Source organism: Nesterenkonia sp. AY15 (assembly GCF_022565855.1).
Taxonomy (GTDB): Bacteria; Actinomycetota; Actinomycetes; order Actinomycetales; family Micrococcaceae; genus Nesterenkonia.
In genome coordinates this window covers 56,502-113,540 of the sequence record NZ_JAJOYV010000002.1, presented here as the reverse complement: position 1 = coordinate 113,540, position 57,039 = coordinate 56,502, and the positions used below count along the sequence as shown (strand labels likewise).

The window sequence follows — 57,039 nt, the reverse complement described above, 5'->3', positions numbered from 1 at the left end:
CATATACATCTGCGTTCTCGATCGAGTCGATGTCGAAGTTGCTGTTGACCATGGTCATTCACTCGCCTTCCCATGCCCCCGAGCTTCGGGGGTCAAGATTATTGAAACGAACATTTATATGCCAATTGATTCGAGTTAAATAATTGCTGGAATCAACTGCACCGTCTATGTCATCGCGGCAACCGTGCCTGCAGGTGCTAGAGGGTGCTCCCGGCTCCGACCGAAGCGTTCGTAGCAGGCAAGCACCCGTCGTCGCGTCATCGCTGCGGCTTCGGGGTTTCAGCCTGCTCTGGAGATTACACTGTAAACACAGCCCTGAGCAATAGTCATCCAGTCGGAATCTGAGGATCACGTGGCAGCACGCCGCGCTGCGCCGGGCAAGGCGGCCCGACCTGCCAGGGCCCATCGGCGATCGCTTCTGGTCTGGGCATCCGAGTCGATGTCCAAGACCTTCGATCCTGGGCATGCGGTTCCAGCGGTGAACTCGACTGAATCTGCGAAGAAACTCCGCCGGAGTACCATGGATGAGCGCACGCAGAAGCGTTCACCAGCTGGGCGTCTTTTGGGGAAGTCACCTATCAGGTATCGGGGTAAACGCAAATGGATCGGACAACCGACGCTGCAGGTTCAGACAAGGCGCGACCCGGGCTCAGCCGTGAATTGGTTGTGAGGTCGGCCCTGTCGTACATCGACACGCATGGTGCACAGAAGCTGACGATGCGCGCCCTCGGTGCCAGCCTAGATGTGGAGGCGATGGCGCTGTACAGGCACGTCTCAGGGCGCGAAGACCTGCTCGAGAGCGTCGTCGCTGAACTTTTACAAGGGTTGGAAGACGATCTCGACAAGCAGCTCAGTGAGACGTGGCAGGGGTATCTTCAGACATTTGCCCATCAGGTTCGCCAGATCGCGGTCGAGCACCCTCTGGTCTTCCCGCTCGTCGCGACCCGCCACCCTTCGGCACCGTGGCTTCGCCCCCCACTGCGCAGCCTCTCCCTGGTAGAAGGCTTCCTGCGCGCGCTCATCGACCATGGTTTCAGCGACTCTGCCGCAGTTCACACCTATCGAATAATCAGCAGCTTCCTTCTGGGGCACCTGCTGCTGGAATCAGTCGTCCGCGGAGCTGAGGTCTCATCCGTAGAGGTTCCCCTGGACGAGGGAAATGCGATTGTTCCTGAAGGGGATTCCGGACTCGACCTCAGTGCAGTCCCAGTGGTAATGCGTTTGAAAACAGCCCTAAGCGAGGATCACTCAAAAAATGAATTTGAGATCGGCTTGGAAGCATTAATTGATCGCATTGAGTTCTATATCAGCCAATAGGTTTAAGTTCGTTTTATTAGCAATTCTATTGCTGGTTATTGGATGTATATTCTCTGGTCGCGAACGCGGTGGGCATGCCTTTTTGGAGCCGATACTTATATCTCGCGGCGGGTCCGGCGGAAGCTTTGTCGGATTCACGGGGTGCGCTGGGAGACGAGTCTTTCACGACCGTCATCCCAAGCGATTTCATACCACGAAGGGCTCGAAACCAGGGGGCGTACCTGCGCTCCGCGTAGACGCGCGACTCCGCAGCGCGAACACGTGGCATCGGCGCCACGCCTGAATCGGGCGACAGAGTCGCCAAGAGTGACGTACGAGCGTAGGCCCGACCAGATCAGTACGACTCGAAGAGATGGATCATCCCTGGAACGATTCGGATCGGTCTCTGGAAGCCGCCCCTGCAGTCTCAGCTGATGAGACTGCCTCGGCTCGGGTGCCGGGCTCCCACGGCCTCGTCCTATCATTTTGGGTCTGCGCCGCACTCGGCGCCTCACCATCAATCCTTCTGTGGAGATGCCCAGCAATGTCTACCTCTCTTGACCCCTCTGTGCCCAGCGCCTCGAAACGAAGAGTCGATGACGTGGCCGATGAGAACCTCACCGTCCCGCGCCGCCGGATCATCATGGCCTCGCTGATCGGGACCACGATCGAGTTCTATGACTTCTACATCTACGCCACCGCGGCCGTCTCGATCTTCCCGCTGCTCTTCTTCTACGGCGACGAGGGCTCCGCGCTGCTGGCCTCCATGGCCACATTCGGTGCGGCCTTCGTGGCGCGGCCGCTGGGCGCGATCATCTTCGGCCACTACGGGGACAAGGTCGGACGCAAGGCCACCCTGGTCGGCGCGCTGCTGACCATGGGCATCGCCACGTTCCTGATCGGTCTGCTGCCCACCTACCACCAGGTCGGGCTCTGGGCGCCCGCGATGCTGACCATCCTGCGCTTCTGCCAGGGACTGGGACTGGGCGGGGAATGGTCCGGTGCCGCGCTGCTGGCCTCGGAGACCGCCCGGCCGGGCAAGCGTGCGCAGGCGGCCATGTGGCCGCAGCTCGGTGCTCCCTTCGGCTTCATGCTCGCCAACGGCCTCTTCCTGCTGCTGGCCACCCTCTTCGCCTATGACTCCACCGCGCGTGACCTCGATGATCCGTTCCTGGTGTGGGGCTGGCGCCTGCCGTTCCTGCTCTCGGTGCTCATGGTCGCCGTCGGGCTCTACGTCCGGCTGCGGATCGAGGAGACCCCGGTGTTCGCCAAGGCCATGGCCGGCAACGAGCGGGTCAAGACCCCCATCGGGGAGGTCTTCCGGCGCAACTGGTGGGAGATCATCCTGGGCACCTTCATCATGCTGGCCACCTACGGGCTGTTCTATCTGATGACCACCTGGGTGCTCTCCTACGCCATCGGCAGCGCCGAGGTCGGAGGCCTGAGCTACGGCTACCAGGACTTCCTGGTGCTGCAGATCGTCGCCATCACCTTCTTCGCGATCTTCGTGCCGGTGGCAGGCCGACTGGCCGACCGCTTCGGCCGACGCCCGATGCTGATCGTGGTCACCCTGGCGATCATGGCCTTCGGACTGAGCTTCCGATACTGGCTCTCCGCCGACTCCATGGGCACCGGCGAGGACCTCAACGTCTGGCAGATGCTGGCCTTCCTCGCCGTCGGCATGACGCTGATGGGTCTCACCTTCGGTCCCATGTCCGCGGTGCTGCCGGAGCTGTTCCCCACGAACACCCGCTACACCGGATCGGGTGTGGCCTACAACGCCGCATCCATCCTCGGTGCGGCGCTGACCCCCTTCGTGGCGGCCTGGCTGGTGCAGGCCTACGGCGTCGGCGCGGTCGGGCTGTACCTGGCCGGACTGGGCGTGCTGACCCTGATCGCGCTGATCCTCGCCCCGGAGACCTCGAAGAAGTCCCTGTACACCGAGGCTGCCGAGTAGCCAGCCGCCTACAGCTGCCCCGTCCAAGGCCACGGCCCTGGGCGGGGCAGTGCTGTGTCCCGGGTCATCCAGGACCCGGCGAGAGCCGGCTCAGCCGTCGATGACCGCGACCAGCTCATCGAGGAACCCGCCGAAGTCGGTGCCCCGACGCAGGATCCGCTGCAGCGACTCCCGTTCGCTGAGCACCTCCACGAGCTGCTCGAAGACGGTCTGGAACGCATCGCGCTCGGACTCGGAGAACGCCGCCAGGGCCACGACCTGGATGCGCCCTTCGCCCCAGCGGATCGAACCCTCGGCGATCCCGATCGAGAGCGCGGTGCGCCGCGCCGTCATGGTCAGCGCGTGCGGGACCGCGAGGGACTCGGTGAAGGCCGTGGAGGAGAGCCGCTCGCGCTCGATCGTGCCGCGCACATAGTCCTCATCGATGATGCCCTGGGCGAGGAGCGGTGCGCTGAGCTGGCGGATCGCATCTTCTTCGTCCTTCGCCCGGAGCGGGCGGAGGAAGGCATCGGGGCTGAAGTAGCGCTCCAGCTCTCCGCGCAGCCGGGTGAGCCGCCGGGTGCGACGACGCCTCGACGCCACCGCGGCGATGCGCTGCATGTCGGCGTCGGTGATGAACGGGGCAAGCTGGACCGTGCGCTCATCGGGCACCGGGGGTTCGATCGTGGTCAGCACCAGATCGGTGTTCATTCCAGCCCAGTCGGGATCCGTCCGGGTCTCCACCGCGGTGACCTCGATGCCAGGCCCGAGTGATTCATCCAGCCGCGAGCGCAGCAGGTCATGGAGCTCGTAGTAACCGGGGCAGACGATGGTCGCGGTCAGCGCGGCCTCGGCGCGGCGGCTGCGTTCCAGTCGGCCGCCCACATGCATTGCGATGTAGGCGATCTCATCCTCGCGGATCAGCACGTCCAGCTGCTCGGTGATGTCGCTGGCGATGGAGACCGCGACCTGGAAGATCATCGGATAGCTGGACTTCAGCGACTTGGTCAGCGGATTGCGTGAGAAGGCCTGCTCCCGCGCCCGATGGACCAGATTCTGCACGTGCAGGCTCAGTCGCCGGATGAAGTCGGCGTGGGCGATGTCCACCAGATACTCCTCCGCGGCGTGGCCCACGGCGCGGATCACCGCCCGCTCCACCTCGGGGTCCAGCGGCACCTCGGTGCCCGCGCTGCCGTCCGAGGCGACCACCCGGGTCAGCACCAGCGAGGCCAGATGCTGCAGGTCGCCCTGGCCCAGACTCACTCCGAAGTGCTGGGAGGCCAGAGCCCCGACGACGCCGGCCAGCCGTTCCTGCTGGGCGCTGGGCTGCAGATGGGTCCCCTCCAGCGGGTGGCCGTGGCTGACCCGGTCGGCGGCGATGGCCACGTGCAGGACCACATCGGCGGAGGCGAACTCGTTGACGTAGTAGCCCTGCTCGGCCAGCTGGGCCGCCAGTTCTCGCTTGAACGGACCGAAGGCCTCCGCCTCCAGAGACCCCAGTCCCGCCGCACGGCGCAGGCCCTCGCCGTCGAAGGAGCCGTGCTCCATCTCTTCATGGGCGAGCTTCGAGACCAGCCGCCGCTGGGCGAGCTCATCGCCGACCAGCAGCGCACGCGCGCCTGAACGTTGGATGGTGTTGCCGGTGCCGGCCAGCAGCTCGCGGACCCGGACCAGATCGGCCTCCACCGTGGCCATGGAGACATAGAGGCGTTCGGCGGTGCGGCGCAGATCGATCCCGTTCTGCGCCTCGAGCAGCTCGTGCACCAGGCCGTGGAGCCGGTCCCGGGTCGAGGCGCGGCCGGAGTCGCTGCGCAGCGCTGCCAGTGCGGCCCGGTCCGCCCGGTATCCGGCGGGCCCGGATTCGATCAGCGCCGTCGGCAGGGCGGATGCCGAGTGCGCGACGGTCGAACGAGGTGCCGCGGAGTTTGAGGTGCTGGAGTCGGAAGAGGCCGGGTGAGGAGCAGCGGCCTGCGGTCCAGCGGCGGCGCGTGCATTGAGCTGAGCGATATAGGACCTGACGCTTCGCGGGGTGACGCCGAGCAGGTCAGCCAGCGAGCCTGCGGTGATCCACCCGGGCTCACGCAGGAGCAGGTTGATCAGCTGCTCCTGGCGTCTGCTCATCCGGTCCACGCTCAAACCTTACCGGCCGGCCACATCGGCCGGGCGATTCTTCCTCCCCGGCGGAAAGAACTCTCGGCCCCACGCCGGTGCAGTGTGCCCTGAATCACTGCACAATCGAGGAGGAAGGAGTGTGAGATCAATGGAGATCCTGGTGGTCTGTGGTGCTGGCGCGTCCAGCACCTTCGTGGCACAGCGTGTGAAGAAGGCGATGCGCCTGGCCGGCGTGCCCTACGCAGTGCGCGCAGGAAACCAGGCCTCCCTGCTGCATGATCTCGACTCCGCAGATCTGATCCTCCTGGGCCCGCATCTGGCGGACTCGCTGGAGGACATCCAAGGACTCACCGCGCCGGCAGGCACCGTGGTGAGACTGCTTCCGGCAGACATCTATACCGACCTCGAAGGCACCAGCGCCTTGGCGCTGATCCTCGAGGCCCTCCCCATGCCCGACGCGGCCGCCGCCGCATCAACCCGAAAGGGACTCTCATGAGCTCCACTCGCACTGTCACCGTCGCCTCCTCCCAGGGGCTGCACGCACGTCCGGCCAAGCTGTTCGTGGAGGCCGCCCAGGCCTCCGGCGCGCAGGTGACGATCGCCAAGGGTGAGAAGTCCGTCAACGCGGCCAGCATCCTCGGGGTGCTCTCCCTCGGCGTGGAGAAGAACGATCAGGTGGTGCTCACCGCCGAAGGCGGGAACGAGGAGCAGACCCTGGAGAGCCTGGAGCAGTTCCTGACCACCGACCACGACGAGGCCTCCTGATGCCGGAGCTCTCCGGAATCGGCGTCGGAAGGGGCATCGCCGCGGGACCCGTGGCCCGAATGTCCGCTCCGCCGCCGGCGCCCGCGGATGAAGCCTCCGCGCTCAGCGCCGACGCTGAGACGCAGCGGGTGCAGGTGGCAGTCGCCGAAGTGGCCGCCGAGCTCGAAGCCCGCGGCCGCACCGCCGGCGGCATGGCCCGCGACGTGCTCGAGGCTCAGGCCATGATGGCCCAGGACCCGACCCTGCACGACGCCGTGGCGACCCGGCTGAAGGCGGGCAAGACCGGCGAATACGCCGTGCACGAGGCCTTCGCCGAGTTCCGCGCCACGCTGGAGGCGCTCGGCGGCTATCTCGGCGAGCGCGCCTCGGACCTCTCCGACGTGTCCCAGCGCGTGATCGCCAGCCTGCGTGGGCTGCCCGCCCCGGGCATCCCGGACCCCGGACACCCGTTCATCCTGGTGGCCGAGGATCTGGCGCCGGCGGACACCGCGCTGCTGAACCTGGACCAGGTCCTCGCCCTGGTGACCATCCAGGGCGGACCGACCTCGCACACCGCGATCCTGGCGCGCGAGAAGTCCATCACCGCCATCGTCGGCGTCGCCGAGGCCGAGAGCCTTCTGGAGGGCCAGCAGGTGATCGTCGACGCCGGAGCCGGCGCGGTGATCGCTGATCCGACCCAGGAACAGCTCGACGAGGCCGAGGCCCGCCGCGCCGCGCATGCGGCGGAGGCCGTGGCACCGGTGACTCCGGGCGCCCTGGCAGACGGCACCGCGGTGCCGCTGCTGGCGAACCTCGGCTCGGCCAAGAGCGCGGCCAAGGCGGTGGCGCTGGGCGCCGAAGGTGTGGGGCTCTTCCGCACCGAGTTTCTCTTCCTCAGCGCCGACGAGGCGCCCTCGGTGGAAGAGCAGCGCGAGGCCTACCAGTCGGTGCTCGAGGCCTTCCCCGGCCAGAAGGTGGTGGTCCGAGCCCTCGACGCCGGCGCTGACAAGCCGCTGAGCTTCCTCAACGACGCGCCCGAGGAGAACCCGGCACTGGGTCTGCGCGGACTGCGCGCGCTGATGGCCAATGAGCAGATCCTCACGGACCAGCTCACCGCCCTGGCCCAGGCGCAGGAGAACACCGATGCCGACGTCTGGGTGATGGCTCCGATGGTCTCCACCGTGGAGGAGGCCGAAGCGTTCACGGCGCTGGCCAAGGAGCACGGTCTGCAGACGGCCGGGGTCATGGTGGAGGTCCCCTCGATCGCGCTGATGGCCGATGAGCTGCTCACACGCACCGACTTCGCCTCCATCGGCACCAACGACCTGACCCAGTACACGATGGCGGCCGACCGCCTGCTCGGTTCCGTGGCGTCCCTGCAGGATCCCTGGCACCCCGCGGTGCTGCGGCTGATCCGTGAAGTCGGCGCCGCCGGGATCGCTTCGAAGAAGCCCGTCGGAGTCTGTGGCGAGGCCGCCGCGGACCCGCTGCTCGCCGTCGTCCTGGTCGGACTCGGCGTGAACACGCTCTCGATGTCTCCGGCCGCGCTCGCAGATGTGCGGGCCGAGCTGAAGCTGCACACCTTGGAGGAGGCACGCTCCATCGCCGCCGCCGCGCTTGCTGCCGCCACCGCGGCGCAGGCGCGGGAAGCCGCACAGACCGCGGCGCAGAAGTCCTGAACCACGACTGAACAACTGAATCATCGCCTAAGTCGCTGAGACCGGCCCTCGTTCCAGGGCCGACACCTTTGACGCACCCGCAGGGGGCGTCTCACCATCACAAGAAAGAGGCCCCGTCATGACAACGGTGTCAGCTGAGACGAAGGATCGGGGCGGCACACGTGTGGCCGTCCAGCGATTCGGCTCATTCCTGTCGGGCATGATCATGCCCAACATCCCCGCCCTTATCGCCTGGGGCATCATCACCGCGCTGTTCATCGAGGTCGGTCCGTTCCCGAACGAGGCGCTCGCCTCGATCGTCGGTCCGATGATCCACTACCTGCTGCCGATCCTGATCGCCATGCAGGGTGGCCGGATGATCTACGACACGCGCGGTGCCGTCGTCGGCGCGATCGCCACCATGGGCGTCATCGCTGGCTCCGACTGGCTCGTCGCCCAGTTCAACGCGACCCTCCCAGAGGGTGCCGGCGAACTGGGGCAGGTCCACATGTTCATCGGTGCGATGATCATGGGTCCCCTGGGCGCCTACGCGATCAAGCAGCTCGACAAGCTGTGGGAGGGCAAGATCAAGTCCGGCTTCGAGATGCTGGTCAACATGTTCTCCGCAGGCATCGGCGGCTTCCTGCTGGCCCTCGCCGGCTTCTACTGGGTCGCTCCTGCGATCAACGCGCTGATGGATGTCATGGGCAACGCGGTGCGCTGGCTCATCGAGACCAATCTGCTGCCGCTGACCTCGGTCATCATCGAACCAGCGAAGGTCTTCTTCCTCAACAACGCCATCAACCACGGTGTGCTGACGCCCTTGGGCATCGCGGATGCGGCTGAGAACGGCCAGTCGATCCTGTTCCTGCTCGAGGCCAACCCGGGGCCCGGCTTCGGCGTCCTGCTGGCCTTCTCGATCTTCGGCACCGGCATTGCACGGGCCACCGCCCCCGGTGCTCTGCTCATCCAGTTCGTCGGCGGCATCCACGAGGTCTACTTCCCCTACGTGCTGATGAAGCCAGCGCTGCTGATCGCCATGATCGCCGGTGGCGCCACGGGCGTCGGCACCAACATGGTCTTCGAGTCGGGTCTGCGAGCGCCCGCCGCACCGGGTTCGATCATCGCGGTGGTGGCGCAGACCGCGCAGGGCTCCTACGTCGGGGTCATCCTCTCGGTGATCCTCTCGGCAACGGTGACCTTCTCGGTCGCTTCGGTCATCCTGCTCTCCAGCCGGAAGCGTGATCTTGCGGCGAATGAGGACAGCTTCGCGGCGGCCGTGGCGAAGACCGAGGCGAACAAGGGCAGGTCCTCCTCGCATCTGGCGAACCTCTCCGCCGCGACCCAGGTCCCGGCGCAGAAGATCACGAACATCATCTTCGCCTGCGACGCCGGCATGGGCTCCTCCGCGATGGGCGCCTCGGTGCTGCGCAAGAAGATCTCCGGGGCAGGCATCGAAGGCGTCACGGTCACCAACAAGGCCGTCGCCTCGCTGCCGGGGGACGCCGATCTGGTCATCACCCAGCAGCAGCTCACCGATCGGGCACGCGCCAAGGAGCCGCAGGCGGTGCACGTCTCGGTGGACAGCTTCATGAACGCCCCGGAGTACGACGACGTCGTCACGCTGATCCGGCAGAGCGAGGCCAGGTCCTCCGGACGGGATGCTGATGACGGCGTCGACTCGCACGAGTCCTCCGCCGGGGGAGTCGCCATGGACACCCGTGTGCGCAGCGACTCACAGATCCTGACCCGCTCGCAGGTCCGCATCCACACCGGCTCCGCCACCCAGGACGAGGCGCTCACCGAAGCGGCCGAGATCCTCGGCGCAGCCGGCGCGGTGACCGAGGAGTACCTCAGGGCCATGAAGGAGCGCGAGGCCACGGTCTCCACCTACATGGGCAACGAGCTGGCCATCCCACACGGCACCAACGACGCGAAGTCAGCTGTTCTGGCCTCGGCGCTCTCGGTGACCCGCTACGACGGCGGCGTGGACTGGGCCGGAGAGAAGGTCACCTTCGTGATCGGCATCGCCGGGGTCGGTGACGAGCACCTGGAGATCCTCTCCAAGATCGCTGAGCTCTTCTCCGACGACGCGGAGGTCGCCAAGCTCAAGCAGGCCTCCTCCGAGGAGGAGCTGTTGACGCTGCTCTCGGCGGTCAACGCCGGCTGAGCCTGGGCTGACACCGGTGCCCGCGGGCACCCGCTGAGCCGAAGGGGGGTGCGTCACACGGATCACCGGTGGCGCACCCCCTTCGCCGCTGCACACACCACATACATCTGAGCACTCAACCTTCGGGAGTCAACATGCTGGCAGTCCATTTCGGCGCGGGAAACATCGGCCGCGGCTTCGTAGGAACCCTGCTGCACGAGGGAGGCTATGAGGTGGTCTTCTCCGACGTCGCAGCACCCCTGGTGGACGCGCTCTCGGATGCGCGCAGCTACACCGTGCACGAGGTCGGAGCCGGTGGCGTCGACCGGGAGGTCACGAACTTCCGGGCACTGAACAGCACCGAGGACCCGCAGGCGGTGGCCGCAGAGGTCGCCTCCGCCGATGTGGTCACCACCGCCGTGGGACCTGCCATCTTGAAGTTCATCGCCCCGCATGTGCTCTCCGGCCTGCTGCAGCGCCCGGCCGAGGCCCAGCCGCTGCAGATCATGGCGTGCGAGAACGCCCTGGGCGCCACCGACACGCTGCGCGACCATGTGCAGGAGCTCGCCGGGGAGCAGTGGGAGATGCTCTCGGCCCGGGCAGTGTTCGCCAACACCGCGGTGGACCGGATCGTCCCGGGACAGCCCGTCGACGGAGGAGTCGACGTCACCGTGGAGCCGTTCTACGAATGGGCCATCGAAGCAGGACCCTTCGGTGAGGACCGGCCGAACATCCCGGGCGCCCACTTCGTGGACGACCTCGGCCCCTATATCGAGCGCAAGCTCTTCACCGTGAACACCGGCCACGCCGCCACCGCCTACCTGGGGTTCCGCGCGGGCCGCAGCACGATCGCCGAGGCGCTGACCGATGAGACGGTCTTCGCCGGAGTCCGTGCCGCCCTCGAGGAGACCTCGGCGCTGCTGGTGGACAAGCACGGCTTCGCCCCCGAGGAGATGGCCGCCTACCGAGCGACCATCCTGGAGCGCTTCCGCAACCCGGAGCTTCCAGACACCGTGGATCGGGTGGGGCGGCAGCCGCTGCGCAAGCTCTCCCGGCACGAACGCCTGATCGGGCCCGCCGTGGAGGCGGCGGAGCGCGGCCTGAGCGTGGAGGGGCTGCTCGCCGTCGTCGAGGCGGCGCTGCACTTCGAGTCGGCCGCCGATGAGCAGACCCAGCAGCTGCAGAAGCTGCTCACCGAGCTCGACGCCGACGCGCTGACCGCCCAGATCACCGGGCTGCAACCGGCAGATCCGCTCTACAGCAGAGTCCGCGAGCTGGTCACCGCCCGGCAGGGCTGACCACCCGCACCACCCCGGGGACTTCCCTCCACACGCTGACCACACCCGTTTGTCGCGATGCGGAGGATCTGCTGGGGGAGGATCAGTCGATGATGCTGGCCACGACCTGGCCGGCGGTCACGGTGGACCCGGCCTTGGCCTTGAGCCCCTTCAACCGGCCGGCCTTGTGCGCGGTGATGGGCTGCTCCATCTTCATCGCCTCCAGGACCAGCACCAGATCTCCTTCGGCGACCTTCGCGCCGTCCTTCGCGGCCACCTTCACGATCGTGCCCTGCATCGGTGAGGTCAGATCATCCCCAGAGACCGCCGCGGCGGAGGTGCTGCGCGCCTTGCGCCGCTTCTTGCCCCCGGCGGGCTTGCCGCCGAGCTTGCCGCCGGCCAGGGCCGCGGGCAGGTTCACCGTGATGCGCTTGCCGTTGACCTCCATCACCACCGACTCGCGCGGCTCCTCATGGTCGTGGGCCGGGTGGGCCATGAGCGCGTTGTACGGCGGGATCTGGTTGTTGAACTCGGTCTCGATCCACCGCGTGTGCACGCTGAAACTCTCCGCGGCGGGCGCCCGGCGTCGTGCCAGCCGCTCGGCGGCCTGGGAGACCGCGTTGCCGTGGCCTCCAGCTGCTCCTGTGCCTGAGGAGGTCTGGGTCGCGGCGGCAGGGACCAGCTCGGGGGCGAAGGCGATGTCTTCGAGCACCGCACGGTGGAAGGGCAGAACCGTGGGCATGCCTTCGACCTTCATCTCCTTCAGCGCGCGTCGGGCACGGCGCAGCGCCTGCTCGCGGGTGGCGCCGGTGATGATGACCTTGGCGATCATCGAATCGAAGGCTCCGGAGATCGTCTCCCCGGCGTGGACGCCGGAGTCCACCCGGACGCCGGGCCCGTGCGGAAGATCGAAGGTCTCCAGGGTGCCCGGTGCGGGCATGAAGTTGCGCCCCGGGTCCTCCCCGTTGATGCGGAACTCGATGCTGTGCCCGCGGATCTCCGGATCCTCGTAGCCCAGGCGCTCGCCCCGGGCGATCCGGAACTGCTCACGGACCAGGTCGATGCCGGTGACCTCCTCGGAGACCGGGTGCTCGACCTGCAGCCGGGTGTTGACCTCCAGGAAGCTGATGGTGCCGTCCTGACCGATGAGGAACTCACAGGTGCCGGCGCCCACATAGCCGGCCTCACGCATGATGGCCTTGGAGGACCGGTAGAGCTGCCGGTTCTGCGCCCGGGTCAGGAACGGCGCCGGGGCCTCCTCGACGAGCTTCTGGTTCCGCCGCTGCAGCGAGCAGTCCCGGGTGGAGACGACGACGACGTTGCCGTGTTCGTCCGCCAGGCACTGGGTCTCGACATGGCGCGGGGAGTCCAGGAAGCGTTCGATGAAACACTCGCCGCGACCGAAGGCGGAGACCGCCTCGCGCACCGCGGATTCGAAGAGCTCGGCTATCTCGTCATGTTCACGCACCACCTTGATGCCGCGGCCGCCGCCGCCGTAGGCGGCCTTGATGGCCAGCGGAAGTCCCTGCTTCTCGGCGAAGCGCATGACCTCTTTGGCGTCCTTGACCGGTTCCTTGGTGCCCGGCGCCAGCGGCGCACCCACCCGCTCGGCGAGCTGCCGCGCCGAGACCTTGTCTCCGAGGATGTCGATGGCCTTCGGCGAGGGCCCGATCCAGGTCAGCCCGGCGTCGATCACGGCCTGGGCGAACTCGGCGTTCTCGGAGAGGAACCCGTAGCCGGGATGCACGGCGTCGGCGCCGGTGGCCCGGGCCGCCGCGAGGATCTTCGGGATGCTCAGGTAGCTCTCGGCGGCTGTGGCGCCGCCGAGGGCGTAGGCCTCGTCGGCCATGCGCACATGCACCGAGTCACGGTCCGGGTCGGCATAGACGGCGACGGCGGCCAGCCCCTCGTCCTGGGCGGCGCGGATGACGCGCACGGCGATCTCGCCGCGGTTGGCGATCAGGACCTTGGTGAACTCGGTCATGGTTCCTCTCTCTGCTTTCGCTGTCGCCCACCGGTGAGGGTGGGTCTGCAGGCGCGGGAAGTGCCGCCCCTGGGAAGTCTCAGGTGTGGGTGGGCGCGGGCGGCGGGGACCACAGGTCGGTGATGGAATGCCCCAGCTCGGCGAGCATCGAGTGCAGCGCCGCGGGGGAGACCCCGATGACGGAGAGGTGGTCCCCCTCGATCGCCTCGATGAAGGCGGCGCCGCGGCCGTCGATGGTGAAGCCGCCGGCGCAGTTCAGCGGCTCGCCGGACTCGGCGTAGCGCTGGATCTCGGCGTCGGTGGGTTCACCGAAGCTGACTCGGGTGGAGACCGTGCGCTGGGCCCGGGTGCCGGTGGAGGCGTCGATCAGGGCGTGGCCGGTGTGCAGCACCCCGGTGCGTCCGCGCATCTGCTTCCAGCGCTGCACCGCGACATCGACCTCGAAGGGCTTCCCGTAGCTGGCGCCGTCGAGCTCGAAGACCGAGTCGCAGCCGAGCACCATCACCGAGGGTCGGCTGTTGATGCCGGGCAGATTCGCGACGGCGGCGGCCTTCAGGTCAGCGAGCAGCTGAGCCTCCATGGCCGGGGTGAGCTGATCGCCGTCGAGCTTCTCCTGGGCGGCGGCCACCGCGGCGGGCTCGTCGACATCGGAGACGCGGACTGTGAAGATCACGTCGGCCTGGGTCAGGATGCGGGCTCGGCTGGTCGAGGCGGAGCCGAGGATCAGGCGGGTCATCGCAGGCCCGCCGCATGCTTCCAGGAGTCCGGCCCGGGCCGACCCCACAGGCCGAGCCGACGGCGCCGCTGCAGGGTGCGGTCGCTGGGGCCGGCGCTGCCGGCCCCGTTGTGCTCGACCTCCGAGGCTCCGGCCAGGGTGCCCAGCACGGCGGTCACCGCGGCGAGCTCTTCATCGTTGAGAGTCCCTCCGGCCATCTGCAGGTCCGAGCCGTCCACGGCCTCGGCATCCTGCTCAGCCTCGGAGTCCTGCTCAGAGCCAGAGTCCGGCTCGGCCTCAACGGACGCATCAGACACGAGCGTCGCGGCAGGCTCGGCCGCGTCGGTGGAGACGCTCGCCGCGGCGTCGGCCTCGGGGAGCTGCTCGGTGCTCAGGATTGCGTGGGTCATGGTCTGAAGCCCTTCTAGAGCGGAATGTTTCCGTGCTTCTTGGCCGGCAGCGCCTCGCGCTTGTGCTGGGTGGCGCGCAGGGCGTTGGAGATCTGCCAGCGGGTCTCGGCAGGTTCGATCACCGCGTCGATGTAGCCGAGCTCAGCCGCCTGGTAGGGGTTCAGCAGCTCGGCCTCGTAGTCGGCGATCAGCGACTTCCGGCGTCCCTCCACGTCCCCGCCGGACTTCTCCACCGCGGCGAGGTCGCGCCGGTAGAGGATGTTCACCGCGCCCTGGGCCCCCATCACCCCGATCTGCGCGGTGGGCCAGGCCAGGTTCACATCGGCGCCGAGCTTCTTGGAGCCCATCACGATGTAGGCGCCGCCGAAGGCCTTGCGGGTGATCACCGTGATCTTCGGCACCGTCGCCTCGGCGTAGGCGTAGAGCAGCTTGGCGCCGCGCCGGATGATCCCGTTGAACTCCTGGTCGGTGCCGGGCAGGAAGCCCGGGACGTCGACCAGGGTCAGGATCGGGATGTTGAAGGAGTCGCAGAAGCGGACGAACCGGGCGGCCTTCTCGGAGGCGGCGATGTCCAGGGTGCCGGCGAACTGGGTGGGCTGGTTCGCGACCACGCCGACCGAGCGGCCCTCGACCCGGCCGAAGCCGATGGTGACGTTGGGGGCGTAGAGGCTCTGCAGCTCCAGGAAGTGGCCGTCATCGAGGATCTGTTCGATCAGGACGCGCATGTCATAGGGGGCGGAGGAGGAGTCCGGGATCAGCGCATTGAGCGCCTCGTCGCCGGTCTCGATCTTGGGCCGCTCCTCATGGTCCTCGATGGGGGCCTCCGCCAGGTTGTTCAGCGGGAGGAACTCCAGCAGCTCCTTGGCGAACTCCACGGCGTCGGCCTCGTCGGAGGCCATATAGGCCGCCGTTCCGGTGACCGTGGAGTGGGACCGGGCCCCGCCCAGGGTCTCCATGTCGACGTCCTCACCGGTGACGGACTTGATGACGTCGGGCCCGGTGATGAACATGTGGGAGGTCTTGTCCACCATGATCACGAAGTCGGTCAGCGCAGGGGAGTAGGCGGCGCCGCCGGCGGCAGGGCCCATGATCAGGGTGATCTGCGGTATCACTCCAGAAGAGTGGACGTTGTTCCGGAAGATGTCGGCGAACATCGCCAGCGAGGACACGCCCTCCTGGATGCGCGCCCCGCCGCCGTCGTTGATCCCGATCACCGGGCAGCCGTTGCGGGCGGCGAACTCCTGGACCTTGACGATCTTCTCCCCGTTGACCTTCGAGAGGGATCCGCCGAAGACCGTGAAGTCTTGGGAGTAGACGGCGACGAGGCGATCATCGATGGTGCCGTAGCCCGAGACCAGTCCGTCGCCCAGCGGATGGCGGGTCTCCATCCCGAAGGAGCTGGAGCGGTGCACCGCCATGGCGTCGAGCTCGACGAAGGAGTCGGGATCCAGGAGCATGTCGATGCGTTCGCGGGCGGTGTTCTTCCCGCGGCTGTGCTGCTTCGCGACGGCTTCCTCCCCGGCAGGGGCATGGGTCTTGTCGCGTCGCCGGCGGAAGTCGGCCAGCTTGCCGGCGGTGGTGGTGAGATCTGACGTCATGGCTGCGCGGTGGCACCTTTCCGATCGCAGGCTGGAGGAAGTCCACAATTCAGCGGCCAGTCTATCCACGGGTGGGGGCCGTTCCGCTGTGGACTCTCTACAAAAAGCCAGACGGGACTTGCATGCTTGGACGAAGCCAGACGCTTCCACCCATGGTTACTCACCGGTAGGGTGCTCCTATGACCCAGTTCACAACACCTGACACCGAACCTGCCGCGAAGACCAGTCCCGCCGCCGCCGGGGAACTCACCGGACGCACCGCGCTGATCTCCGGCGGATCCCGGGGCATCGGACACGCCATCGCCGTCGCACTGGCGGCCCGTGGAGCCAACGTGGCGCTGCTGGCCAAGACCGACACCCCGCATCCGAAGCTCGCCGGCACCGTGCACACCGCGGTGGAGGACATCCGGGCGGCCGGCGGTCAGGGACTGGCCGTGGTCGGCGACGTGCGCCGCGATGAGGACGTGCTCTCCGCCGTCGAGCAGACCGTGGAGGCCTTCGGCGGGATCGACATCGTCATCAACAACGCCTCGGCGATCGATCTCTCACCCACCGAGGTGCTGGACATGAAGCGCTACGACCTGATGCACGACATCAACGTCCGCGGCACCTTCCTGCTCTCGAAGACCGCCGCTCCGCACCTGCGCACCAGCGCCGCGAAGCACCGGGCCCCCGCCGACGGCACGGCCTCGGGGTCTGCGGCAGGAGCAGCGGCGGAGCCGGAATTCACCCCGCAGATCCTGACCCTCTCCCCGCCGCTGGCGCTGAGCGAGGCCGGCCTGGACCCGATCTGGCTCGGTCGGCATCTGGCCTACACGATGTCCAAGTACGGGATGTCGATGACCACCGTGGGTCTGGCCGCCGAGCTCGAGCCAGACGGCGTGGCGGTGAACTCGCTCTGGCCCGCCACCTATATCGACACCGCCGCGATCCGGAACCTGGCCGCGCTCGCCGGTGAGCAGGGCGAGACCATGATCCGCGGAGCCCGACGGGTGGACATCGTCGCCGACGCCGCCGTGGCCATGCTCTCCGGCCAGGTCACCACGGCCGCGCCCGATGGGAAGCTGCGCCCGATCAGCGGGGCCTTCCTCACCGACGAGCAGGTGCTGCGCCAGCTGGGCGTCGAGGACTTCACCGACTATGCGGTGGATCCCGAGGCCGAGCTGATCCCCGACGCCTTCCTCTGAGGGGTCCCCGCCGATCCCGTGGCCTAGCCTGGGCTCATGACTGCCGCGCTGCCACCACTCGATGAGGCCCTGCTCGCCCGACGCCTCCACACCGACGCCGGGGGAGCCTATGCCCGGATCCAGCGGATCGAGTCGGTCGGGTCCACCAACGAGTGGCTGAGTCAGGTGCTTGCCGAAGAGGCGCAGTCGCGACCGCAGCCGACACGGCAGGCGACGACGGCGTGGCCGCACCTCTCGGCGCTCACCGCGGAGGAGCAGACCGGTGGTCGGGGTCGACTGGGTCGGCTCTGGAGCTCACCGAAGGGGGCGTCGCTCTCGACCTCGATCGTGCTGCGCCCGCAGCTTGATCCCGCGCTTCTGGGCTGGGTCTCGATGCTCGCCGGTCGGGCGCTGGTGGACACGCTGCGTCAGGACTGCGGACTGGATGCCGAGGATCAGCGCGCGGTCCTGAAATGGCCCAACGATGTGCAGGTGACCCAGGCCTCCGGACCGGCGAAGAAGGTCAGCGGGATCCTGGCCACCGCGGTGCCGGGCGCCGTCGTGCTGGGGGTCGGGATCAACGTGCTGCTGACGCCTGAGCAGCTGCCCATCGAGAACTCCACCTCGGTGCTGATCGAGCTCAACCGCCGGGGCGCGGATGCGGAGATCGGATCAGGACCCGCCGCGGGCAGCCAGGAGCCGGGGCAGCTTCGCACCGAGCTGCTGTGCTGCTTCTTGGAACGCTTCGCGGAGCTGCTGGGCCGCATCGAGGACGCCGCACGGCAGGACCCCGCGACGGTGGACGAGGTGCTGATCAACACGATCGGTCAGGTGCTGACCACCCTTGGCCAGGAGGTCCGTGTGGAGCTCCCCGATGGCAGCGCCGAACGCGGGGTGGCGCAGCGGCTGAGCTCCCAGGGCGCGCTTCAGGTGGAGGTGATCGCGCGGCGCGCCGCCTCGGAGCGTGACTGGGAGCCCTGTGCGCCCGTGCTCAGAGCCTTCTCCGCCGGAGACGTGACCCATCTCCGGGCGGTCAGCGGCGGTGCCCAGCCACCCCCGGTAGACTGACACGGCAGATCGCATATGAACTTGCGCGCCCTGGCTAGGGGAGCGTGGACGAAGACCGGCAGGAGGCTGTGGCTCGCGATGAAGCTCAAGCTGGTCGACGGCGAGCAGGTGGTCATCCGCACCCGCGCCCACCACCGCGCGCTGCTCCCCGCGCTGCTGAACTTCCTCGTCACCGTGATGGTGATGAGCTTCCTGCTGGGTTACATCGCCCGCGCCGATCAGCCCGAGTTCGTCGAGCACTACCAGCACATCGGAGTCTTCGTGATCTGGGCCGGCGGGCTCCTCGCGCTCGCCTTCGGCACACTCAAGCCACTGCTGACCTGGGGCAACCGCATGACCTACCTGACCAGTCACCGCCTGGTGCAGAAGAACCTGCTCGGCGCCGCGCAGGCCAGCGTGGTGCCGCTGGGGCTGCTCTCCGAGGTGCAGCTGAAGCAGTCCCGCCTCCAGTCCACGTCAGCGGCGGGTGACCTGGTCCTGCTCCATGGGGCCTATGGTCAGCACCAGCGCACCCGGCTGAGCAACATGCCCGACGCCGCGCATTTCCAGACCGTCATCGCCGAGGAGCTGGGCGAATATCGCCGGCACGTCGCTGCCCAGTACGCGAGCCAGGCACCCGCTCCTGGAGGATACGGAGAAGCACACTATGCCTGAGCCCGGCACGCCGCCAGGACACGACCCCAGACCGGTCTACCTCGGCGGCGAAGACACCGACGCCTCGTGGCGGGCAGTGCGCTACACGCCCCCCGGTGCCAGCCGCGGCCTCGAGCTCAGCGGTGAGCCCTCCAGCCTCTCCCCGGAGGCCGCCGGCTCCGCCGAGGCGGCAGGAGCCGAGGGTCCGCCGCGCGAGGTGTCGGTCAACTACTCCTCCGCGGAGCTCGAGGCGGCCCGCCAGGACTGGTCTGACTTCCATTCCCCGCGGCTGCAGGGCCAGGTCCGCCAGACCGTTCTGCAGGAAGCCGGGGAAGGCCGCATCACCGCCGGCCCCGACGGCGCCGTGGGGGCCGAGGGGCTGGTCGATCGCAGCGCCGGCCTCGCCGCCCGGGAGGCGCAGACCGAGCGCGACACCGGCGCCGACGCAGATGACGGCGCCGGCGCCGCGGCACTCACCGGCCATGAACGCTCCCCGGAGACCGCAGCCATCCCGATCCCGAGCATGGAGCAGCGCGAATGGCACCGCACCATCCGTGAGCTCGAGCGCCGGCTGCTCGGGGCCGAACGCACCCTCACCTACCGCGAGATGGCTCATCAGCTGGGGGTCTCCACCCGCTCGGCCCGGCGGCTCTGGCGGGCGCTCGGCTTCCCCAACCTCGATGACGACGTCAAGGCCTTCACCGAGACCGACGTCGAGGCGCTGGCCACGATGATCGAGCTGGTCCGCGACGGTCACCTCAACGAGGAGACCGCGATCTCGATGACCCGATCGGTGGGCCAGATGACCGACCGCATGGTGGTCTGGCAGATCGAGGCCCTGGTGGAGGACAAGATCGCCAACGGCCAGCTCTCCGACGCGGTGGCGCGCACCCAGGTCGTGGAGACGCTGCCCAAGCTGATCGACCCGATCCAGAAGCTCATCGGCTACACCTGGCGCCGCCAGCTCTCGGCCGCCCTGCAGCGCCTCACCGTCCGGGTGGAATCGGGCCTGGCGGCCACCGAGCAGGGGCGCACCGGGGCCGAGGATGACGCCGCCCTGCCGCTGGCCCGCGCCGTCGGCTTCGCCGATCTGGTCTCCTACACCTCGCTGTCGCGGCAGATGAACGAGCGCACGCTGGCGCATATGGTGCAGCACTTCGAGTCGAAATGTGCCGAGATCATCTCCATCGGCGGAGGCCGGCTGGTCAAGACCGTCGGGGACGAGGTGCTCTACAACGCCGAGACGCCCGAAGCCGGCGCCGAGATCGCGCTGGCCCTGGCGGAGTCCATCGCCGCCGACGACGTCCTGCCCGAGGCGCGGGTCTCAGTGGTCTGGGGCCGTGTGCTCTCCCGGATGGGGGACATCTACGGACCCACCGTGAACCTCGCCGCCCGGCTGACCTCGCTCGCGGATCCGGGCATGATCCTGGTGGACCAGGTCACCGCCCAGACGCTGGATTCCGACCCGGATTACCTGCTGGTCCCGCAGCCTCCGCGGATCGTGCGCGGCTTCGGCGAGGTCCAGCCGTACATGCTGCTGCGCGGCCAGGGGGCCGGGATCCTCGCCGATAACCGCTGAAGCCCCGCCTGGGATCAGCGCTGGCGCAGTGCGAAACGCGCCACACCGTCCCCACATGGACCGGCACCGTGACAAGATGGTGATGTGGCAGCCAGCGCAGACAGTCCAGAGGAACCCCGGGAGCAGCCGGTCCAGCCCGCAGGCCTCTACCTCGACTACGGATACGGGTCCCACGTGGGCCTTCGCCGTGAACTCAACGAGGACTCCTCAGTGATCACCGACACGCTCTTCGCCGTGGCCGACGGCATGGGTGGACATGAGGCCGGAGAGGTCGCCTCGGCGCTGGCCGTGCAGACACTGGCCGATGGCTGGAACCAGGCCGAAGGACGAGTCGCCCGGGATCAGATCCAGACCTTCCTGGCCGAGGCGGACCAGCGGATCCGCGAGGCCACAGACTCCAAGGCCGGCACCACGGTCTCCGGGGCGCTGCTGGCGGACCAGGGAGAAGGCTTGAACTGGCTCGTCTTCAACATCGGCGACTCCCGCACCTACCTCTTCGAGGATTCCCGGCTGCAGCAGCTGAGCCGCGACCACTCCCAGGTCCAGGACATGTTCGAATCTGGGCTCATCACCGCGGAGGAGCTGCACAGCCACCCGCAGCGCAACGTCATCACCCGGGCCCTGGGTGCCGGCGACATGTGGGACGCGGACTACTTCAGCTCCCCGGTGCGTGCCGGTCAGCGACTGATGATCTGTTCCGACGGACTCAGTGGAGAGCTGAACGACTCCGAGATGGAACGCATCCTCGGCGCCGGGCGCAACGCCCAGGACACCGTGGATTGGCTGATCCACCAGGCACTGCGAGCCGGGGGACGTGACAACGTCACCGTCGTCGTCGTGGACGTCCAGGAGCAGGACGGTTGACCTTCTCCCGGCACGTTGACTAGCGTCAGCACCAGTCATCTGTTGCCACAGACCGCGTGCGCCGGACGGTGCAGGAGAACCTGCGCGACCTTCCTCGCACATAGGAAGGATCACCCATGCAGCTGTCGACTCTCCGGGGCGTCTACGAGGCCGAAGGCCCCTTCGCCACCGTCTACCTCGAAGCGCGTTCCCCGTCCGCCGAGGCCGCGAACGAGATCCGTCTGCGCTGGCACGACCTGCGCTCGCAGCTGGCTCATGCGGGCACTTCCGAGGCGGCCCTGACCTCTCTGGATGAGGCCCTCGCGAGCGCCAAGGCGCAGGAGGTCCAGGCCGAGGGTCGCGTGCTGGTGGCCGACAGGTCCCGCGTGGTGCTCGAAGAGCGCTTCGACGCCGCCCAGGAGACCGGGGATCTCGCCGTGCTCGCGGAGCCGCCTCGGCTTGGCGCCTATATCCGACATCGGCTCGCCGCGGCCCGGATGCTCGTGGCCATCGCTGATCAGAAGCAGGCCGTCATCCGCCGTCTCGTCGTCACAGGAGACGACCTGCTGGATGCCGGCTCCGAGGAGACGGTCCGGGGCAGCGTCGAATCGGTGCACAAGCCCCGTGAGGGCGCAATGAGCCACAAGCGGATCCAACGCTCAGCCGATGAGGCCGCTGCGCGGAACATCCGAGACATCGCCGCCGGCGTGGCGGAGATCGCCGACTCTTGGCGGCCCGACGTGATCGTCGTCGCCGGGGAGGTCCAGGGGCGCCGTGCACTGCATGAGGAGCTTCCGCATGCGCTGCGGAAGCTCACGGTGGAGGCCGAGACAGGCGGCGGCATCCCCTCGGGCAGCGCCGATGAGGGCACCGAAGAGGCGCTTCGCGAGGAGCTGTCCGTCATCGCTCGTCGCGTGGTGATCCGGCGCGCCGACGAACAGACCGAGCGCCTCGGGGAGGCCCGCGGAAAGGGGCGTTCTGCGGAGGACCCTGAGGCCATCCGGGCCGCCCTTCGACTCGGTGCCGTGGAGACCCTGCTGCTCCGGCCGCGTGAGCGCGATCCCGAAGAGGACGAGCTGCTCGCCGGAGCCGCCGGCGTCGGCGCGTCTGTGGGGATCCTCGGCACCCAGGCACAGGGGTCGGTCGCCGCGATCCTGCGCTATGAGGTGCCCGTCGAGGACCTCACCGACTGAGCCGTCGAACGGCTCCGCCCTCTGCGGAGGAGATCGCTCCGGCACGACGACGGCGCCCGCTCACCGATGAAGGTGGGCGGTCGCCGTCGTCGTGCCGGCCGATAGACTGGGCCGAGTTCATCCACCACCGATCCCCGAGGGAGCTGCATGTCTGAGATCTCGCGCGCAGACGTTGAGCATCTGGCAAGACTCGCGCATATCAGCATGACTGAGCAGGAGCTGGAGAAGATGGCGCAGGAGCTGGCCGTCATCGTGGACTCCGTGGCGACCGTCTCTGAGGCCGTCTCCGGCGAGGTCCCCGCCACCAGCCACCCGCTGCCGCTGACCAACGTCTTCCGCGAGGACGAGGTCGGCCATGTCTTCACCGCTGAACAGTCGCTGCTCAATGCACCTGACGCTCAAGCCGGCCGTTTCAAGGTCCCGGCGATCCTGGACGAGGAGTGACCCCCGATATGACCACCCACACCCATGAGCTGGTCCGGCTCACCGCCGCCGAGATGGCGGCGCAGCTGCGTGCCGGGGAGATCACCTCGGTGGCGCTGACCCAGGCGCACCTGGACCGGATCGCCGCCGTCGACGGCGGCGAGCGCGGCATCCACGCCTTCCTGCACGTCTCCGCCGAGGAGGCGCTGCGCACCGCGGCCGAGGTGGACGCGATCCGCGTCGCCGGCGGCGCCGAGGCCGAGGCCCTGCACCCGCTGGCCGGAGTGCCGATCGCGGTCAAGGACCTGATCGTCACCGAGGGGCAGCCCACCACCGCCGGTTCCAAGATGCTCGACGGCTGGATGAGCCCCTACGACGCCACCGTGGTGACCAAGCTGCGCGCCGCGAAGCTGCCCATCCTGGGCAAGACCAACCTGGACGAGTTTGCGATGGGCTCCTCCACCGAGCACTCCGCCTACGGGGTGACCCGCAACCCCTGGGACATCACCCGGATCCCCGGCGGCTCCGGCGGCGGCTCCGCGGCCGCGGTCGCCGCCTTCGAGGCGCCGCTGGCACTGGGCACCGACACCGGCGGTTCGATCCGCCAGCCCGGAGCCATGACCGGCACCGTGGGCGGCAAGCCCACCTATGGCGCGGTCTCGCGCTACGGGGCCATTGCGATGGCCTCCTCGCTGGACCAGATCGGCCCGGTGGCACGCACCACCGAAGACGCCGCGATGCTCCATGAGCTGATCGCCGGACACGACCCGAAGGACTCCACCTCGCTCACCGGGGAGGTCCCGGCCCTGGCCGAGACCGTCCGCGGCGCCGATGTGAAAGGCCTGCGGATCGGTGTGATCAAGCAGCTCCAGGGCGAGGGATATCAGGAGGGCGTGCTGGCCCGGTTCCACGAGGCGCTGGACGCGCTGCGCGCCGCCGGGGCCGAGATCGTGGAGGTCGACTGTCCCAGCTTCGAGTACGCGTTGGGCGCCTACTACCTGATCATGCCCTCGGAGGCCTCCTCCAACCTCGCGAAGTTCGACGGTGTGCGCTACGGCACCCGGGTCCTCCCCGAGGGCGGGCCGCTGACCATCGAACGGGTCATGGGCTCCACCCGCGCCGCCGGGTTCGGCGATGAGGTCAAACGACGCATCATCCTGGGCACCTACGCCCTCTCGGCCGGCTACTACGACGCCTACTACGGCTCCGCACAGAAGGTCCGCACGCTGATCCAGCAGGACTTCGACGCCGCCTTCACCGAGGCAGACGTGCTGATCTCCCCGACCTCGCCCACCGTGGCGTTCCCGCTGGGGGAGAAGGACGACGACCCGCTGGCGATGTACCTCAACGATGTGGCCACCATCCCCGCCAACCTCGCCGGGATCCCCGGACTCTCGGTGCCGGGCGGCCTCTCCGACGGGCTGCCGGTGGGCATCCAGTTCCTCGCCCCGATCCGCGAGGACGCCCGGGTCTACCGGGCCGGAGCGGCACTGGAGAAGCTGCTGGCACAGGACGCCGAACCATTCTGGGCCCAGGCCCCGGAGTTGGCTGAAGCGGCGGCTCACCCCGCCGGGAAGTGAAGGAAGAGATGACTGACACGCTGACCGACGCATCCCCGCTGAGCTTTGAAGAGGCGCTGGAGCAGTTCGACCCGGTGCTCGGCTTCGAGGTCCACGTGGAGCTCAACACCAAGACCAAGATGTTCTCCTCGGCGCCGAATGCCTTCGGCGACGAGCCCAACACCAACGTCAACGAGGTCTGCCTGGGACTGCCCGGCACCCTGCCGGTGGTCAACGGCAAGGCCGTGGAGTACGCGGTGAAGCTCGGCCTCGCGCTGAACTGTGAGATCGCCGAGTACTGCCGCTTCGCGCGCAAGCAGTACTTCTATCCGGACACTCCGAAGAACTGGCAGACCTCGCAGTACGACGAGCCGATCGCCTTCGACGGATACCTCGACATCGAGCTCGACGACGGCGAGATCTTCCGCGTGGAGATCGAACGCGCCCACATGGAGGAGGACGCAGGCAAGCTGACCCACGCCGGCACCTCCGGGCGCATCCAGGGCGCGGACTACTCCCTGGTGGACTACAACCGTTCCGGGATCCCGCTGGTGGAGATCGTCACCAAGCCCATCGTCGGCGCCGGCGCCCGAGGTCCGGAACTGGCTCGGGCCTACGTCTCCGCAGTGCGCGACATCGTCAAGGGCCTGGACATCTCGGATGCGAAGATGGAGCGCGGCAACGTCCGCTGCGACGCCAACGTCTCGATGATGCCCAAGGGCACCACGACCTTCGGCACTCGCTCAGAGACCAAGAACGTGAACTCGCTGCGCGCCGTCGAACACGCGGTCACCTTCGAGATGCGCCGCCACGCCGGAATCCTCGCCGCCGGCGGCACCATCGTGCAGGAGACCCGGCACTGGCAGGAGGGCACCCGCACCACCAGCTCGGGACGCCCGAAGTCCGACGCCGATGACTACCGCTACTTCCCGGAGCCGGACCTGGTCCCGATCGTCACCACCGCCGCCTGGGTCGAGGAGCTGCGCTCCCAGCTGCCCGAGCCGCCCGCCGATCGCAGGCGGCGGCTGCTCGCCGCCTGGGGCTTCTCGGAACAGGAGTTCCGTGACGTGGTCGCCGCCGGTCTGCTCGACGAGCTCGACGAGACCGTGGCCGCCGGGGTCGCCCCCGCCGTGGCACGGAAGTGGTGGATGGGTGAGATCTCCCGGCTGGCCAACGCCAGGGATCTCGAACCTGCCGCCCTGGGTGTCCAGCCCGCCACGATCAGCGCGCTGAACGCGCTGATCGAGCAGGGCCGGATCAATGACAAGATCGCCCGGCAGGTCCTGGAACATGTGATCGCCGGGGAGGGCGCCCCGGAGGAGATCGTCACCGCCCGCGGGCTGGAAGTCGTCTCCGACGACTCCGGTGCGCTGACCGCTGCGGTGGAGAAGGCCATGACGGAGAACCCCGACGTGGTGGAGAAGATCGCCGCCGGCAAGCTCAAAGCCATCGGGGCGCTCATCGGCCCGGTCATGAAAGAGACCCGCGGCCAGGCCGACGCCGGCAAGGTCCGCGAGATCGTGCTGGCCAAGCTGGGGATCGACGGCTGATCCACCCCGCGGCATCGCTGCCGCAACACGGCTGCACAGCCGACCGACGGCCCAGAATCTGCTCCCCGAGCATGAATCTGGGCCGTTTTTGTGTTCTATGGCACAATTCTCTCTTGTGCAATATTCCGCCACCTGGAAACATGCACGATACACATTCATTGCGTGTCGCAAACTGACGGAAACAGTCGGGGAGTAGATTATTGCGCAACCCGGGGCTGTACCCCGGAGCGCGAGGTCACACGCGCTTGCACCGATCATCGAATGAGGGAATGACATGAGCACCATGAGTGCATACGCCTTCTTGGCGGCAGCGGGGGAGGAAACCTCCAGGCTGCAGCAGACCGCCGACACCGTGGACGGCTACTTCGCCGGCGTCACAGAAGTCTTCGCAGGAATCATCTTCGCCACCATCCCGCTGGGCGGCTATGACGCGCCGGTCGTCGTGCTGTGGTCCATCCTGGCGGCCATCGGCTTCACGATCTACTTCGGCTTCGTGCAGTTTCGTACGCCGAAGGTCAGCTTCGAGGTGCTCCGCGGAAAGTGGACCACCGAGAAGGACCCCGGTGAGGTCTCCCACTTCCAGGCGCTGACCTCCGCGGTCTCCGCCACTGTCGGTCTCGGCAACATCGCAGGTGTGGCCGCCGCGGTCTCGCTGGGTGGCCCGGGCGCCACCTTCTGGATGATCATCGCCGGACTCTTCGGCATGTGCACCAAGTTCGTCGAGTGCACGGTGGGCGTCAAATATCGCTATATCGATGAGAACGGGATCGTCCACGGCGGACCCTTCCAGTACCTCAAGGTCGCCTACCGCCGGCTCGGTCGCATCCCCGTGGCCATCATCACTGGTCTCTTCGCGATCGCCATCATGCTCTTCGGCGTGGTCGGCGGCGGCATGTTCCAGTCGAACCAGGCCTTCGGCCAGCTGCGCGCCGCCACCGGCGGCGAGGAGGGCATCTTCGGCTCTGAGCTCGCGGCCCTGATCTTCGGCCTGGTGTTCGCCGGGCTCGTCGGCGTCGTCATCATCGGCGGCATCAAGTCCATCGGTGCGGTCACCGCCAAGCTGGTCCCCGCCATGGCCATCATCTACGTGCTGGCCTGCCTCATCGTCATCGCGGTGAACTTCGCCAACCTCGGCGAGGCCTTCGGCGCCATCATCAACGGCGCCTTCTCCCCGGAGGGCATCTCCGGCGGCGTGCTCGGCGTCATCATCATCGGTGTCACCCGTGCGGCGTTCTCGAACGAGGCCGGCATCGGTTCCGCGCCGATCGCCCACTCTGCAGTCCGGACCCGCCGCCCGATCTCCGAGGGATTCAACGCTGCTCTCGAGCCCTTCATCGACACGGTCGTCATCTGCACCATGACCGCCCTGGTCATCATCTTCGCCTGGACGCCTGAGTACCAGGAGGCACTGGATGCCGGCGGTGCCGAAAACCCGGTGGGCCTGACCTCCGCAGCCTTCGACTCCTTCCTGCCCGGCTTCAACATCGTGCTGACCATCGCAGTGCTGCTGTTCGCGTTCTCCACGCTGATCACCTGGTCCTACTACGGCATCCAGGCCTGGCGGCACCTCTTCGGCACGTCCAGGATCGGTGACAACATCTTCCGCACCATCGTGCTGACCCTGGTCGTCATCGGCTGCCTGGTCTCCACGCAGAACATCTTCGACTTCGCCGATTCGGCGCTGTTCATGTGCATCTTCATCAATGTCATCGGCCTGGTCATCCTGGCGCCGAAGGTCAAGGAAGAGATGAAGCAGTACCTGGCCGACCGCAAGGCTGGTCGTCTGCTGGAAGATCCGGAGCCGCTGCCCCACGAGCTGGCAGAGCGCCGCTGATTCCAACAGCTCTTCGCGGGACCTCGCAATGAGCGACGAAGCCCGGTGGTGCCTCTCGAGGGGAGAGGCGTCACCGGGCTTTCCCGTGCCAGGTGGGCGAAGGTCTTACCGCTCTGGGCCCTGCGCATGGGCCCTGCGGCGTCAGACCTCGCGCAGGAAGAACGGGAACCGTGCTGACTTCTCGGGCAGGAAGAAGTCCCGCTCGGGCATCGGACGGAACCCCTCGGAGCGGTAGAGGGCGTGTGCGGTGGTCATCGAGGTCAGGCTGCACAGGGTCAGCGCCTGGATCTCCGGCCGCGACTCGGCCAGCCCGATGATGTGGCGCACCATTGCCCGGGCGATGCCCCGACCCTGGTGCTCCGGAGCCACGGCGAGCATCCTGAACTCCATCTCACCCTCACGTGCCACCTCGGCCATCGGACCTCCGGCGTCGGTGACCGCCACCGCGGCTGCCACCGCGGCGCCGTCGTCGGTGGGGACCTCGGCGACCAGCACCTGGGAGCTTCGGGCGCGGGTCTCGACGTCGTTCAGGTGAGAGACGTAGGAGTCCCCAGCGGTCAGGAAGCCGCCGTCGACATAGGCGGCCACGGTCAGCTCCGCGATCCGGTCCCAGTCGGCGTGAGTGGCGGCGCGGATCCGCATCTGGGTCGAGTCCGTCTGAGCAGGACCCTCCTGCACGTGGGCGCTGTCCACAGTGCTCAGCTGGTCAGCGGAGCTGGGGAGAGCTCGCTGGGGTCGATGCCGATGTCTCCGATGACGCACCAGTCCGGGGTCTTGCTGCTGTCCGCCGCGAGCGGACGGCGCACGAACACTCCGGCCTCCTCGGCGATCAGCGCGCCGGCCGCCCAGTCGTGCTCCCAGATGCCGTACTCGGCGTAGGCGGTCTGGGTGCCGTCGGCCACCATGCAGATGTCCAGGGCGGCCGCACCCAGGCGGCGGATGTTGCCGAAGTGCGGGAGCATCGCGGTGACCGCCCGGGTCTGCTCGGCACGCCGGTCCGGGTCATAGCCGAAGCCGGTGGAGAGCAGGCCGGCGTCGAGCTCCCCGACCGGTCCGCCAAGCCGCGTCGGCTCGGAATCCCTGTAGGTGCTCCAGGCGCCGGCCCCGGCGCTGGCCCACCAGATCCGCGCGAGCGCCGGGGCGGCGACCACGCCGGCCAGCCAGCTGCCGTCGGGGCCCTGCAGGCCCACCGAGGTGCCGTAGTAGACGATCCCGCGGACGAAGTTCGTGGTGCCGTCCAACGGGTCGATGGACCAGCGGTAGCCGCTGGGCTGGGCCGGAGTGGTGGTGCCGTACTCCTCGCCGGAGACCTCGTCGGAGGGTCGGCGCCGGTTGATCACCTCACGCACCGCCTGCTCTGCGCGCCGGTCGAAATCGGTGACCAGGTCCGAGGCGGAGGACTTGGTCTCCACCCCGGAGTGCTCCTGACCCAGGATCAGCCCCGAGGGGGAGACCTCGTCGCGCTCGGCCAGGACGCCAGCGCCTGCGGCGGCGGCCTCGTGGGCGATCTCGAGCAGCTCGTGCAGCTTCTGCGGGTTCGGCTTCGTCATGCATCGTCCAATCCGTCGGGACCTTTGTTCAGCAGTACAGTGAACGCTTCTTCATCGAGCACCGGGACGCCCAGCGCCTCGGCCTTCTCCAGCTTGGTACCGGCGTTGGCTCCGGCCACCACGTAGTCGGTCTTCTTCGACACCGATCCGGCCGCGCGTCCGCCGCGGGTGATGATGGCCTCTTTGGACTCGTCCCGGGAGTAGCCCTCCAGGGATCCGGTCACGACCACGCTCAGGCCCTCCAGCGTGCGGGGGGCGGACTCGTCGATCTCATCGACCATCCGGACCCCTGCGGCGGCCCAGCGGTCCACCACCCGGCAGTGCCAGTCGGTGCTGAACCAGTCGGTGAGCGTGGACGCCATTCTCGGGCCGACCCCGTCGATCCCGGCGAGCTCCTCTTCGCTGGCGGCGCGGATCTTCGCCATCGAGCCGTAGGCGTTGGCCAGCGCGCGGGAGGCGCTGGGCCCGACGTGCCGGATCGAGAGTGCGACCAGCACCCGCCACAGCGGCTGGGCCTTGGCCTTCTCGAGCTCGGTGAAGAGCCCGACGGTGTTGGCCGTGGGCTCGGAGGCCTTCTTCACGGCCCCGTCCTTGGTCAGCTGCGCCTTGGTCCAGAAGTACAGCGAGGGCGCCCACTTCCCGGTGGACTCGCGCTGCCCGGTCTCGGGATTCCTGCGCCGGGTCTCCCGCCAGACGTAGACGTCCTTTAGATCCTCCACGCGCAGGTCGAAGAGTCCTGCCTCGCCGTGGAGCACCGGCTCCTGGGGTGCGGGGGCGCCGTCGTCGTCGAGGTCCAGACGGATGCCCGAGGCGTTCGTCTCGTCCCAGTCGATGAGCTCGGGGATGGGGCGGCGCAGATCCGGGTTGGTCAGCGCCAGCCCGGCCTCTTCGCCGAGCGCCTCGATGTCCAGGGCGCCGCGGGAGCCGATGTGGATGACCCGTTCGCTGACCTGGGCGGGGCAGCTCTCGGCGTTGGGGCAGCGGTAGTCGACGTCGCCCTCCCTGGCCGGGGCGAGCTCGGTGCCGCAGATCGGGCAGTGGGTGGGGAAGCTGAACTCGACCAGCTCATCCTCTCGGTTCCTCCGGGCAGGCAGCACCGGGCCCACCACTTCGGGGATGACGTCTCCGGCCTTGCGGACGATCACGTCGTCGCCGATGAGCACTCCTTTGGCCTTGACCACGTCGCGGTTGTGCAGCGTGGCGCGGGAGACGACCGAACCGGCGACCTTCTTGGGCTCAAGGATGGCGAAGGGGGTGACCCGGCCCGTGCGCCCGACATGGACCATGATGTCCAGCAGCCGGGTGTGCACCTCCTCGGGCGGGTATTTGTACGCCGCGGCCCAGCGCGGCACCCGGGAGGTGTGTCCCAGGCTGCGCTGTGCGGCGAAGTCGTCGACCTTGATGACGACCCCGTCGATCTCGTGGACCAGCGCGTGGCGCTTGGCCTGGTGGTCGTCGAGGTAAGCCTCGATCTGTGAGTAGTCAGCGAGCAGCTGGGTGTAGGGGCTGACCGGCAGACCCCAGGCGGCGAGCTGCTCGTAGGCGGCGTGCTGGCTGCCAGGTTCGAAGCCGGTGCGCGCGCCGATGCCGTGGACGAACATCGACAGCGGCCGCTCGGCGGTCTTCGCGGGATCCTTCTGCCGCAGCGACCCGGCGGCGGCGTTGCGCGGGTTCGCCAGCGGGGCCTTGCCGGCCTCGGCGAGCCGCTCGTTGAAGGCATGGAACTCCGCGGTGGGGATGAAGATCTCCCCGCGGACCTCCAGCTCCTCGGGGTGATCCTCCCCGGCGAGCTCCGCGGGGATGTCTGCGATGGTGAGCACGTTATGCGTGACGTCCTCCCCGGTGGTGCCGTCGCCGCGGGTGGCGGCGCGGATGAGCCTGCCCTTGCGGTAGAGCAGGTTGATGGCCAGACCATCGATCTTGACCTCGACCAGCCACTTCACGGTCTCCTCCGGGCGCTGGACCGCCAACGCGGCGCTGGCGCGGTCATACCAGGTGCGCAGCTCGGAAGGTGTGAAGACGTCTTCGAGGGAATAGAGCCGCTGCAGGTGCTTCACCGGAGAAAAGGCCTCGGCCGCCTCGCCGCCGACCTCCTGGGTGGGGGAGTCCGCCGCGATGATCTCGGGGTGCTCGGCCTCGATCTGCTCCAGGCGTTCGAAGAGGACGTCGAACTCGGCGTCGGAGATGATCGGCTCGTTGTCCTGGTAGTAGGCGATCCGGTGCTTGCGCACCTGACCGACCAGCTCCACATACTCCTCGCGCAGCGCATGGGAGGGGACGGCCTCGGAGGCGTCAACGGCGGGGTTCTCGGTTGATTCGCTCACTCGGATGAGTCTAGTCCTGACTAGGTTGGGGCACATGGTCTTCATCAAACACGCTCCTGCAGATCACCCCCAGGCCACCATGGTGGAAGCCGCCGGGCTGCGCTGGCGCACCCAGGCCGCCGACGACGGCGGGGCGCCGGTGGTGCCGGTCCTCGCGGCCTCGCCCGGGGCGGGTTCGGGGGCAGGATCTGATGCCGGGTCCGGATCGGCTCCGGCGTGCTGGACGACGCCGAGCCGCCCGCGCTGATCCATGGGGACCTCTGGGCCGGGAACGTGTTCTGGACCCCTGCCGCGGCGGGGGAGGTGCAGGAGGTGCAGTCGGTGCTCATCGATCCGGCGGCCCATGCCGGGCACAGGGAGACCGACATCGCGCTGCTGCACCTCTTCGGGTTCCCGCAGCTGGGCGAAGTGGTCAGCGGCTATCAGTCGCAGCACCCGCTGCGCCAGGGATGGCAGGAGCGGATCCCGCTGCATCAGTTCCTCTGCCTGGCCGCGCACTGGCTGCTGTTCGGGGCTGGCTATCGCGGACCGACGCTGAGCGCCGCGGGAACGGTGCTGCGGCTCTGAGCGGCTGGGCCACGGCTCGTTGCCAGCGGCCAGTGGGTCAGCGGCCAGTGGGTCAGCGGCCAGTGGGTCAGCGCTGCAGGGCGTCGCGCAGCGCCTCGACGGGTCCCCGGACCTGGTCGAAGGACTCATCGAAGACCTCAGCGGGCATCATGTACGGATCCACCACGTCGTCCTGTGCCGTGGGGGCCTGCGCGTGATCGCGCCGCCCGGCAACCAGCGGCACCAGAGCGGCGAGCTTCTCCGCCGCGGTCCCTGAGGCCGCCATAGCCTCGTCGAAGGTGGCCTCGTCCAGCGAATCCAGGAGTCGGACGAACTCGCGCAGGGTGAAGACCTTCTGGGCACTCTCGGGAACATCGGCGAGGATGTCGCGCACATGTCCGCGGGTGGCGGTGAGGACGAGATCGGCGCTGCGGATCATCTCGACGCTGAGCTGTTCGGCCTGGAAGTCTGCGGTGTCTGCCCCGTACTCGGCGAGCCGGTCCTTCATCTGGGCTTCCATGTCATCGCCCACGTGAGCGTGGGTGCCGGCCGAGCGGACCCCGATGCCGTCCTCGGCGGAGAAGACCTGGGCGAGCAGCCGATCCATGGCGGGGGAGCGGCAGATATTGCCGGTGCAGACGGCGAGCAGGGTGTAGGTCTCAGTCATAGCTTCCATCTGACCACACCCACCAGCGCCGGGCAGACCTAGACTCTTGATCGTGAAGCCAACGACGCCGGAGGTCTCCGGTCAGCAGCCAGCCAGCGCCACCGACCCTGCGCCCGCGACGGGAGCGCCGGTGCCGATGAGTCGTCGCTTCCTGGGCTGGGAGCTGGCGATCGTGCTGGGGCTCTCGCTGGGCCGCTCCGCGGTCTATGCGGTGCTGCAGCTGGCCGAGCGGCTGACCCTGGCGCCGCTGGCCGAGCAGAGCTCCACGGTGCAGACCTCTCGCTCCCGGGCGGAGTTCTTCGACCTCAGCTACCAGGTGCTGGACTCGCTGTTCGCGCTCTTCCCGGTGGTGCTGGTCTGCTATCTGTTCTTCCTGCAGGGGGTGAACCCGTTCCGGCGCTTCGGGCTGGATCTGCGCCGTCCCGGCCGGGACCTCGGCCTAGGGGTCGGACTGTTCCTGATCATCGGGCTGGGCACCCTGGTGGTCTACGGGGTGGGCCGGGCGGCAGGCATCACCACCGAGATCATTCCGGCCGACGTCGGAGAGCACTGGTGGACCACGCCGGTGCTGATCCTGGCGGCGCTGCGGCATTCGCTGTTGGAAGAGGTGATCATGATCGCCTACCTCTTCGACCGTGCTCGCCGGATCTGGCCTCGGGCGGGGATCTGGATGATCATCCTCGCCGCGGCCGCGCTGCGCGGGGCGTACCACCTCTATCAGGGCTTCGGCCCGGGCATCGGAAATCTCCTGATGGGGATCATCTTCGGCTGGCTCTACCACCGCTACGGCCGGGTCATGCCGCTGGTGATCGCACACCTGCTGCTCGACGTGGTGGCCTTCCTGGCGTTCCCGCTGGTGCTGCAGCTCGTCCAGCTCCAGTAGCGAGCCCGACCCGCAGCTGCCCCGACCCGCAGCCTCCGCGAACAGCAGCTGCCGCAGACGCAGGTGGGGCCCTGACCGCGAACGGTCAGGGCCCCACCTTGCGATGAGAGTCAGACGAGGTCAGTGATCGTCGTCCTCGTCCTTCTTCTCGACCACGAGGGTCTCGGTGGTCAGCACCAGGGCCGCGATGGAGGCGGCGTTCTGCAGAGCAGAGCGCGTGACCTTCACCGGGTCGATGACGCCGTCGGCGATCAGGTCGCCGTAGACACCGGTCTTGGCGTTGAAGCCGTGGTTCGGCGCCATCTCAGAGACCTTGGAGGCGACGACGAAGCCGTCTTCTCCGGCGTTCTGAGCGATCCAGCGCAGCGGCTGGACCAGCGCGCGGCGGACGATGCCCACAGCAGCTGCGGCATCCCCGGAGAGCGCCTTCACGTCCTCGTCCTCGTCCAGCACGGAGAGGGCGTTGATCAGCGCAGTGCCGCCGCCGGCCACGATGCCCTCTTCGAGAGCCGCACGGGTGGAGGAGACGGCATCTTCGATGCGGTGCTTGCGCTCCTTGAGCTCCACCTCGGTGGCCGCGCCGACCTTGATGACGCCGATGCCGCCGGAGAGCTTCGCCAGACGCTCCTGGAGCTTCTCACGGTCCCACTCGGAGTCAGAGGCGTCGGCCTGGGCCTTGATGGTGGCCGCGCGAGCGTCCACATCTTCCTTGGACCCGGCGCCGTCGACGAGGGTGGTCGCGTCCTTGGTCACGGTCACCCGACGTGCGGTGCCCAGTGATTCCAGATCCACCTGATCGAGCTTCAGGCCCAGATCAGGAGAGATGACCTGTCCACCGGTGAGCACGGCGATGTCCTCGAGCATGGCCTTGCGGCGGTCCCCGAAGCCGGGGGCCTTGACCGCGACCACGTTGAGCGTGCCGCGCAGCTTGTTGACCACCAGGGTGGAGAGGGCCTCGCCCTCGACGTCCTCGGCGATGATGAACAGCGGGCGCTTGGCCTGCAGGACCTTCTCCAGCACCGGCAGGAACTCTGCCATGTTGGAGATCTTGCCCTGGTTGATCAGGATCAGCGGATCCTCGAGGATCGCTTCCTGGCGCTCGGGGTCGGTGACGAAGTGCGGGGACAGGTAGCCCTTGTCGAACTGCATGCCCTCGGTGATCTCCAGCTCGGTGGAGGTCGAGGACCCCTCTTCGATGGTGATCACACCGTCGGTGCCCACGGCGTCGAATGCACGCGCCAGGAGTTCACCGACCTCGTCGTTCTGCGCGGAGATCGCGGCCACGTTGGCGACCTGCTGGCCCTCGACCTCGCGAGCGTTCTCGCGGAGTCGGCGGGTCACGGCGGCGACCGAGGTCTCGATGCCGCGCTTGATCTCACTCGGTGCCGCGCCGGCGGCCACATTGCGCAGGCCTTCCTTGACCAGAGCCTGGGCGAGGACCGTTGCGGTGGTGGTGCCGTCGCCTGCGACGTCGTTGGTCTTGGTGGCGACTTCCTTGGCCAGCTGCACGCCAAGGTTCTCGTACGGGTCTTCGACCTCCACCTCACGGGCGATGGTGACGCCGTCGTTGGTGATGGTCGGTGCGCCCCAGGACTTGTCCAGGACTACATTGCGGCCTTTCGGGCCGAGCGTGACCTTGACCGTGTCTGCAAGCTTATCGATGCCGGCTTCCAGAGCGCGGCGTGCAGCATCACTGAATTCAAGCTGCTTTGCCATGGGTTACTGCTCCTTTGAGAGTGTGAGAATCGGATCGTGATGAGGTCTGTGAAGAGCCTTCAGCAATCCGTTCTTACTTCTCGATGATGGCGAGGACGTCGCGGGCGTTGAGCACGAGGTACTCGTCGCCGCTGACCTTGACCTCGGTGCCGCCGAACTTGGAGTAGATGACGACGTCGCCCTCGGAGACGTCAACCGGGATGCGCTTGCCCTTTTCGTCGAAGCGACCTGGGCCCACGGCGACGACCTTGCCCTCCTGGGGCTTCTCCTTGGCGGTGTCGGGGATGACCAGACCGGAAGCGGTGGTCTGCTCTGCTTCCAGGGGGCGAACAACGATGCGATCCTCGAGAGGCTTGATAGAGACTGACACGTCAGTACTCTCCTTTGCGTGGTGTGGATTCGGTTTATCAGCACAGGCCCGTGCAGAGCCTCCCGGTGCTTCCGGGGTGCTCGACGAGCCGAAATCTGTCGCACGCCTTGGGAGTGGCCAACCGTCGTCGCGGTGCCGGATGGTGCCCCGTCAGGCTGATATCCGCGGGTTGACGACCCGCGGACAAGCTGGCACCCGAGGGTCTCGAGTGCTAGGTGAAACTTTATAGACGGGCTTAGCACTCGGTCAAGCAGAGTGCTAAGCCTTTGGCTCCGGGCGGACGTGGACGGGACGTAGACTTGTCGCTGAGCCACCCGCTTTTGACCCCGAGAGGCACCACCGTGACTGAAACTCATCAGCAGACGAGCGCGGCCGGCGCTGCGGAGCATGATCCCTTCGGCTTCGTCGGACTGACCTACGACGACGTCCTGCTGCTCCCCGGCGCGACCGACGTGATCCCCTCCGAAGCGGATACCGCGACTCGCTTCTCCCGCAACATCGTGCTGCAGTCCCCGGTGGCCTCGGCCGCGATGGACACCGTCACCGAGGCGCCGATGGCCATCGCCATGGCGCGCCAGGGCGGCATCGGGATCCTGCACCGGAACCTCTCCATCGAGGACCAGGCCCGGCAGGTGGACAAGGTCAAGCGCTCCGAGTCCGGCATGATCAGCGATCCGGTGACGATCACCCCGGACGCGACCATCGCCGACCTCGATGAGCTCTGTGCCCACTTCCGGGTCTCCGGGCTGCCGGTGGTCGACGGCGAGTCCAAGCTGCTGGGCATCATCACCAACCGCGACACCCGGTTCATCCCGCGCGAGCAGTACCTGACCACCAAGGTCTACGAGAAGATGACCCCGCAGCCGCTGATCACCGCCCATGTGGGGATTCCCAATGAAGAGGTGCTGCGGATCTTCTCCGAGCACCGGGTCGAGAAGCTGCCGCTGGTCGATGACCACGGCGTGCTCCAGGGCCTCATCACGATCAAGGACTTCGACAAGGCCGACCGCTACCCGCAGGCCACCAAGGATGAGGAGGGCCGGCTGCGCGTCGGCGCGGCCGTGGGCTTCTTCGGCGAGGGCTTCGAGCGCGCCATGACCCTGATCGACGCCGGGGTCGACGCCCTGGTCGTCGACACCGCCAACGGCCACACCCGCGGCGTGCTGGACATGATCGCGCGGCTCAAGGCGGAACCGGCCGCGGCCGGCGTGGACGTCATCGGCGGCCAGGCGGCCACCCGCGAGGCGGCCCAGGCGATCATCGACGCCGGAGCCGACGCGGTCAAGGTCGGCGTCGGACCGGGCTCCATCTGCACCACGCGCATCGTCGCCGGCGTCGGAGTTCCCCAGATCACCGCCATCTACGAAGCCTCAAAGGCCGCCATCCCCGCCGGCGTGCCGGTGATCGCCGACGGCGGCCTGCAGCACTCCGGGGACATCGGCAAGGCGCTGGTCGCCGGGGCCGACTCGGTGATGCTCGGGTCGCTGCTGGCAGGCTCCGCGGAGTCCCCCGGAGACCTCGTCTTCTACAACGGCAAGCAGTTCAAGGCCTACCGCGGCATGGGCTCCATGGGAGCGATGCAGACCCGAGGGAAGAACACCTCCTTCTCCAAGGACCGCTACTTCCAGGCCGACGTCCCCACCGACGAGAAGCTCATCCCCGAGGGCATCGAGGGGCAGGTGCCCTACCGCGGCCCGCTCGAGGTGGTGTTCCACCAGCTCACCGGCGGTCTGCGGCAGACCATGTTCTATGTGGGCGCGCACACCATCGATGAGTTGAAGTACAAGGGCAAGTTCGTGCGGATCACCTCCGCCGGACTCAAGGAATCGCACCCGCATGACATCATGATGACGGTGGAAGCGCCGAACTACCGGCGCTAGTAAAGGAGCAGCTTTGAGCAACGAGATCCCCATCGGCCTGGCCAAGAACGGCCGCCGAGCCTGGGCTCTGGACGATGTCGCCATCGTCCCGAACCGACGTACTCGCAGCCCCGCAGACGTGAGTCTGGACTGGCGCATCGACGCGTACACCTTCTCCATGCCAGTGATCGGCGCCCCGATGGACTCGGTGATGTCACCGGCCACGGCCATCGAGCTGGGCAAGCAGGGCGGCCTCGGTGTCCTCAACCTCGAGGGTCTGTGGACCCGTTATGAGGACCCGGAACCGGTGCTCGCCGAGATCGCAGCGCTGGGCGCCGACGAGGTCTCCGCGGACAACACCCGCCGGCTGCAGCAGCTCTATGCCGAGCCGATCAAGGCCGAGCTGATCACCGCACGGCTGGCCGAGATCCGCGAGGCCGGCGTCGTCGTGTCAGGCTCGCTGACTCCGCAGCGCACGCAGGAGTTCTACCGCACGGTCGTCGAGGCCGGTGTGGACATGTTCGTCATCCGCGGCACCACCGTCTCTGCCGAGCATGTCGCTCAGAACGGTGACCCGCTGAACCTCAAGGAGTTCATCTACGAGCTCGACGTGCCGGTCATCGTCGGCGGGGCCGCCGGGTACACCCCCGCGCTGCACCTGATGCGCACCGGTGCCGCCGGCGTGCTGGTGGGCTTCGGGGGCGGAGCAGCCACCACCACCCGCCGCGCCATGGGCATCCGGGTGCCGATGGCGACCGCCATCAGCGACATCGCCGCCGCACGCCGGGACTACCTGGATGAATCCGGCGGCCGCTACGTCCACGTCATCGCCGACGGCGGCATGGGCTCCTCCGGGGATCTGGTCAAGGCCCTCGCGATGGGCGCCGACGCCGTGATGCTCGGGACCACGCTGGCTCGCGCCGAAGAAGCTCCGGGTCAGGGCTGGCACTGGGGGCTCGAAGCCGTGCACCAGGACTTCCCGCGCGGACACCGCACCCGGGTCGGGACCGTGGCGCCGCTGCAGGAGGTGCTCTGGGGACCCGCCCACCACACCGACGGCTCCTCGAACCTGATGGGCGGCCTGCGCCACGCGATGGCCTCCACCGGCTACGTGGACCTGAAGTCCTTCCAGCGCGTGGACGCGATCGTCTCTCCGATGGGCCAGCAGACCCGCTGACCGCACGGCAGGCACGCCCCGTGCGCTCGCGCCGGGCCGCACTCGGTCTGTCGCAGGGCTGTCGGGGTGTCGCAGGGCTGTCGGGTGTCGCAGGGCTGAAGCTCCACGACATCGCACAGCGCCGCGATCTCTTCCGCGTCAGCTCAGCAGCCGCCGGACGCTTCCCCGGGACCGGAGGGGTCTCCGGGCTCCTGGTTCCGGGTGTACCGGTTCGCGGTGCAGCTGACCCCTTAATCCCCGGTGGTCTCGCCGCCGTCCAGCGGTGAGCTCGGCGCCCCCTGTGGCAGGGTCTCAGCGGCGCGGTGCACGTGGTCGGCGCCCCGACCTGCGCCCAGTGGCTCCGAGCCCATCGCGAATCCCAACGGGGTCCTGTGCACGGCGTGCTGCAGACCAGGAAGCCCGCAAGCGGAGATGGCCTGCGGCAATGAGGGGGGTCGCGTCGTTGCGCGACGTCGGTGGTTCGCCACGTATACCCCGGGGGGTATACTTGTCTTGTCGTCCACCCCACTGAAGGAGCCACCATGTGCCGAGCTGTGACCTGCAAGACCTGCGGAAAGACCACCTGGGCCGGATGCGGCCAACATGTGGATCAGGTGATGCGCGGGGTCAGCGCCACCCAGCGGTGCCCCGGACATGAGCCTGCCCCGTCCGGCGGGTTCTTCAGTCGGCTCTTCGGTCGCTGAGGCTTGCCAGCACGCCGACCCGGGAGGCCGACGTGGAGAACTACTTCGCCGCCCAGTCCGAGGTTGCCGTGATCACCTCGAATGAGCGTGATTCGGCATCCTGGGCGATCTCCGCACAGTCCTCGTCATCGGGGCAGGCGTAGGACCAGGACACCAGCGCTCGAGTGGCTGCCGCGAGATCTGCGGAGTAGGACGCCGGAACGTACTCCGGGAGGCCCTCCGTCTGATTGCGGACCCAATAGCTGTAGTCGGCCATCAGCGGCAGGCCCTCGGCAAAGAGATCGCGGCACTGGGGCTCATGGGCCACACAGCCGGCACCGGAGTACTCACGGTGCCATTCTTCGAGGTCGTCCAGGTATGAATCACGGGCCTCGGCCAGCCACGCGTCCTCCGGCGCGTCCGTCGCGGGGCTCTGTTCCGGCTCCGGCTCTGCCGTGACCGTTGGCATAGATGCTGACGCCTCGCTCGGCTCCACGGATTCCTCAGATGCTCCGGCGCAGCTGATCAGGGCCAGGGCTGCCAGGAAGCCGGTCCCGGCAACAACTGTCTTGTGCATGACCCCTCCAGGGGTGAGTGATGGTGCCCTCGGCAGAGGCCGCAGGCTGCGCATGCCAACGCTACCCTGGGCCCGAAGCTCACGGAGCCACCGGACACGAAGAAGCCCGTCAGCCTGGTTTATCAGGCTGACGGGCTTCTGTCGGCGGAGGATGGGGGATTTGAACCCCCGAGGGCGTGAACCCAACACGCGTTCCAAGCGTGCGCCATAGGCCGCTAGGCGAATCCTCCTGGCTGCGTCCCGCTGGCCTGCCTGATCGGCGCGGCCCTCGAGAGCAGACTTCATACTAGCGGAGAACCAGCGCAGAATGCACATCGAGCCCCCGTAGGATGGATCACTGCCAAGATCTGACCTGAGGAAAGGCGAGGACGATGCCCGCTGGACGCTACGCACCAAGCCCCTCGGGAGAGCTGCATCTGGGCAACCTGCGCACCGGGATGCTCGCCTGGCTCTTCGCGCGGTCCACCGAACGGGCCTTCCTGCTGCGCTTCGAAGATCTCGATCTTGCCCGCACGGTGGCGGGCTCCGAGGACCAGCAGTTCGATGACCTCCAGGCCATGGGGCTGACCTTCGACGCGCAGGATGGCGCCGATCGGACCCGTCAGTCCGAACGGATGGACCTCTACGGCGCAGCGATCGCGCAGCTGCAGCATGCCGAGCTGACCTATGAATGCTTCTGCTCGCGCCGCGAGATCCACGAGGCGGCGCGCGCCCCGCACGCGCCGACCGGAACCTATCCGGGCACCTGCCGCTACCTGAGCCAGGAGGAGCGGCGGCGCCGTCGAGCGGAGCGTCCCGCGGCGGTGCGGCTGCGCGCACCCCGCTCCGAGACCGGCGCGGCCACGCGGTTCTCCGTCGAAGACGTGCTGCTGGGCCGGATCACCACCGAGGTCGATGACTTCGTGGTCCAGCGCAACGACGGGACCCCGGCGTACAACCTCGCCGTGGTGGTCGATGATCATCTGACCGGGGTGGACCAGGTGGTGCGCGGCGACGACCTGGCGCCGTCTGCGCCGAGCCAGGCCTACCTGCGCGGACTGCTCTACGACCCGCAGGCAGCGGCGGAGGTCCAGTACGCCCATGTGCCGCTGGTGCTCAACGTCGAGGGCAGGCGCCTGGCCAAGCGGGACGGAGCCGTGACGCGGGCCGCCCTGCAGGAGCAGGGGATCGACGCCGCGGCCCTGCGCGACCTGCTGCTGATCTCGCTGGGACTCCCCGCCGGCCCCCTGGCTCAGGCGCTGGAGTCCTTCGACCCGAAGGCGCTGCCCGGCGACGCCTGGGTGTTCCAGCCGCCGAACAGCTGAAACACCCACACGCGGTGTCCCAGACCCGACACGTCAGACCCGGTGACCCCGGTCTGGGGCGCCGTCGAGGCTGCTCCGCTACGGGCGCAGCAAGATCTTGCCCCTGCGGCCCGGCACGAAGTTCGCCTGCGCCGCCTCGCGCACCTGATCGAAGGCATAGGTCGCCTCGGCGGTGAGCGAGAGGGTGCCGTCCGCGACTCGGGTGAGCAGCTCGGTGAACAGCTCGCCACGGCGCTGAGGCGCCAGATCGCCCATCACCCGGGAGCCCCAGAAGCCCTTGATCGTGACGTTCTTGAAGATGATGGCCCCGGAGTTCAGCGCCATCGTGCCTCCGGCCATGGCGCCGAAGATCACCAGCGTGGCATCCTCGCCGAGCTGGGAGAGCACCTGATTGCTGGCCTCCCCGCCCACCGAATCGATGCCCGCGACGATCTTCGCCCCACCGGTGACCTCTGCGACGCGGTCCTGCCATCCAGCGGACTCGGTGGAGACGACCCCGGTGATGCCCTGAGCGTCGAGCTCAGCAACACCCTCGTCGCGACGCACCAGGCCGAGCACGTTGATGCCCCGCGTCGGTGCCAGCTGGGCCAGCATCCGGCCCACCGCGCCGTTGGCCGCGTTCTGGATGATCCAGTCGCCCTCGTCCAGATCCAACCAGTCCAGCAGGGCGATGGTGGAGAAGGGCATCGAGACCAGCTGGGCGGCGACCTCATCGGCGGCGTCCTGATCCACCGGGATCAGGCCCGCGGCGGGGGCGATGAAGTACTCGGCCCAGGCACCGAAGACGCCGCCGGTGGCGACCCGCTGACCCACGGTGAGGTTCTCCACGCCCTGACCGAGGGCGTCGATGACGCCTACTGCCTCGGACCCGGTGCGGGCCGGCAGCTCCGGCTTGAAGCCGTAGGACCCGCGGATGGTCCAGAGGTCATGGTTGTGGATGGGGGAGAGCAAGGTCCGCACCCGGGCCTCTCCTGCACCGGGGTCCGGGGTGGGGACGTCTTCGACGTCGAGGACGTCCCAGGGCTCGCCGAATGTCTGTTGGGTGACTGCGCGCATGAAGTCCTACTTTCAATCAGAGGTATGCCGGCAGGAACAGGGGATCGAAGCCAGCTATTCCTGCACCGCCTGCTGTGACGGCTCCCACGTAGACTGGCGGCACCGTAGACCGTTGGCGGCCCAGCAGATCCACCCGCATCGCTGGAGCCGGCCACGACCAGAAGGCGAGACCCATGCCCGAAGAAGAGATGTCCGAAACCACGCAGGATGAGTCCCTCGAGAACTACACGATCGGTGACTATCTGCTGGACAGGTTGGCTGAGCTCGGCCTGACCGAGCTGTTCGGCGTTCCAGGAGACTTCAACCTCCATTTCCTGGACCACGTGGTGGCCCACCGCAGCATCCGCTGGGTCGGCTCCGCCAATGAGCTCAACGCCGGCTACAGCGCCGACGGCTATGCCCGCATCCGCGGCATCGGCGCCTTCCTGACCACCTATGGGGTCGGGGAGCTCTCCGCGATCAACGCCGTGGCCGGCTCCTACGCCGAATCCGTGCCGGTGGTCCAGATCGTCGGCGCACCGCCCAAGGAGACCCAGGCCTCGGGCCGCAAGATCCACCACTCGCTGGGCGACGGCGACTTCAAGCACTTCCTGCGGATGGCCGAAGAGGTCACCTGCGCCCACGCCGATCTCGACGCGCCCACCGCCACCTGGGAGATCGACCGGGTCCTGCGCGACGTCGTCTTCCGCCGTCGCCCCGGCTACCTCATGCTGGCCGCCGACGTCGCCGAGATCGCCGCCTACCCGCCCTCGGAGCCGCTGACCACCGATCTCCCGGTGACCACCCCGCGCGCCGTCGGCGCCTTCGAAGCGGCCGTGCGGCGCTTCCTGCCCGGGCGGCGCACCGCCGTGCTGGCCGATCTTCTCGTCCACCGGCTCGGCGCCACCGAGGAGCTGGCCTCCTTCCTCACGGATTCCCAGCTGCCCTTCGCCACGCTGGCCTGGGGCAAGACCCTGGTCGATGAATCGGACCCGAACTTCGTGGGCATCTACGCCGGTGCCGCCTCTCAGGATCGGGTGCGCGAGGTCATCGAGGGTGCCGATGCGCTGATCACCCTCGGGGTGGAATACACCGACAACACCACCGCCGGCTTCTCCATGGACCTCGACTCTGCCCGGATGATCGACGTCTCCCGCTTCGGCGCCCGGGTGGGCCATGAGGTCTTCACCCCGATCTCGCTGCAGGACGCGCTCGCAGTGCTGCACCGGGTGACCACCGAGCTCGACGACGTCGCCCCGATGCCCGCGGCGGAGGCTCCGGCCGCGGAGACGCCCCGGGAACCCTCCGAAGGTCCGCTGACCCAGGACGGCCTCTGGGCCGTGCTGGCCTCGCAGCTGGAATCGGCGAACATCGTCGCCGCGGACCAGGGGACCAGCTACTTCGGGATGGCCTCCCACCGGTTCCCGGCGAAGTCAACGTTCATCGGTCAGCCCATGTGGGGCTCCATCGGCTACACCCTGCCCGCGATCATCGGCGCCGGGCTCGCGGACCCCAGCCGTCGACCGGTGCTGCTGATCGGCGACGGCTCCGCCCAGCTGACCATCCAGGAGATGGGCGTGATGATCCGCGAGAAGCTGCCCGTGGTGGTGGTGCTGGTCAACAACGCCGGCTATACCGTGGAGCGGGCCATCCATGGGCCCGATGAGGTCTACAACGACATCGCCCCGTGGCGCTGGGAGCTGGTGCCCCGGCTCTTCGGAGCAGCGGAGGAGGACTACCTCTACCGCAGGGTCACCACCGAGGCAGAGCTGCTGGCGGCCTGCAGGGACACCATGAGCAACCGGGAGAAGCTGGTCTTCATCGAGGCGATCACCGACCGCGACGACATCCCACAGCTGCTCCAGGACGTGGCCGACGCGCTCAAGCGCTGAGCTCCATTGGCCTTCAAGCATGAGGCCGAGATACGATGAACCCCGGCCCCACGTGCGGTGCCATCCTGCTGAACTCCCCCAGGACCGGAAGGTAGCAAGGGTAAGCGGGCTCTGGCAGGTGCACGTGGGGCTCTTAATGTCTTCAGCCGCCTCATGCGGCCGGATCCGCCCCGCCGCGAATGTCTGCTGAGCCTTCAGGACCCGGCGAGCTTCTAGAATCGAACCCATGGATCACCGGCCCGCGAGCACGCGCACCCAGCGGCTTCTCATCTGGCTGGGCACCCTGACTGTGATCGGACTGATCAGCGGAGCCAGCTGGCTGATGATCAATGGGACGCTGCCACTGAGCGTCTTCGGCCGCGGTTCGATCACCGCGGCGGAACAGTGCCCCTCCGGCACGCAGCAGCCGGTGGTGCCCGAGCGGGTCCGGATCTCGGTGTTCAACACCACCAACGCGCCCGGTCTGGCCCATGAGGTGGCCGATGAGCTCAGCGATCGGAGCTTCCGGGTCGCAGAGGTCGACAACGACTACTTCGCCGACACGGGCTTCGCCGGGATCATCCGGGTGGGGGATCGGGGTCTGCGGCAGGCCTATACCCTGCAGCAGCACATCCCCGACACCATGGTGGACGTCGATGAGCGCGACGACTACAGCGTGGATCTGATCCTGGGGTCGGAGTTCGCGGTCCAGGACATGGAAGAGGCCGGGGACCTCGACATGGTCCCCGGCCTCCTGCGCTGCTCCGCAGACTGAGCAGCCTCAGCCGCAGCGGCTGTTCCTGTCCAGATCAGAGGAGCTCAGCCCGGTTCAGCTCAGCGTGCGTCCTTCCAGCGGCGGGCAGCGATGAAGCTGCGCACGCCCAGGACGATGTAGATCACCAGCACGATCACTGTGACCAGCGAGGAGATCACGGCTCCCGGGTTCTCAGACTCGCCGGCGAAGAGCTCGGGCAGGCTCATCAGCGGCATGATCATGCCGAAGGCGCCGAGCAGCGCGACCGCCAGGGCGATATGGACGCCGAGCTTGCGGTTCTTCATCGCGATGCCGCCGCTGATCAGCAGCAGCAGGCCCACCACCGAGGGGATCAGCGCCGTCATGCTGGCGAAGTCGGTGGCGACATAGCCGATGATGCCGATCACCACCAGCAGGCCGCCGACGATCAGGGTCAGTCGCGGCATCGGGCTCGCCGGAGCGGCAGGACCAGTCGTCGTGGAGGTCGTGGGTGTGAAGGGGTTCGTCATGGTGCTCCTCATCGGGTGATGTACGGCTGAAAACATCTGTCGTGCGTCTTCTACACAGTGTAGAAGATCAACTTCGGTCGAATCTTCCGACGTTTCTTCGATTGCGCAAAGAAACGCAGATCTTTGACGAGAAAACTCTGGCGTCAGGGCTTCACAGGGCGTGAACTGGTCTTGTCACCGAAACAAGGTCCACGATTCAAAGGAGATTCAGATGACCGAGACAATTGCCTCGCAGTCGCAGACCCAGAACTCACAGCCCCAGGGTGGGCTCAGCCCCGAGACCAAAGAGGTCTTCCAGCAGAAGGTCGACGCTCTGCAGCAGGACTGGGACACCAACCCGCGCTGGGAACAGACCACCCGCGACTACTCCGCAGCTGAGGTCATCAAGCTGCAGGGCAACGTCCAGGAGGAGCACACGCTGGCCAAGCGCGGTTCCGAGAAGCTCTGGAGCCAGCTCACCGCAGAGCACGCCGAGGGCAAGTACACGAACTCCCTGGGTGCGCTGACCGGCAATATGGCGGTCCAGCAGGTCAAGGCCGGCCTGCGCGCCATCTACCTCTCCGGCTGGCAGGTCGCCGGTGACGCGAACCTTTCGGGCCACACCTACCCGGATCAGTCGCTCTACCCGGCCAACTCGGTGCCCAGCGTGGTGCGCCGGATCAACAACGCCCTGCTCCGCGCGGACCAGATCGACTACCTCGAAGGCACCCGCACGGTCGAGGACTACATGGTCCCGATCATCGCCGACGCCGAGGCCGGATTCGGCGGCCCGCTGAACGCCTACGAGCTGATGAAGTCCATGATCGCCTCCGGCGCCGCCGGCGTGCACTGGGAAGATCAGCTCGCCTCGGAGAAGAAGTGTGGACACCTCGGCGGAAAGGTGCTGATCCCCACCGGTCAGCACGTGCGCACGCTGCAGTCGGCCCGGCTCGCCGCCGATGTGCACAACACCCCCAGCGTCGTCATCGCCCGCACCGACGCGGAGGCGGCCACGCTGATCACCTCGGACGTCGACGAGCGCGACCAGCCCTTCATCACCGGAGAGCGCACCGCCGAAGGCTTCTACAAGGTGCGCAACGGCATCGAACCCTGCATCGCCCGGGCCAAGGCCTACGCGCCCTACGCCGATCTGATCTGGATGGAGACCGGCACCCCGGACCTGGAGTACGCCAAGCAGTTCGCCGAGGCGGTCAAGGCCGAGTACCCGGACCAGATGCTGGCCTACAACTGCTCGCCCTCGTTCAACTGGAAGAAGCACCTCGACGACGAGACCATCGCGAAGTTCCAGCGTGAGCTGGGCGCCATGGGCTTCACCTTCCAGTTCATCACCCTGGCCGGCTTCCACGCGCTGAACTATTCGATGTTCGAGCTGGCGCGCGGTTACAAGGACAACCAGATGAAGGCCTATGTGGAGCTGCAGGAGAAGGAATTCGCCGCAGAGGCAGACGGCTACACCGCCACCAAGCACCAGCGCGAGGTCGGCACCGGATACTTCGATGCCATCTCCACCACGTTGAACCCCGAGTCCTCGACGGTGGCCTACAAGGGTTCCACCGAAGCAGGACAATTCCACTGATCCACCGGCATTGACAAAGGAGTCAGCCATGAACGCCCAGACCAGCACCTCTTTCCGCTCCAGCACCACATCCGGAAACGAGAGCATCACCGATCCGGCCGAGGCCACGTCGAGCAACGGCATCACGATCAACGGCATCACACTCAATGCGCCGCGGGCACCGCGGCAGAATGAGGTGTTCACCGCGGATGCGCTGACCTTCCTGAGCACCCTGCACCGCGAATTCGGCGCACGCATCGCCGAACTCGAGGCGCCGGAGCTGCAGCCGCAGCGGAACTTCGCGCCCAGCCCGGTGGGGCGGCGCGGAAGTGCGGAGGAGGCCGAGGCCTCCTGGAAGGCGCTGGTTGAGCGGTACCTGGTGGAACCACCTTCGGCCTTTGCGACACCCCGGCGACTGACCCGGTCCGAGGACCGGATCTTCTCCAAGGGGGAGGCGCTCTCGGCAGGACTGGTTGACTTCGCGCTGCACATCCAGCGGCGTGCGCGCCGTCTGGTCTCTGAAGGCAGGGCTCCGTTCATCTCGCTGCTCGGCATCGAGAGCGAGGATGAGCTGGAGATCTGGCAGGAGATGTTCACCCGGGCAGAGGAGCTGGTCGGCCTTCCGGCCGGCACCATCCGGGCGATCACCTTCAGCGCCTCAGAGGACGACGCCGGCGGTGCGATCCTGCTTCAGAAGCGGGCCCGCTGACCGGCGGCTGGCAGCTGCAGCACAGACGGAGACCCCCGGTCCCACATCCGAGTCCATGACTCGGAACGGGATCGGGGGTCTCTGTCATTGCGTCTGGATCACGCCCTGCTGATCAGCAGGCGGTGATCGGCAGACGGTGATCGGGAGGACCTGATCACCCTCGACAGATCACTCCTTGAGGGAGTCGATCATATCGGCGTTGTCTTCCATCCAGGCCTGAGCGGCTTCTTCCTCGTTGTCCGCGTACTCGTTGACCATCATGTCCTCGAGCTCGGCGTACTCCTCATCGGAGAGGGTGAAGCTGCCCATCCACTCGGCGACCTCGGGGAACTCGCTGGAGAACTCGGAGTTGGCGATGAAGTTCAGCGTCTCTGGCTCGCCCAGCGCACCCTCGGGATCTTCGAGATCCTTCAGGTCGAAGTTGCCGTAGGCGTAGAACGGACGCCACAGCGTCACGACGATGTCTTCCTCGTCATCGATGGCGGAGCCCAGCTCGGTCAGCATCGCCGCGGTGGAGGATTCCACGAGTTCGAAGTTCTCGTCGAGCCCATATGTCGGGAACACGTCATTGGCGGTGACTCCCATGTGGCCCGAACCTGGCTCGATGCCGATGACCTGACCGTTGAAGTCCTCGGCGTTGTCGGCAAGCTCTGCGATGGAGTCGATCTCGGTGTATTCGGGCACCGCCAGGGTCAGCACGGCGCCCTCGTAGTACGCGCCGAGATCCTCGAGATCGTCACCGTATTCGTCCATGTACTCAGCGTGGGTGACCTCGGGCCATGCGGACGGGTAGACGTCGATGTCGCCCTGGGCGACGCCGGTGTACAGCGGGGCGGCGTCGTTGATCTCTTCGATCTCGACGTCGTAGCCCTCGCCCTCGAGGATGCCCTGCCAGAGGTAGGCCATGCTCAGACCATCGGTCCAGCTGGGGATGATGCCCAGGGTGACGGTGCCGCCGGCCTCGGCCTCGTCCCCGTTCTCCGCGGCGTCGTCGCCGCCGCCGCAGGCGGTCAGCGCGAGGGCTGCCGCGGCGGTCACGCCGATGAACTTCGATGCTGTGCCAGTTCGTGTACTCATGATGTGCCTCAATCTGTTGTGTGCGGGTGCGATGCGGTCTCTGGTCTGTGTTCTCGGGTGGTGGCTTCGTCCAGCGGGCGAGGCCGGATCACGTGGTCTTGGCGGGGGCGGGCTCAGGGCTTCGTCGAGGACGGCCGCGACGAAGCAGCTTCGACATCCGTCCCACGGCCATGCCGCCGTGACCGATGGCGGAGGTGACGCGGTCCAGATAGATGGCCAGGACGACGACGGCGAGCCCGGCCTCGAACGCCAGGCCGATGTCCAGGCTGCCGATGGCTCGCATGACCTCGCCGCCGAGTCCGCCGGCCCCGACGAGGCCAGCGATGACGGCCATGGACAGCGCCAGCATGATGACCTGATTGACGCCGGCCATGATGGTCTTCAGCGCCAGCGGAAGCTGGATGCGCACCAAGATCTGCCCGGGCGTGCTGCCGAAGGCATGGCCCGCCTCGACCACCTCGGCGTCGACCCCCCGGATGCCCAGCTCGGTGAACCGCACCCCGGGAGGAAGCGCGAAGATGATGGTGGCGACGACACCGCTGGTGACGCCGATGCTGAACAGCGTCACCACGGGAACCAGCCAGACGAAGGCCGGCATGGTCTGCATCAGGTCCATCACCGGCCTGATCGCGCCGCTGACCCGGTCAGACCGGGCAGCCCAGATTCCGAGCGGGATCGCGATCACCAGGGCGATGGCGGCTGCCACTGCCACCAGGGCCAGCGTGGTCATGGCGTTCTCCCACTGATCGATGCTGATCACGAACACCAGCATCACGATCGAGAGGAGGCCCAGCTTCCAGTCCTTGACCAGCCACCCCAGGAGAGAGAACGCCACGGCGAGCAGGAGCGCATCCGGAGTGTTGAGCAGGTCGTCCAGGCCGCCGGTCAGAGTTGAGACGACTGTTCGGATCAGGTCGAACAGGGCGCCGAGGTTGTCGTTGACCCAGCCGAAGCCGGTCTCGATCCATTCGCCGACGTTCAGCCGGGGGACCCCGGCTCCTTCAGTCTCTTGAGCAGTGGTGATCATCGGGTGCCCACCGCCTCTGAGGCGTCATGGCCGGTGTATTTCGGCTCCGCCAGGGCGTTGAGCAGCGTCACGCGGGCGATGATCCCTTCAAGTCGGCCGGCGTCATCGATCACTGCCAGCCCTGCTTCGCTCTGCGCGGCCTGGGTCATCAGCTCGGCCAGCGGAGTCTCGGCATGCACCGAGGGGGCCGGCTGCAGCAGCCCGTCGAGCGTGTTCGCGCCCTGGGCCACTGCCGCGGCGACAGCATCTTCGTGCACGAAGCCGTGGAGCTTCTTTCCGCGGTCGACGACCGCCAGCACGTTGGTCTGGTGTTCGCGCATGAGCTTGTGTGCGGTGCGGGGCCCCTGTTCCGTGCCGAGCACCGCCACCGGAGGTTCCATGATGGCGCCGGCGGTGAGGACTCGGGTGCGATCCACGTCCTGGACGAACTGGGCGACGTAGTCGTTGGCCGGGTCGTTGAGGATCTGCTCAGAGGTCCCGATCTGCACTGTGCGTCCGTCGCGCATCATTGCGATCCGGTCGCCCAGCCGCATGGCTTCGTTGAGGTCATGGGTGATGAACAGGATGGTCTTGCCCAGCTGCTCCTGCAGCTCCACGAGCTGGTCCTGCATCTCTCGTCGGATGAGGGGATCCAGGGCGCTGAAGGCTTCATCCATGAGCATCACCTCGGTGCCGGCCGCCAGTGCGCGGGCCAGACCGACTCGCTGGCGCATGCCTCCGGAGAGCTCGTCCGGCATGGATCCGCCCCAGCCGGTGAGGCCCACCATGCGGAGGGCCTCTTCGGCCTTGCGTTCCCGGTCTGAGCGGTTGAGTCCCTGGACCTCGAGGGCGTAGGCCGCGTTCTGACCGACGGTGCGGTGGGGGAAGAGCGCGAAGTGCTGGAACACCATGGAGACCTTTTCACGGCGAACGCGGCGCAGATCCTTGGCGGAGAGCCGGGCGATGTCTTCACCGCCCACCTCGATGCTGCCGGCGGTCGCAGGCAGCAGACCGTTGACCATGCGGATCAGCGTGGATTTTCCGGAGCCGGAGAGGCCCATCACCACGAAGACCTCGCCCGGCTGCACGTCGAAGCTCGCGTCGATGACAGCGGCGGTGCCCAGGTCCGTGACGTCCTCGCGATCCGCGCCGCCCTTGATGCGTCGGACGATCTCCTCGGGGCGCTTGCCGAAGGCTTTGTAGACGTTCCGCGCTCGGACTGCAGGCTCGGCAGTACTGGAGTTCAAGATCATTCCTTCGTAGAAGTCGATGATTCTCGACCTTACCAAAAGCCGTATATCACCTGATTGTGACCTGTCAATGCTTGACTTCGTGCTGCAATTGTGGTGACCCGCCTCACGGTGAGCTCGGAGGTGCCAGTGGTGCGCGTCACCGGGCAGGCTTCGGTGGCGGGTATGCTTTTTTGATATGCGGACAGTACGAGAAACCTCAAACGTGAGGGAATCGTCGCAGCGCACCCAGCTTCGCTCCCTCGAGCGCGCCTCAGCAGCCTCCCAGGACGAGGGCTTCGACCTGATCGCGCTTGGCCGACGCGTGCGCCATCTGCGCAAGCAGGCCGGGATGACCCTTGATGCGCTCGCCGAGGCGCTGGGCACCGCGCCCAGTCAGCTCTCGCTGTTGGAGAACGGCCGCCGCGAGCCCAAGCTCTCCCAGCTGCAGCAGCTGGCCAAGGCGCTGGAGGTCAGCTTCGACGACCTCTTCGGCGCCGATCCGCCTTCGAAGCGCGCGGCACTGGAGATCGAGCTGGAGAAGGCGCAGCGGGGTCCGCTCTATGCGGCGCTGAACCTGCCCGCGGTGCGGATCAGCAACCGTCTGCCCATGGATGTCCTGGAATCGCTGGTCGCGCTCCAAGGTGAGCTGCGCCGTCGTCTCGAGGAGCAGGCCGCCACTCCGGAGGAGGCGCGGCGGGCCAATACGGAGCTGCGTGAGGAGATGCGCGCCAGGAACAACTACTACCCGGAGATCGAGGCGGCCGCCCAGGAGCTGCTGGACGCGGTGGATCACCGCGAAGGTCCGCTGTCCCACCATGTGGCCGCTGACATCGCCGCGCACCTCGGGTTCTCGCTGCGCTTCGTGAAGAACCTGCCCGAATCCACCCGCTCGGTGACGGATCAGAAGAACCGGATCATCTACCTGACCCAGGGAACCGCGCGGCAGTGGGACGCCCGCTCGGTGCTGCTCCAGGCGCTGGGCCACCAGGTGCTGGGTCACACCGAGCCGGAGGACTACTCCGAATTCCTGCGCCAGCGTGTCTACACCAACTATTTCGCGGCGAGCCTGTTGATGCCCCAGGCCACCACCGTGCGCTTCCTGAAGGAGTCCAAGTCGCGCAAGGAGATCGCCATCGAGGACCTGCGGGACGCCTTCGCCGTCTCCTATGAGTCTGCCGCCCACCGGTTCACCAATCTCGCCACCGAACACCTGGGGATCACGTGTCACTTCCAGAAGGTCCACGAGTCCGGGATCCTGCACAAGGCCTATGAGAACGACGGGGTCAACTTCCCGGCGGATCACTCCGGAGCCATCGAGGGTCAGACGATCTGCCGGCAGTGGACCTCGCGCCAGGTCTTCGAGGTCGATGACAAGTTCCGATCATTCCACCAGTACACCGACACCACGGTCGGAACGTTCTGGTGCACCGCGCGGACCGAGGCGCACTCCTCGGGGCTGTACTCGCTCTCCATCGGAGTGCCCTTCGAGCATGTGAAATGGTTCCGCGGCTCCGACACCACCTCGCGCTCATCCTCGCGCTGTCCTGACGATCCGACCTGCTGCCGGCAGCCCCCGGCGGAGCTCGCCGCCCGCTGGGAGGGACAGGCCTGGCCTGCCGCCCGCGCCAACAGCCACCTGCTCGCGGCCATGCCCCAGGGGGCCTTCCCCGGGGTGGACACCACCGAGGTCTACGAGTTCCTGGAACGCCACTCGCGTCAGGACTGAACACCACCAGGGCTGAATGCCGGCAGGACTGAGAAACCGGGCTGGCACCAGGATTCAGCACCAACTTCGCTCGGATTGTTGAACAATCCTGCGGAGTCAGGCATCCTTGACTCAGCTCACACTGAGACGTGGGCAACATCGGCTCGAGGAGGATCACGTGGCACAGATCGACCTGAACAGCGATGTCGGAGAGGCCTTCGGCAACTGGACCAGCGGAGACGACGCCGCCATCCTGCGCACCGTCTCCAGCGCGAACATCGCCTGCGGCTTCCACGCCGGGGACCCGCTGACCATCCGCGCCACCGCCACCGAGGCTGTGGCGAACGACGTCGTCATCGGCGCCCATATCGGCTACCGCGACCTCGCCGGCTTCGGCCGTCGGCACCTGGAATGTTCCCCCGACGAGCTCGCCGCCGATGTGCTCTACCAGCTCGGCGCCCTGGAAGGGATCGCCCTGGGGCTGGGGTCCCATATCCGCTACGTGAAGCCGCATGGCGCCCTCTACCACGCGATGATCTCCCACACCGGGCACGCCCATGCCGTCATCGACACCATCGCCGCCTATCGCGAGAGCACCGGACGCGACCTTCCGGTGCTGCTGCTGCCGGGATCAATCGCCCTGGACTATGCCGCCGAAGCCGGTCTGCGCGGAGTCTCCGAGGCCTTCGCCGATCGCAGCTACAACCCCGACGGCACGCTGGTCTCCCGGCGGGAGCCTGACGCGGTGCTCCACGACACCGAGCAGGTGGTCGAGAACATGCTGCGCCTGGCCGAGGAGTCCGTGCTGATCGCCCGCGACGGCACGCGCATCGAGACCCAGGCCGAATCCATCTGCACCCACGGCGACACTGCCGGCGCGGTGGCGATGGCGAAGGCGGTGCGGGCCGCCTTGGAGGGCGCCGGAGTCGAGATCCGCAGCTTCGCATGATCAGCACCATCCGAGAGGCTGGTCCCCGCGCGCTGCTGCTGGAGTTCGAGACCCTCGACCAGGTCCTGGCCTGCCATCAGCAGCTGCGCCGTGACCCGCTGCCCGGCCAGGTCGAGGCCGTGGCCGCGGCCCGCACCATCCTGCTGCGCTTCACCGCCCGGCCCGCCCTGCTGCAGGCCCGGACGCGTCTGCCCGGCCTTGAGCTCGGAGAATTCTCTGCCGCGGACTCCCGGCACGTGGAGCTGGAGGTCATCTACGACGGGGAAGACCTGGATGGTCTCGCCGCGAACCAACAGATGAGCGTCGAGGCGCTGATCAACTGGCACACCGAACAGTCCTGGACCGGAGCCTTCGGCGGCTTCGCCCCCGGATTCACCTACTGCGTGCCCAGCCCGGCTCCGGGTGAGGCGGCGCTCGGGGATCCTGGCCGCCCCGGCCCGTTGGACGTCCCGCGCCGCAGCAGCCCGCGCACCGCCGTGCCTGCTGGCGCCGTGGCCCTGGCCGGTGAGTTCTCCGCCGTGTACCCGCGGGTCTCCCCGGGCGGATGGCAGCTCATCGGACATACCCCGGCCACCCTGTGGGACCTCTCCCGCGAAGCCCACGGCGAGTCCCCGGCGCTGGTCAGCCCGGGGGACTCCGTGCGCTACAAGCCGGTGCGTGCCCGGTCGGTGACGACCACGTCCGCACGTCAGCCCGAGGAAGCACCCCAGCCCGAAACTGGGTCGTGGAGCTCGCGCGGCTCCGAGCCCGAGGACGAGGCCGCGCTCACCGTGCTCGACGCGGGTCTGCAGACCCTGATCCAGGATCTCGGCCGCAGCGGACTCAGTGACCTCGGAGTCTCCCGCGCAGGGGTCGCCGATGAGGCCGCCGCCCGCCAGGTGAACCGACTTCTCGGCAATGGTGCGCAGGCCGCGGTGCTCGAGGCGCTGCACGGGGGACTCACGCTTCAGGCCGAATCCACGGTGGTGCTCGCCGTCGCCGGCGCGCAGGTGCCGCTGACCGTCACCGGCCCGGACGGATCCAGCAGGCGCGCAGCGCTTCGCGCTCCCTTCGCCCTCGCCGCGGGGGAGACCCTGACTCTCGGGGCCCCCGAGCGTGGACTGCGCAGCGTGGTCGGCCTCCGTGGAGGCATCGCCGCCACGCCGGTGCTCGGCAGCGTCTCCGCCGACACCATGTCAGGGCTCGGCCCCGGTCCGCTCGCGGCCGGAGACCGGCTCCGCGCCGCCGGGGCCGCCACCGGCGCCGTCTCCGCGCCCCAGCTTGATCCGTCATCCGCTGATACGCCGACGGCTGAGACGCCGACCGCGCTGCGCTTCACCTATGGACCCCGCGCGGACTGGTTCAGCGCCGAGGAGGCCGCTCGGCTGGCCGACCAGCACTGGATCGTGTCCCAGTCCTCGAACCGGATCGGGATCCGGCTCGAGGTCCCCGAGCGCACCGAGGTCGCCAGAACCAGCGACGCCGCCCGGGACGCCGACGCGAAGACCACCGACGCGAAGACCACCGACGCGGAGGCCCCGCGTCCGCTGCGCCGGCTCAAGGAGGGCGAGCTTCCCAGTGAGGGAGTCGTCCGCGGCTCGCTGCAGATGCCGCCCGCGGGCACTCCGGTGCTCTTCCTCAACGACCATCCGGTCACCGGGGGATACCCGGTGATCGGGGTCGTCATCGACGAGGACCTGCCGCTTGCGGCGCAGCTCGCCCCCGGAGACCAGATCACCCTGGTCCCGGTGGACCCTGACACGCTGACCCCGCTGCCGCGGACCCATGCCCCGGCGGCCCCGCCGTCGCAGAGCCCCACGACCCCAGACGCCTGAGAGAAGACCTCACCATGAAGCGCATCCTCATCGCCAACCGCGGCGAGATCGCCGTCCGCATCATCCGCAGCGCCCGCGAATCCGGCTACACCGCCGCAGCGGTCTACGCCGACCAGGACGCCGATTCGCTCCACGTCCAGCTGGCCGACGAGGCCGTGGCGCTGCACGGCACCACCCCGGCGCAGACCTACCTGGATCAGCAGAAGCTGCTCGACGCCGCCCGCGAGGTCGATGCCGACGCGATCCACCCCGGCTACGGGTTCCTCTCCGAGAACGCCGACTTCGCCCGCGCCGTGATCGCGGCCGGACTGACCTGGATCGGTCCGAAGCCCGAGACCATCGAATCGCTCGGGAACAAGGTCACCGCCCGGGCGCTCGCGGTCAAGGTCGGCGCCCCGCTGGTGCCGGGCACCGATGGACCGGTCGCCGGTGGGGATGAGATCCGCGAGTTCGTCGCCGCGCACGGGTTGCCGGTGGCCATCAAGGCCGCCCACGGCGGCGGCGGGCGCGGCATGCGCATCGTTCGTGAGGCGTCCGAGATCGATGAGGCCTTCGCCTCTGCGGTGCGCGAGGCCGAATCCGCCTTCGGCCGCGGAGAATGCTTCGTGGAGAGGTTCCTGGACCGGCCCCGGCACGTAGAGGCCCAGGTCCTCGCGGACACGCAGGGCAACGTCGTCGTCGTCGGCACCCGGGACTGCTCGCTGCAGCGGCGCAACCAGAAGCTGGTGGAGGAAGCGCCGGCGCCGTTCCTCAGCGCCGACCAGCGTGCTGACATCCACCGCTCCGCCCGAGCGATCTGCGCCGAGGCCGGGTACGTCGGGGCCGGCACGGTGGAGTATTTGCTCAGCCCGGGCGAAGGGGACCAGCCCGGTCTGCTGAGCTTCCTGGAGGTCAACACCCGGCTGCAGGTGGAGCACCCGGTCACCGAGGAGACCTCCGGGGTGGATCTGGTGGCCGAACAGCTGCGCATCGCCGAGGGAGAACCGCTGCGATTCACCGAAGACCCGCAGCCGCGCGGCCACTCGGTGGAGTTCCGGCTCAACGCCGAGGAACCGGCCCAGGGATTCCTTCCCACCCCCGGCCCGGTGACGCTCTTCGCCCCACCCACCGGACCCGGCATCCGGGTGGACACCGGGGTGCGCAGCGGTGACGAGATCTCCGGCGCCTTCGATTCGATGCTTGCCAAGCTCGTGGTCACCGGCCCGGATCGCACCACCACGCTGCGCCGTGCGCGCATGGCGCTCGACGAGATGCGCATCGAAGGCCTGCCCACCGTGCTGCCCTTCCACCGCCAGGTGCTCGAGGCGGAGGACTTCCTCGCCGCCGACGGCCAGGCCAGCTTCCGGGTCCACACCCGCTGGATCGAGACCGAGTTCGAAGCCGCCTACGGCGAGTCCATGGTCGACTCCGAGCACCTTGCTGCAGCGCTGCGCCACCGCGAACACCGCATGCGCCGCACCA

General features: G+C 67.9%; 49 protein-coding genes, 1 tRNA gene and 1 other RNA gene (2 of these 51 running past the window's edge). 32 read left to right on the top strand and 19 right to left on the bottom strand.

The features are described 5' to 3' along the window. Positions 1 to 58 carry the 5' end (the start) of a DUF2382 domain-containing protein gene (locus tag LSI54_RS04315; RefSeq protein WP_241477833.1) on the bottom strand. It extends 710 nt beyond the left edge of the window, so 58 of the gene's 768 nt are visible here — the first part of the coding sequence; its start codon is at positions 56 to 58; the stop codon falls past the left edge of the window. A 542-nt stretch (positions 59 to 600) separates the two neighbouring features. Here LSI54_RS04315 and LSI54_RS04310 point away from each other — a divergent pair. Further along, the gene (locus tag LSI54_RS04310) at positions 601 to 1,317 is read left to right on the top strand and encodes a TetR/AcrR family transcriptional regulator (protein ID WP_241465346.1); all 717 of its coding nucleotides are present in this window, start codon (positions 601 to 603) and stop codon (positions 1,315 to 1,317) included. Positions 1,318 to 1,840: 523 nt separating this feature from the next. Then, positions 1,841 to 3,253: an MFS transporter gene (locus LSI54_RS04305; RefSeq protein ID WP_241465345.1), complete on the top strand. Its 1,413-nt coding sequence runs from the start codon at positions 1,841 to 1,843 to the stop codon at positions 3,251 to 3,253. Positions 3,254 to 3,343: 90 nt separating this feature from the next. Here LSI54_RS04305 and LSI54_RS04300 read toward each other — a convergent pair whose 3' ends face one another. After that, entirely contained in the window at positions 3,344 to 5,353 is a 2,010-nt protein-coding gene (locus tag LSI54_RS04300) for a BglG family transcription antiterminator (RefSeq protein WP_241477832.1), read from the bottom strand. A gap of 139 nt (positions 5,354 to 5,492) precedes the next feature. Here LSI54_RS04300 and LSI54_RS04295 point away from each other — a divergent pair, with 139 nt between their 5' ends. The 5 genes from LSI54_RS04295 (at position 5,493) to LSI54_RS04275 (ending at position 11,193) form a co-directional block, all read left to right on the top strand. Continuing rightward, entirely contained in the window at positions 5,493 to 5,840 is a 348-nt protein-coding gene (locus LSI54_RS04295) for a PTS sugar transporter subunit IIB (protein ID WP_241465343.1), read from the top strand. After that, the gene (locus tag LSI54_RS04290; RefSeq protein ID WP_241465342.1) at positions 5,837 to 6,109 is read left to right on the top strand and encodes an HPr family phosphocarrier protein; all 273 of its coding nucleotides are present in this window, start codon (positions 5,837 to 5,839) and stop codon (positions 6,107 to 6,109) included. The genes LSI54_RS04295 and LSI54_RS04290 overlap by 4 nt, the downstream gene beginning before the upstream one ends. Further along, positions 6,109 to 7,767, top strand: a complete 1,659-nt coding sequence (gene ptsP / locus LSI54_RS04285) for a phosphoenolpyruvate--protein phosphotransferase (protein WP_241477831.1) — start codon at positions 6,109 to 6,111, stop codon at positions 7,765 to 7,767. Before LSI54_RS04290 ends, ptsP begins: the two co-directional genes overlap by 1 nt. 118 nt (positions 7,768 to 7,885) lie before the next feature. Next, complete coding sequence (locus LSI54_RS04280) at positions 7,886 to 9,916, top strand: PTS mannitol transporter subunit IICBA (RefSeq protein ID WP_241465340.1); 2,031 nt, start codon at positions 7,886 to 7,888, stop codon at positions 9,914 to 9,916. Positions 9,917 to 10,050: 134 nt separating this feature from the next. Further along, positions 10,051 to 11,193: a mannitol-1-phosphate 5-dehydrogenase gene (locus tag LSI54_RS04275; RefSeq protein WP_241477830.1), complete on the top strand. Its 1,143-nt coding sequence runs from the start codon at positions 10,051 to 10,053 to the stop codon at positions 11,191 to 11,193. A gap of 82 nt (positions 11,194 to 11,275) precedes the next feature. On the opposite strand, the gene LSI54_RS04270 is transcribed toward LSI54_RS04275, so the two are convergent. From LSI54_RS04270 to LSI54_RS04255, 4 genes are all read right to left on the bottom strand, one after another. Next, positions 11,276 to 13,156, bottom strand: coding sequence for an ATP-binding protein (locus LSI54_RS04270; protein ID WP_241477829.1), 1,881 nt, complete (start codon positions 13,154 to 13,156; stop codon positions 11,276 to 11,278). Positions 13,157 to 13,235: 79 nt separating this feature from the next. After that, positions 13,236 to 13,892 carry a Maf family protein gene (locus LSI54_RS04265; RefSeq protein WP_241477828.1) on the bottom strand — a complete coding sequence of 219 codons (657 nt, stop codon included), beginning with the start codon at positions 13,890 to 13,892 and terminating at the stop codon, positions 13,236 to 13,238. Then, the gene (locus LSI54_RS04260) at positions 13,889 to 14,281 is read right to left on the bottom strand and encodes an acyl-CoA carboxylase epsilon subunit (RefSeq protein WP_241477827.1); all 393 of its coding nucleotides are present in this window, start codon (positions 14,279 to 14,281) and stop codon (positions 13,889 to 13,891) included. Before LSI54_RS04260 ends, LSI54_RS04265 begins: the two co-directional genes overlap by 4 nt. Positions 14,282 to 14,295: 14 nt before the next feature. Beyond that, positions 14,296 to 15,879: an acyl-CoA carboxylase subunit beta gene (locus LSI54_RS04255; RefSeq protein WP_241465335.1), complete on the bottom strand. Its 1,584-nt coding sequence runs from the start codon at positions 15,877 to 15,879 to the stop codon at positions 14,296 to 14,298. A gap of 179 nt (positions 15,880 to 16,058) precedes the next feature. On the opposite strand from LSI54_RS04255, the gene LSI54_RS04250 reads away from it, so the two are divergent. From LSI54_RS04250 to LSI54_RS04205, 10 genes are all read left to right on the top strand, one after another. Continuing rightward, positions 16,059 to 17,066, top strand: a complete 1,008-nt coding sequence (locus LSI54_RS04250) for an SDR family NAD(P)-dependent oxidoreductase (RefSeq protein WP_241465334.1) — start codon at positions 16,059 to 16,061, stop codon at positions 17,064 to 17,066. 36 nt (positions 17,067 to 17,102) lie between these two features. Then, complete coding sequence (locus LSI54_RS04245) at positions 17,103 to 18,113, top strand: biotin--[acetyl-CoA-carboxylase] ligase (protein ID WP_241465333.1); 1,011 nt, start codon at positions 17,103 to 17,105, stop codon at positions 18,111 to 18,113. Positions 18,114 to 18,191: 78 nt separating this feature from the next. Then, a complete protein-coding gene (locus LSI54_RS04240; protein WP_241465332.1) occupies positions 18,192 to 18,767 on the top strand; it encodes a hypothetical protein in 576 nt (191 codons plus the stop codon). Then, positions 18,760 to 20,325 carry an adenylate/guanylate cyclase domain-containing protein gene (locus tag LSI54_RS04235; RefSeq protein ID WP_370642710.1) on the top strand — a complete coding sequence of 522 codons (1,566 nt, stop codon included), beginning with the start codon at positions 18,760 to 18,762 and terminating at the stop codon, positions 20,323 to 20,325. Before LSI54_RS04240 ends, LSI54_RS04235 begins: the two co-directional genes overlap by 8 nt. Before the next feature lie 84 nt (positions 20,326 to 20,409). Continuing rightward, positions 20,410 to 21,189, top strand: coding sequence for a PP2C family protein-serine/threonine phosphatase (locus LSI54_RS04230; protein ID WP_241465331.1), 780 nt, complete (start codon positions 20,410 to 20,412; stop codon positions 21,187 to 21,189). A gap of 116 nt (positions 21,190 to 21,305) precedes the next feature. After that, positions 21,306 to 22,361, top strand: a complete 1,056-nt coding sequence (locus tag LSI54_RS04225; protein WP_241470551.1) for a baeRF2 domain-containing protein — start codon at positions 21,306 to 21,308, stop codon at positions 22,359 to 22,361. A 147-nt stretch (positions 22,362 to 22,508) separates the two neighbouring features. After that, the gene (gene gatC, locus LSI54_RS04220) at positions 22,509 to 22,805 is read left to right on the top strand and encodes an Asp-tRNA(Asn)/Glu-tRNA(Gln) amidotransferase subunit GatC (protein WP_241465329.1); all 297 of its coding nucleotides are present in this window, start codon (positions 22,509 to 22,511) and stop codon (positions 22,803 to 22,805) included. Positions 22,806 to 22,813: 8 nt separating this feature from the next. Beyond that, positions 22,814 to 24,364: an Asp-tRNA(Asn)/Glu-tRNA(Gln) amidotransferase subunit GatA gene (gene gatA, locus LSI54_RS04215; RefSeq protein ID WP_241477826.1), complete on the top strand. Its 1,551-nt coding sequence runs from the start codon at positions 22,814 to 22,816 to the stop codon at positions 24,362 to 24,364. Positions 24,365 to 24,372: 8 nt separating this feature from the next. Next, a complete protein-coding gene (gene gatB, locus LSI54_RS04210; RefSeq protein WP_241470550.1) occupies positions 24,373 to 25,893 on the top strand; it encodes an Asp-tRNA(Asn)/Glu-tRNA(Gln) amidotransferase subunit GatB in 1,521 nt (506 codons plus the stop codon). Between the two features lie 274 nt (positions 25,894 to 26,167). Further along, positions 26,168 to 27,727 carry an alanine/glycine:cation symporter family protein gene (locus LSI54_RS04205; RefSeq protein WP_241465326.1) on the top strand — a complete coding sequence of 520 codons (1,560 nt, stop codon included), beginning with the start codon at positions 26,168 to 26,170 and terminating at the stop codon, positions 27,725 to 27,727. Positions 27,728 to 27,868: 141 nt separating this feature from the next. Here LSI54_RS04205 and LSI54_RS13155 read toward each other — a convergent pair whose 3' ends face one another. From LSI54_RS13155 to ligA, 3 genes are read right to left on the bottom strand one after another with little or no spacing between them, the layout of a single operon-like run. Further along, positions 27,869 to 28,420: a GNAT family N-acetyltransferase gene (locus LSI54_RS13155; protein ID WP_241470549.1), complete on the bottom strand. Its 552-nt coding sequence runs from the start codon at positions 28,418 to 28,420 to the stop codon at positions 27,869 to 27,871. 5 nt (positions 28,421 to 28,425) lie between these two features. Beyond that, positions 28,426 to 29,277 carry an inositol monophosphatase family protein gene (locus LSI54_RS04195; RefSeq protein WP_241465324.1) on the bottom strand — a complete coding sequence of 284 codons (852 nt, stop codon included), beginning with the start codon at positions 29,275 to 29,277 and terminating at the stop codon, positions 28,426 to 28,428. After that, positions 29,274 to 31,637: an NAD-dependent DNA ligase LigA gene (gene ligA, locus LSI54_RS04190; RefSeq protein ID WP_370642709.1), complete on the bottom strand. Its 2,364-nt coding sequence runs from the start codon at positions 31,635 to 31,637 to the stop codon at positions 29,274 to 29,276. The genes LSI54_RS04195 and ligA overlap by 4 nt, the downstream gene beginning before the upstream one ends. Between ligA and LSI54_RS04185 the strand changes: the two genes are divergently transcribed. Both LSI54_RS04185 and LSI54_RS04180 read left to right on the top strand, forming a co-directional pair. Continuing rightward, entirely contained in the window at positions 31,636 to 31,848 is a 213-nt protein-coding gene (locus tag LSI54_RS04185; protein WP_241477825.1) for a hypothetical protein, read from the top strand. The genes ligA and LSI54_RS04185 overlap by 2 nt on opposite strands. After that, complete coding sequence (locus LSI54_RS04180) at positions 31,818 to 32,168, top strand: fructosamine kinase family protein (protein ID WP_241477824.1); 351 nt, start codon at positions 31,818 to 31,820, stop codon at positions 32,166 to 32,168. Before LSI54_RS04185 ends, LSI54_RS04180 begins: the two co-directional genes overlap by 31 nt. 67 nt (positions 32,169 to 32,235) lie before the next feature. Here LSI54_RS04180 and LSI54_RS04175 read toward each other — a convergent pair whose 3' ends face one another. Further along, entirely contained in the window at positions 32,236 to 32,814 is a 579-nt protein-coding gene (locus tag LSI54_RS04175; RefSeq protein WP_241465321.1) for an arsenate reductase/protein-tyrosine-phosphatase family protein, read from the bottom strand. A 52-nt stretch (positions 32,815 to 32,866) separates the two neighbouring features. Between LSI54_RS04175 and LSI54_RS04170 the strand changes: the two genes are divergently transcribed. Continuing rightward, on the top strand, positions 32,867 to 33,697 hold the full coding sequence (locus LSI54_RS04170) for a CPBP family intramembrane glutamic endopeptidase (RefSeq protein ID WP_241477823.1): 831 nt from the start codon (positions 32,867 to 32,869) through the stop codon (positions 33,695 to 33,697). Positions 33,698 to 33,817: 120 nt separating this feature from the next. On the opposite strand, the gene groL is transcribed toward LSI54_RS04170, so the two are convergent. After that, complete coding sequence (gene groL, locus LSI54_RS04165) at positions 33,818 to 35,413, bottom strand: chaperonin GroEL (protein ID WP_241465319.1); 1,596 nt, start codon at positions 35,411 to 35,413, stop codon at positions 33,818 to 33,820. 73 nt (positions 35,414 to 35,486) lie between these two features. Then, the gene (groES, locus tag LSI54_RS04160; RefSeq protein WP_241465318.1) at positions 35,487 to 35,783 is read right to left on the bottom strand and encodes a co-chaperone GroES; all 297 of its coding nucleotides are present in this window, start codon (positions 35,781 to 35,783) and stop codon (positions 35,487 to 35,489) included. Between the two features lie 341 nt (positions 35,784 to 36,124). Here groES and guaB point away from each other — a divergent pair, with 341 nt between their 5' ends. Both guaB and LSI54_RS04150 read left to right on the top strand, forming a co-directional pair. Continuing rightward, a complete protein-coding gene (gene guaB, locus LSI54_RS04155) occupies positions 36,125 to 37,663 on the top strand; it encodes an IMP dehydrogenase (protein WP_342357724.1) in 1,539 nt (512 codons plus the stop codon). Positions 37,664 to 37,676: 13 nt separating this feature from the next. Next, positions 37,677 to 38,819 carry a GuaB3 family IMP dehydrogenase-related protein gene (locus LSI54_RS04150; RefSeq protein ID WP_241465317.1) on the top strand — a complete coding sequence of 381 codons (1,143 nt, stop codon included), beginning with the start codon at positions 37,677 to 37,679 and terminating at the stop codon, positions 38,817 to 38,819. 723 nt (positions 38,820 to 39,542) lie between these two features. Here LSI54_RS04150 and LSI54_RS04145 read toward each other — a convergent pair. Together LSI54_RS04145 and LSI54_RS04140 are read right to left on the bottom strand one after the other, a co-directional pair. Further along, positions 39,543 to 40,058 carry a hypothetical protein gene (locus LSI54_RS04145; protein ID WP_241477822.1) on the bottom strand — a complete coding sequence of 172 codons (516 nt, stop codon included), beginning with the start codon at positions 40,056 to 40,058 and terminating at the stop codon, positions 39,543 to 39,545. Positions 40,059 to 40,203: 145 nt separating this feature from the next. Continuing rightward, a tRNA-Ser gene (locus LSI54_RS04140) sits at positions 40,204 to 40,288 on the bottom strand. Positions 40,289 to 40,429: 141 nt separating this feature from the next. On the opposite strand from LSI54_RS04140, the gene gluQRS reads away from it, so the two are divergent. Beyond that, positions 40,430 to 41,362 (top strand): tRNA glutamyl-Q(34) synthetase GluQRS, encoded by a 933-nt coding sequence (gene gluQRS / locus LSI54_RS04135; RefSeq protein WP_241476027.1) that lies wholly within the window; start codon positions 40,430 to 40,432, stop codon positions 41,360 to 41,362. 78 nt (positions 41,363 to 41,440) lie between these two features. Here the strand turns inward: gluQRS and LSI54_RS04130 are convergent, their stop codons facing one another. After that, positions 41,441 to 42,418, bottom strand: coding sequence for a zinc-binding dehydrogenase (locus LSI54_RS04130; protein ID WP_241470542.1), 978 nt, complete (start codon positions 42,416 to 42,418; stop codon positions 41,441 to 41,443). 173 nt (positions 42,419 to 42,591) lie between these two features. On the opposite strand from LSI54_RS04130, the gene LSI54_RS04125 reads away from it, so the two are divergent. The 3 genes from LSI54_RS04125 to LSI54_RS04115 all read left to right on the top strand — a co-directional run bounded on the left by LSI54_RS04125 (position 42,592) and on the right by LSI54_RS04115 (position 45,043). After that, positions 42,592 to 44,289: an alpha-keto acid decarboxylase family protein gene (locus tag LSI54_RS04125; protein ID WP_241477821.1), complete on the top strand. Its 1,698-nt coding sequence runs from the start codon at positions 42,592 to 42,594 to the stop codon at positions 44,287 to 44,289. A gap of 41 nt (positions 44,290 to 44,330) precedes the next feature. After that, positions 44,331 to 44,427, top strand: an RNA gene (gene ffs / locus LSI54_RS04120) — signal recognition particle sRNA small type. 88 nt (positions 44,428 to 44,515) lie between these two features. Then, positions 44,516 to 45,043, top strand: coding sequence for a LytR C-terminal domain-containing protein (locus LSI54_RS04115; protein ID WP_241470540.1), 528 nt, complete (start codon positions 44,516 to 44,518; stop codon positions 45,041 to 45,043). Positions 45,044 to 45,102: 59 nt separating this feature from the next. On the opposite strand, the gene LSI54_RS04110 is transcribed toward LSI54_RS04115, so the two are convergent. Beyond that, positions 45,103 to 45,531, bottom strand: coding sequence for a hypothetical protein (locus tag LSI54_RS04110; protein WP_241477820.1), 429 nt, complete (start codon positions 45,529 to 45,531; stop codon positions 45,103 to 45,105). Between the two features lie 211 nt (positions 45,532 to 45,742). Between LSI54_RS04110 and aceA the strand changes: the two genes are divergently transcribed. Beyond that, positions 45,743 to 47,107 (top strand): isocitrate lyase, encoded by a 1,365-nt coding sequence (aceA, locus tag LSI54_RS04105; protein ID WP_241465309.1) that lies wholly within the window; start codon positions 45,743 to 45,745, stop codon positions 47,105 to 47,107. A gap of 28 nt (positions 47,108 to 47,135) precedes the next feature. Beyond that, positions 47,136 to 47,795 (top strand): hypothetical protein, encoded by a 660-nt coding sequence (locus LSI54_RS04100; RefSeq protein ID WP_241465308.1) that lies wholly within the window; start codon positions 47,136 to 47,138, stop codon positions 47,793 to 47,795. A gap of 168 nt (positions 47,796 to 47,963) precedes the next feature. Here the strand turns inward: LSI54_RS04100 and LSI54_RS04095 are convergent, their stop codons facing one another. The 3 genes from LSI54_RS04095 to LSI54_RS04085 all read right to left on the bottom strand — a co-directional run bounded on the left by LSI54_RS04095 (position 47,964) and on the right by LSI54_RS04085 (position 51,125). After that, complete coding sequence (locus LSI54_RS04095) at positions 47,964 to 48,872, bottom strand: glycine betaine ABC transporter substrate-binding protein (protein ID WP_241465307.1); 909 nt, start codon at positions 48,870 to 48,872, stop codon at positions 47,964 to 47,966. A gap of 88 nt (positions 48,873 to 48,960) precedes the next feature. Continuing rightward, positions 48,961 to 49,899: an ABC transporter permease gene (locus LSI54_RS04090; protein ID WP_241477819.1), complete on the bottom strand. Its 939-nt coding sequence runs from the start codon at positions 49,897 to 49,899 to the stop codon at positions 48,961 to 48,963. After that, positions 49,896 to 51,125, bottom strand: a complete 1,230-nt coding sequence (locus LSI54_RS04085) for a quaternary amine ABC transporter ATP-binding protein (RefSeq protein WP_241476022.1) — start codon at positions 51,123 to 51,125, stop codon at positions 49,896 to 49,898. The genes LSI54_RS04090 and LSI54_RS04085 overlap by 4 nt, the downstream gene beginning before the upstream one ends. 181 nt (positions 51,126 to 51,306) lie before the next feature. Between LSI54_RS04085 and LSI54_RS04080 the strand changes: the two genes are divergently transcribed. From LSI54_RS04080 to LSI54_RS04065, 4 genes are all read left to right on the top strand, one after another. Then, positions 51,307 to 52,836, top strand: a complete 1,530-nt coding sequence (locus LSI54_RS04080; RefSeq protein ID WP_370644423.1) for a helix-turn-helix domain-containing protein — start codon at positions 51,307 to 51,309, stop codon at positions 52,834 to 52,836. A 157-nt stretch (positions 52,837 to 52,993) separates the two neighbouring features. Next, entirely contained in the window at positions 52,994 to 53,764 is a 771-nt protein-coding gene (locus LSI54_RS04075; protein WP_241477818.1) for a LamB/YcsF family protein, read from the top strand. Next, on the top strand, positions 53,761 to 55,578 hold the full coding sequence (locus LSI54_RS04070) for a 5-oxoprolinase subunit B/C family protein (protein ID WP_241477817.1): 1,818 nt from the start codon (positions 53,761 to 53,763) through the stop codon (positions 55,576 to 55,578). Before LSI54_RS04075 ends, LSI54_RS04070 begins: the two co-directional genes overlap by 4 nt. Positions 55,579 to 55,592: 14 nt before the next feature. Beyond that, positions 55,593 to 57,039, top strand: the 5' portion of a protein-coding gene (locus LSI54_RS04065) for an acetyl/propionyl/methylcrotonyl-CoA carboxylase subunit alpha (protein WP_241477816.1). Its footprint extends 347 nt past the window's final position; 1,447 of the gene's 1,794 nt are visible here — the first part of the coding sequence; it begins with the start codon at positions 55,593 to 55,595; the stop codon falls past the right edge of the window.

Bases quoted from the DNA above. Each gene is read 5' to 3' on its own strand.
- LSI54_RS04310 (WP_241465346.1), top strand. From the start codon at position 601: ATGGATCGGACAACCGACGCTGCAGGTTCAGACAAGGCGCGACCCGGG.
- LSI54_RS04305 (WP_241465345.1), top strand. From the start codon at position 1,841: ATGTCTACCTCTCTTGACCCCTCTGTGCCCAGCGCCTCGAAACGAAGA.
- LSI54_RS04300 (WP_241477832.1), bottom strand. From the start codon at position 5,353: ATGAGCAGACGCCAGGAGCAGCTGATCAACCTGCTCCTGCGTGAGCCC.
- LSI54_RS04295 (WP_241465343.1), top strand. From the start codon at position 5,493: ATGGAGATCCTGGTGGTCTGTGGTGCTGGCGCGTCCAGCACCTTCGTG.
- LSI54_RS04290 (WP_241465342.1), top strand. From the start codon at position 5,837: ATGAGCTCCACTCGCACTGTCACCGTCGCCTCCTCCCAGGGGCTGCAC.
- ptsP (WP_241477831.1), top strand. From the start codon at position 6,109: ATGCCGGAGCTCTCCGGAATCGGCGTCGGAAGGGGCATCGCCGCGGGA.
- LSI54_RS04280 (WP_241465340.1), top strand. From the start codon at position 7,886: ATGACAACGGTGTCAGCTGAGACGAAGGATCGGGGCGGCACACGTGTG.
- LSI54_RS04275 (WP_241477830.1), top strand. From the start codon at position 10,051: ATGCTGGCAGTCCATTTCGGCGCGGGAAACATCGGCCGCGGCTTCGTA.
- LSI54_RS04270 (WP_241477829.1), bottom strand. From the start codon at position 13,156: ATGACCGAGTTCACCAAGGTCCTGATCGCCAACCGCGGCGAGATCGCC.
- LSI54_RS04265 (WP_241477828.1), bottom strand. From the start codon at position 13,892: ATGACCCGCCTGATCCTCGGCTCCGCCTCGACCAGCCGAGCCCGCATC.
- LSI54_RS04260 (WP_241477827.1), bottom strand. From the start codon at position 14,281: ATGACCCACGCAATCCTGAGCACCGAGCAGCTCCCCGAGGCCGACGCC.
- LSI54_RS04255 (WP_241465335.1), bottom strand. From the start codon at position 15,879: ATGACGTCAGATCTCACCACCACCGCCGGCAAGCTGGCCGACTTCCGC.
- LSI54_RS04250 (WP_241465334.1), top strand. From the start codon at position 16,059: ATGACCCAGTTCACAACACCTGACACCGAACCTGCCGCGAAGACCAGT.
- LSI54_RS04245 (WP_241465333.1), top strand. From the start codon at position 17,103: ATGACTGCCGCGCTGCCACCACTCGATGAGGCCCTGCTCGCCCGACGC.
- LSI54_RS04240 (WP_241465332.1), top strand. From the start codon at position 18,192: ATGAAGCTCAAGCTGGTCGACGGCGAGCAGGTGGTCATCCGCACCCGC.
- LSI54_RS04235 (WP_370642710.1), top strand. From the start codon at position 18,760: ATGCCTGAGCCCGGCACGCCGCCAGGACACGACCCCAGACCGGTCTAC.
- LSI54_RS04225 (WP_241470551.1), top strand. From the start codon at position 21,306: ATGCAGCTGTCGACTCTCCGGGGCGTCTACGAGGCCGAAGGCCCCTTC.
- gatC (WP_241465329.1), top strand. From the start codon at position 22,509: ATGTCTGAGATCTCGCGCGCAGACGTTGAGCATCTGGCAAGACTCGCG.
- gatA (WP_241477826.1), top strand. From the start codon at position 22,814: ATGACCACCCACACCCATGAGCTGGTCCGGCTCACCGCCGCCGAGATG.
- gatB (WP_241470550.1), top strand. From the start codon at position 24,373: ATGACTGACACGCTGACCGACGCATCCCCGCTGAGCTTTGAAGAGGCG.
- LSI54_RS04205 (WP_241465326.1), top strand. From the start codon at position 26,168: ATGAGCACCATGAGTGCATACGCCTTCTTGGCGGCAGCGGGGGAGGAA.
- LSI54_RS04195 (WP_241465324.1), bottom strand. From the start codon at position 29,277: ATGACGAAGCCGAACCCGCAGAAGCTGCACGAGCTGCTCGAGATCGCC.
- LSI54_RS04185 (WP_241477825.1), top strand. From the start codon at position 31,636: ATGGTCTTCATCAAACACGCTCCTGCAGATCACCCCCAGGCCACCATG.
- ligA (WP_370642709.1), bottom strand. From the start codon at position 31,637: ATGTGCCCCAACCTAGTCAGGACTAGACTCATCCGAGTGAGCGAATCA.
- LSI54_RS04175 (WP_241465321.1), bottom strand. From the start codon at position 32,814: ATGACTGAGACCTACACCCTGCTCGCCGTCTGCACCGGCAATATCTGC.
- groL (WP_241465319.1), bottom strand. From the start codon at position 35,413: ATGGCAAAGCAGCTTGAATTCAGTGATGCTGCACGCCGCGCTCTGGAA.
- LSI54_RS04145 (WP_241477822.1), bottom strand. From the start codon at position 40,058: ATGCACAAGACAGTTGTTGCCGGGACCGGCTTCCTGGCAGCCCTGGCC.
- gluQRS (WP_241476027.1), top strand. From the start codon at position 40,430: ATGCCCGCTGGACGCTACGCACCAAGCCCCTCGGGAGAGCTGCATCTG.
- LSI54_RS04130 (WP_241470542.1), bottom strand. From the start codon at position 42,418: ATGCGCGCAGTCACCCAACAGACATTCGGCGAGCCCTGGGACGTCCTC.
- LSI54_RS04125 (WP_241477821.1), top strand. From the start codon at position 42,592: ATGCCCGAAGAAGAGATGTCCGAAACCACGCAGGATGAGTCCCTCGAG.
- LSI54_RS04115 (WP_241470540.1), top strand. From the start codon at position 44,516: ATGGATCACCGGCCCGCGAGCACGCGCACCCAGCGGCTTCTCATCTGG.
- LSI54_RS04110 (WP_241477820.1), bottom strand. From the start codon at position 45,531: ATGACGAACCCCTTCACACCCACGACCTCCACGACGACTGGTCCTGCC.
- aceA (WP_241465309.1), top strand. From the start codon at position 45,743: ATGACCGAGACAATTGCCTCGCAGTCGCAGACCCAGAACTCACAGCCC.
- LSI54_RS04100 (WP_241465308.1), top strand. From the start codon at position 47,136: ATGAACGCCCAGACCAGCACCTCTTTCCGCTCCAGCACCACATCCGGA.
- LSI54_RS04095 (WP_241465307.1), bottom strand. From the start codon at position 48,872: ATGAGTACACGAACTGGCACAGCATCGAAGTTCATCGGCGTGACCGCC.
- LSI54_RS04090 (WP_241477819.1), bottom strand. From the start codon at position 49,899: ATGATCACCACTGCTCAAGAGACTGAAGGAGCCGGGGTCCCCCGGCTG.
- LSI54_RS04080 (WP_370644423.1), top strand. From the start codon at position 51,307: ATGCGGACAGTACGAGAAACCTCAAACGTGAGGGAATCGTCGCAGCGC.
- LSI54_RS04070 (WP_241477817.1), top strand. From the start codon at position 53,761: ATGATCAGCACCATCCGAGAGGCTGGTCCCCGCGCGCTGCTGCTGGAG.